This window comes from Buttiauxella noackiae ATCC 51607, assembly GCF_001654865.1.
GTDB classification, from domain to species: Bacteria; Pseudomonadota; Gammaproteobacteria; order Enterobacterales; family Enterobacteriaceae; genus Buttiauxella; species Buttiauxella noackiae.
This window is the reverse complement of the sequence record NZ_LXEO01000063.1, coordinates 1-57671: the sequence shown is the minus strand read 5'-3', so window position 1 is coordinate 57671 and position 57671 is coordinate 1. Positions and strand designations below refer to the sequence as shown.

47 protein-coding genes (1 of these 47 running past the window's edge) are annotated in these 57671 nt (G+C 51.9%); 24 read left to right on the top strand and 23 right to left on the bottom strand.

The annotated features are described in order from the left end of the window. The 5 genes in view from M979_RS19245 to M979_RS19225 are tightly spaced (at most 25 nt apart) and all read left to right on the top strand, a layout consistent with a single transcriptional unit that may run on beyond the window. Positions 1-2836: the end of an Ig-like domain-containing protein gene (locus tag M979_RS19245; RefSeq protein WP_083963948.1), read on the top strand. Its footprint begins 9893 nt before the window's first position; only the last 2836 of its 12729 coding nucleotides appear in the window; its start codon lies beyond the left edge, outside the window; it ends in the stop codon at positions 2834-2836. 25 nt (positions 2837-2861) lie between these two features. Then, entirely contained in the window at positions 2862-4769 is a 1908-nt protein-coding gene (locus tag M979_RS19240; protein WP_157093274.1) for a TolC family protein, read from the top strand. A gap of 8 nt (positions 4770-4777) precedes the next feature. Continuing rightward, positions 4778-5680, top strand: coding sequence for an efflux RND transporter periplasmic adaptor subunit (locus M979_RS19235; protein ID WP_064556067.1), 903 nt, complete (start codon positions 4778-4780; stop codon positions 5678-5680). After that, positions 5680-7029 carry an efflux RND transporter periplasmic adaptor subunit gene (locus M979_RS19230; RefSeq protein ID WP_034456891.1) on the top strand — a complete coding sequence of 450 codons (1350 nt, stop codon included), beginning with the start codon at positions 5680-5682 and terminating at the stop codon, positions 7027-7029. The genes M979_RS19235 and M979_RS19230 overlap by 1 nt, the downstream gene beginning before the upstream one ends. Further along, complete coding sequence (locus M979_RS19225) at positions 7026-9131, top strand: site-2 protease family protein (RefSeq protein WP_245164784.1); 2106 nt, start codon at positions 7026-7028, stop codon at positions 9129-9131. The genes M979_RS19230 and M979_RS19225 overlap by 4 nt, the downstream gene beginning before the upstream one ends. Before the next feature lie 313 nt (positions 9132-9444). Here M979_RS19225 and M979_RS19220 read toward each other — a convergent pair whose 3' ends face one another. Further along, a complete protein-coding gene (locus tag M979_RS19220; protein WP_064556066.1) occupies positions 9445-12009 on the bottom strand; it encodes an ATP-binding protein in 2565 nt (854 codons plus the stop codon). A 235-nt stretch (positions 12010-12244) separates the two neighbouring features. Between M979_RS19220 and M979_RS19215 the strand changes: the two genes are divergently transcribed. From M979_RS19215 to nadS, 8 genes are all read left to right on the top strand, one after another. After that, a complete protein-coding gene (locus tag M979_RS19215) occupies positions 12245-13771 on the top strand; it encodes a sugar ABC transporter ATP-binding protein (RefSeq protein WP_034456893.1) in 1527 nt (508 codons plus the stop codon). Then, on the top strand, positions 13761-14783 hold the full coding sequence (locus M979_RS19210; protein WP_051880616.1) for an ABC transporter permease subunit: 1023 nt from the start codon (positions 13761-13763) through the stop codon (positions 14781-14783). The genes M979_RS19215 and M979_RS19210 overlap by 11 nt, the downstream gene beginning before the upstream one ends. Before the next feature lie 114 nt (positions 14784-14897). Then, the gene (locus M979_RS19205; RefSeq protein ID WP_034456894.1) at positions 14898-15830 is read left to right on the top strand and encodes an ABC transporter substrate-binding protein; all 933 of its coding nucleotides are present in this window, start codon (positions 14898-14900) and stop codon (positions 15828-15830) included. Positions 15831-15956: 126 nt separating this feature from the next. After that, positions 15957-16640, top strand: coding sequence for a D-lyxose/D-mannose isomerase (locus M979_RS19200; protein WP_064556065.1), 684 nt, complete (start codon positions 15957-15959; stop codon positions 16638-16640). A gap of 23 nt (positions 16641-16663) precedes the next feature. Next, the gene (locus tag M979_RS19195; RefSeq protein WP_064556064.1) at positions 16664-17524 is read left to right on the top strand and encodes a ketose 1,6-bisphosphate aldolase; all 861 of its coding nucleotides are present in this window, start codon (positions 16664-16666) and stop codon (positions 17522-17524) included. Positions 17525-17555: 31 nt separating this feature from the next. After that, positions 17556-18572, top strand: coding sequence for a carbohydrate kinase family protein (locus M979_RS19190; protein WP_064556063.1), 1017 nt, complete (start codon positions 17556-17558; stop codon positions 18570-18572). A gap of 321 nt (positions 18573-18893) precedes the next feature. Further along, entirely contained in the window at positions 18894-19043 is a 150-nt protein-coding gene (locus M979_RS23935) for a Hok/Gef family protein (RefSeq protein ID WP_072009420.1), read from the top strand. 118 nt (positions 19044-19161) lie between these two features. Beyond that, the gene (gene nadS / locus M979_RS19185; RefSeq protein ID WP_064556062.1) at positions 19162-19446 is read left to right on the top strand and encodes a NadS family protein; all 285 of its coding nucleotides are present in this window, start codon (positions 19162-19164) and stop codon (positions 19444-19446) included. A gap of 21 nt (positions 19447-19467) precedes the next feature. On the opposite strand, the gene M979_RS19180 is transcribed toward nadS, so the two are convergent. Beyond that, positions 19468-20202 carry a response regulator transcription factor gene (locus M979_RS19180; protein WP_064556061.1) on the bottom strand — a complete coding sequence of 245 codons (735 nt, stop codon included), beginning with the start codon at positions 20200-20202 and terminating at the stop codon, positions 19468-19470. Positions 20203-20503: 301 nt separating this feature from the next. On the opposite strand from M979_RS19180, the gene fdhF reads away from it, so the two are divergent. The 4 genes from fdhF (at position 20504) to actP (ending at position 27159) form a co-directional block, all read left to right on the top strand. Further along, complete coding sequence (gene fdhF, locus M979_RS19170; RefSeq protein ID WP_083963946.1) at positions 20504-22651, top strand: formate dehydrogenase subunit alpha; 2148 nt, start codon at positions 20504-20506, stop codon at positions 22649-22651. 277 nt (positions 22652-22928) lie between these two features. Continuing rightward, a complete protein-coding gene (gene acs, locus M979_RS19165; protein WP_064556059.1) occupies positions 22929-24887 on the top strand; it encodes an acetate--CoA ligase in 1959 nt (652 codons plus the stop codon). A 299-nt stretch (positions 24888-25186) separates the two neighbouring features. Further along, positions 25187-25504, top strand: a complete 318-nt coding sequence (locus M979_RS19160; RefSeq protein ID WP_034456906.1) for a DUF485 domain-containing protein — start codon at positions 25187-25189, stop codon at positions 25502-25504. After that, complete coding sequence (actP, locus tag M979_RS19155) at positions 25501-27159, top strand: cation/acetate symporter ActP (RefSeq protein ID WP_064556058.1); 1659 nt, start codon at positions 25501-25503, stop codon at positions 27157-27159. Before M979_RS19160 ends, actP begins: the two co-directional genes overlap by 4 nt. Positions 27160-27328: 169 nt before the next feature. Here the strand turns inward: actP and M979_RS19150 are convergent, their stop codons facing one another. Together M979_RS19150 and M979_RS19145 are read right to left on the bottom strand one after the other, a co-directional pair. Beyond that, positions 27329-28624, bottom strand: a complete 1296-nt coding sequence (locus M979_RS19150; RefSeq protein WP_064556057.1) for a Fic family protein — start codon at positions 28622-28624, stop codon at positions 27329-27331. A 277-nt stretch (positions 28625-28901) separates the two neighbouring features. Then, positions 28902-30458 carry a hypothetical protein gene (locus tag M979_RS19145; RefSeq protein WP_064556056.1) on the bottom strand — a complete coding sequence of 519 codons (1557 nt, stop codon included), beginning with the start codon at positions 30456-30458 and terminating at the stop codon, positions 28902-28904. A 60-nt stretch (positions 30459-30518) separates the two neighbouring features. Between M979_RS19145 and M979_RS19140 the strand changes: the two genes are divergently transcribed. After that, positions 30519-31814 (top strand): Gfo/Idh/MocA family protein, encoded by a 1296-nt coding sequence (locus M979_RS19140; RefSeq protein ID WP_064556070.1) that lies wholly within the window; start codon positions 30519-30521, stop codon positions 31812-31814. 94 nt (positions 31815-31908) lie between these two features. Here the strand turns inward: M979_RS19140 and M979_RS19135 are convergent, their stop codons facing one another. Then, complete coding sequence (locus M979_RS19135) at positions 31909-32598, bottom strand: LrgB family protein (RefSeq protein ID WP_034456922.1); 690 nt, start codon at positions 32596-32598, stop codon at positions 31909-31911. Continuing rightward, positions 32591-33016, bottom strand: a complete 426-nt coding sequence (locus tag M979_RS19130) for a CidA/LrgA family protein (protein WP_064556055.1) — start codon at positions 33014-33016, stop codon at positions 32591-32593. The genes M979_RS19135 and M979_RS19130 overlap by 8 nt, the downstream gene beginning before the upstream one ends. Positions 33017-33118: 102 nt before the next feature. Here M979_RS19130 and M979_RS19125 point away from each other — a divergent pair, with 102 nt between their 5' ends. Then, complete coding sequence (locus tag M979_RS19125; RefSeq protein WP_034456925.1) at positions 33119-34009, top strand: LysR family transcriptional regulator; 891 nt, start codon at positions 33119-33121, stop codon at positions 34007-34009. A gap of 47 nt (positions 34010-34056) precedes the next feature. Here M979_RS19125 and M979_RS19120 read toward each other — a convergent pair whose 3' ends face one another. The 4 genes from M979_RS19120 to soxR form a co-directional block, all read right to left on the bottom strand. Further along, positions 34057-35703 (bottom strand): Na+/H+ antiporter, encoded by a 1647-nt coding sequence (locus tag M979_RS19120; RefSeq protein WP_064556054.1) that lies wholly within the window; start codon positions 35701-35703, stop codon positions 34057-34059. A gap of 257 nt (positions 35704-35960) precedes the next feature. Beyond that, positions 35961-37310, bottom strand: a complete 1350-nt coding sequence (locus tag M979_RS19115) for an NCS2 family permease (RefSeq protein ID WP_064556053.1) — start codon at positions 37308-37310, stop codon at positions 35961-35963. Positions 37311-37721: 411 nt separating this feature from the next. After that, complete coding sequence (locus M979_RS19110; RefSeq protein ID WP_064556052.1) at positions 37722-38384, bottom strand: glutathione S-transferase family protein; 663 nt, start codon at positions 38382-38384, stop codon at positions 37722-37724. A 292-nt stretch (positions 38385-38676) separates the two neighbouring features. Beyond that, positions 38677-39135 (bottom strand): redox-sensitive transcriptional activator SoxR, encoded by a 459-nt coding sequence (gene soxR / locus M979_RS19105; RefSeq protein WP_034456929.1) that lies wholly within the window; start codon positions 39133-39135, stop codon positions 38677-38679. A gap of 85 nt (positions 39136-39220) precedes the next feature. Between soxR and soxS the strand changes: the two genes are divergently transcribed. Together soxS and M979_RS19095 are read left to right on the top strand one after the other, a co-directional pair. Beyond that, positions 39221-39544, top strand: a complete 324-nt coding sequence (gene soxS / locus M979_RS19100; RefSeq protein ID WP_034456930.1) for a superoxide response transcriptional regulator SoxS — start codon at positions 39221-39223, stop codon at positions 39542-39544. 236 nt (positions 39545-39780) lie between these two features. Further along, positions 39781-40062, top strand: coding sequence for a YjcB family protein (locus tag M979_RS19095; RefSeq protein ID WP_034456932.1), 282 nt, complete (start codon positions 39781-39783; stop codon positions 40060-40062). Positions 40063-40132: 70 nt separating this feature from the next. Here M979_RS19095 and M979_RS19090 read toward each other — a convergent pair whose 3' ends face one another. The 3 genes from M979_RS19090 to ssb1 form a co-directional block, all read right to left on the bottom strand. Continuing rightward, positions 40133-40909: an ABC transporter substrate-binding protein gene (locus M979_RS19090; RefSeq protein ID WP_064556051.1), complete on the bottom strand. Its 777-nt coding sequence runs from the start codon at positions 40907-40909 to the stop codon at positions 40133-40135. Positions 40910-40923: 14 nt separating this feature from the next. Further along, positions 40924-42102, bottom strand: coding sequence for a M20 aminoacylase family protein (locus M979_RS19085; protein WP_064556050.1), 1179 nt, complete (start codon positions 42100-42102; stop codon positions 40924-40926). Positions 42103-42418: 316 nt separating this feature from the next. Continuing rightward, a complete protein-coding gene (gene ssb1 / locus M979_RS19080; RefSeq protein ID WP_064515395.1) occupies positions 42419-42958 on the bottom strand; it encodes a single-stranded DNA-binding protein SSB1 in 540 nt (179 codons plus the stop codon). Positions 42959-43186: 228 nt separating this feature from the next. Here ssb1 and uvrA point away from each other — a divergent pair, with 228 nt between their 5' ends. Next, a complete protein-coding gene (gene uvrA / locus M979_RS19075; RefSeq protein WP_034456951.1) occupies positions 43187-46012 on the top strand; it encodes an excinuclease ABC subunit UvrA in 2826 nt (941 codons plus the stop codon). On the opposite strand, the gene M979_RS19070 is transcribed toward uvrA, so the two are convergent. The 5 genes from M979_RS19070 to dnaB all read right to left on the bottom strand — a co-directional run bounded on the left by M979_RS19070 (position 46013) and on the right by dnaB (position 51455). Next, positions 46013-46366, bottom strand: coding sequence for an MmcQ/YjbR family DNA-binding protein (locus M979_RS19070; RefSeq protein ID WP_034456953.1), 354 nt, complete (start codon positions 46364-46366; stop codon positions 46013-46015). It abuts the gene before it with no gap. 169 nt (positions 46367-46535) lie between these two features. Next, on the bottom strand, positions 46536-47249 hold the full coding sequence (gene aphA / locus M979_RS19065; protein WP_034456955.1) for an acid phosphatase AphA: 714 nt from the start codon (positions 47247-47249) through the stop codon (positions 46536-46538). A gap of 170 nt (positions 47250-47419) precedes the next feature. Beyond that, positions 47420-48613, bottom strand: coding sequence for an aromatic amino acid transaminase (gene tyrB, locus M979_RS19060; RefSeq protein WP_034456957.1), 1194 nt, complete (start codon positions 48611-48613; stop codon positions 47420-47422). Between the two features lie 192 nt (positions 48614-48805). Then, positions 48806-49885, bottom strand: coding sequence for an alanine racemase (alr, locus tag M979_RS19055; protein WP_064556049.1), 1080 nt, complete (start codon positions 49883-49885; stop codon positions 48806-48808). A 163-nt stretch (positions 49886-50048) separates the two neighbouring features. After that, the gene (gene dnaB, locus M979_RS19050; RefSeq protein WP_034456961.1) at positions 50049-51455 is read right to left on the bottom strand and encodes a replicative DNA helicase; all 1407 of its coding nucleotides are present in this window, start codon (positions 51453-51455) and stop codon (positions 50049-50051) included. 78 nt (positions 51456-51533) lie between these two features. Here dnaB and M979_RS19045 point away from each other — a divergent pair, with 78 nt between their 5' ends. Continuing rightward, complete coding sequence (locus M979_RS19045; RefSeq protein WP_064556048.1) at positions 51534-52517, top strand: quinone oxidoreductase; 984 nt, start codon at positions 51534-51536, stop codon at positions 52515-52517. Between the two features lie 214 nt (positions 52518-52731). On the opposite strand, the gene dusA is transcribed toward M979_RS19045, so the two are convergent. From dusA to M979_RS19030, 3 genes are all read right to left on the bottom strand, one after another. Then, positions 52732-53730 carry a tRNA dihydrouridine(20/20a) synthase DusA gene (dusA, locus tag M979_RS19040; RefSeq protein ID WP_064556047.1) on the bottom strand — a complete coding sequence of 333 codons (999 nt, stop codon included), beginning with the start codon at positions 53728-53730 and terminating at the stop codon, positions 52732-52734. A 94-nt stretch (positions 53731-53824) separates the two neighbouring features. Beyond that, positions 53825-55132: a conjugal transfer protein TraF gene (locus M979_RS19035; RefSeq protein WP_064556046.1), complete on the bottom strand. Its 1308-nt coding sequence runs from the start codon at positions 55130-55132 to the stop codon at positions 53825-53827. A 171-nt stretch (positions 55133-55303) separates the two neighbouring features. Beyond that, positions 55304-55828: a cupin domain-containing protein gene (locus tag M979_RS19030; protein WP_064556045.1), complete on the bottom strand. Its 525-nt coding sequence runs from the start codon at positions 55826-55828 to the stop codon at positions 55304-55306. Between the two features lie 84 nt (positions 55829-55912). Here M979_RS19030 and zur point away from each other — a divergent pair, with 84 nt between their 5' ends. Beyond that, positions 55913-56428 (top strand): zinc uptake transcriptional repressor Zur, encoded by a 516-nt coding sequence (gene zur / locus M979_RS19025; protein WP_034456970.1) that lies wholly within the window; start codon positions 55913-55915, stop codon positions 56426-56428. A gap of 92 nt (positions 56429-56520) precedes the next feature. Here the strand turns inward: zur and M979_RS19020 are convergent, their stop codons facing one another. Both M979_RS19020 and dinF read right to left on the bottom strand, forming a co-directional pair. Next, positions 56521-56730 (bottom strand): CsbD family protein, encoded by a 210-nt coding sequence (locus M979_RS19020; RefSeq protein WP_034457268.1) that lies wholly within the window; start codon positions 56728-56730, stop codon positions 56521-56523. Between the two features lie 157 nt (positions 56731-56887). Beyond that, a partial coding sequence (gene dinF / locus M979_RS19015) for an MATE family efflux transporter DinF (RefSeq protein ID WP_074388685.1) occupies positions 56888-57671 on the bottom strand: 784 nt, incomplete at its 5' end.

The following is a 57671-nucleotide window of genomic DNA, read 5'->3' as shown; positions in this document are numbered from 1 at the left end:
CCCTGTTGCTGGTTATGTTGGCCGCGACAGCTTTACCTATACCGTGACAAGCGGTGGCAGAAACGAAACAGCCACCGTAATAGTGGATATGACCAACACGCCACCTGTGGCGAACCCGGACACCAGCACCACGCCTGAAGACAGCACCGCCTCCGGCAATGTGCTGGCTAATGATACCGATGCGGATGATGCAGATAAAAATGCCCTCACCGTCACCGGATTTACCGTCAACGGCACACTCTATACGCCAGGCACTGCGCTCACTCTCACCGGGATGGGTGTATTAACCATGCAAGCCGATGGCCGCTGGAATTTCGTGCCGGTTGCGGACTGGAACGGCACCTTACCGCTAGTGACTTACCAAATCAGCGATGGCAACACCGGTGGTGTTTCCAGCGCGGCACTGAGTATCACCATTACCCCAGTACAGGACGCCTTTAACGATAACATTTCGGTCCATGGCAACAGTTCTGTCACCACCGATGTGTTCGCCAACGACACCTTCACCAATGGCGATAAAATTATCCAGACCGTGACTCAGGGCAGCCACGGTACGGTCACCATCGAAAATGGCAAAATAATCTACAAACCAAACGTGGGTTATGTCGGAACAGACAGCTACACCTACACGGTACTGAGCGGCGGTATTCAGGAAACAGCCACGGTCAGCGTCACCGTGGAAAACACCCTGCCGATTACACGGCCTGATATCAACATCACACCGGAAGATAATGTCGTCACCGGTAATGTACTGTTGAACGATGCCGATCCTGACGGCGATCCGCTGACCATCACGCAATTTAATGTCGATGGGCAAACCGCTCCGGCAGGGTATCCGGTGATTATCGCAGGCGTGGGTGAGTTCACGCTGCGCGCTGACGGCAGCTACACGCTGACTCCGGTGGCTGACTGGAACGGCAGAGTACCGACCATCACCTATACGGTTAACGATGCGCTGATCGGCGGTAATGCCACCAGCACGCTGAATATTATTGTTTCGCCTGTTGTTGATATCGCGCCAGATAGAGCCACGACTCACGCAGGTAATGCGGTAACGACCGACGTATTAGCCAACGATAGCTTCAGCAACCCAGATGCCACTATCACCGCTGTAACCAACGGAACAAATGGCACTGCCACGCTGCAAAACGGCCAGATAATCTACACCCCGCGCAGCGGTTTTGTCGGCACCGATACTTACACCTACACCGTAACCAGCGGCGGGGTAACTGAAACCTCGACCGTAACTGTTTTTGTCACCAACGACGCGCCAGTGGTTAACCCGGAAGGGATCATCACTCCACAAGGTGAGCCTGTTTCTGGCAACGTGTTAACCAACGATAGCGACCCGAACGGTGACCCAATTCATCTGTCTGGTTTCCAGGTTGGCGGCAAAAGTTACGGCGCGGGCGAAACGGCCGTACTGGCAGGTGTTGGTAGCCTGACGGTTCTGAGAGACGGTAGCTATCGCTTTACCCCACTCGCCAGCTGGCGTGGCTTTGTGCCTCCGGTAACCTACACGGTGAGCGACAGCAACGAAGGCGGCGAAACTAACGGCACGCTGCGCATTCTGGTTGCGCCATCGGTGGAAATTTCGGTGAAAGAATCTGGCCTGACGCCGCTTGATCCTGGCGCTCAGGAGGTTAACGGCACGCTGGATATTCTGTCACTCGACAGGCTGCAAACGCTCACCTTCCAGGGGCGCGTCATCACCGCAGAGCAGCTTCTGCGACTGAACCCTCTCTCGCCAATTACTATCGAAACCGAGACTGGCACCATCAAGTTGTTGGCGTACTACAGCAGCGCAGACGGTGTTGCGCGCCTAGACTACAACTTCACGTTACGTGAAGCGGTGTCTCAGCCGGGGCAGGTCAGTACGCACAACGACTACGCAGTTCAGGTGAACGGCACCACTATCGGGCAGCTACGTATTACCGTTTTCAACGACAACCCGACCGCCACTGATGACAGTGCGGAAATCTTACAGGATCAGAACCAGGAGTCGGCCAGCGGCAACTTGTTTAACGATGATCGCATCGGTGCAGATGGTGCAGCGAACAACGGCCCTGTCACGGGTGTCGTATCGGAAAATACGGGTAGTGCAGGCACCATTGGTGGCTCGAGCGGCGGGCAATACGGCACGCTAACCCTCGATAGCAAGGGCAACTGGCGCTACGAAGTCAACAGAAGCGACCCTCGTGTGGCAGCACTTGAAGCGAACGCCACTCTTACTGAGGTGTTTGTTTACACCATCACCGACAGCGATGGCGACGTCAGCGAAGCACGTCTCACCATTTTGATTCACGGCGTCACGGCGATGCCAAATGTCGACGACCGCAATGGCGACCAGATATTTGGCCCTGAAGAAGAAGAGACACTGACCACTTACAGCCAAAGTTATGAGCCGGGCTTGTTTATTCTGCCGCTCGTCTATGATTTACAAAGTGATGCTATTGGCCTTCAGACCCGGCTTAACAGCCAGTTTGCTGCCTATGGCTATGGGATAGAGCATGCGAATGCGCCAGTTATGCAGCAGGCAGTTCTGTTCTCCCGCTGGTACAGCGACAGCCGTGAGCAACGCACTTTACCTGGCTTAGAAAATAACGCCCTTGGGCAGAATTCGCTTGGAAACTCATTTGGCCCGTTTGGTATTGGACAAGCCGATGAGCGCAGCTCATTTGCTCAAACGTTGGTCACGCAGGAAGCGACGCAGGTTGAACAACCGACTGTTATCGCATCGGGAGCACAACCTTTATCCATGCAGCTTGCTGCTTTGGAAAAACAAACTTTGGCGTCTGGAAAGCACATTACAGTCCCGACAATCACTCGCCGGTAACTGGCTGTTTAAGATGGAAAAAACAATGAACGCATATGTGGTGGCACAATATAAAAAACGTGGCGTGCCGTTAGTCAAACCTATTGCTGGGTTGATTGCGGTACTGATCCTGGCGGGCTGTGGCACCATTAAACCGGAACCGCTAACTCAGGATGAGATAACCGCGCGAGTTAATCGTGACCGGGCAGAAATGTACCGCGGCCAGGAATCCCTGAGCGGCCCGATGACGCTATCCGATGCCATGGCACGAGCGTTGAAATATAACCTCGACTACCGTCTGAAAATGATGGAAACCGCGTTGTCGCGCAGTTTGTTGGATGTCTCACAACAAGACATGCTGCCAAAACTGATGGCTGATGCGGGTTATCGCTGGCGTGACAACGATTCAGGCGGCACCAGCGTCGGTATTGATGACGGGCTCGTCAGCTTGCGCCCTTCCACGTCAGAAGAACGCGAACATTATATTTCCAGCGCAACATTTTCCTGGGATCTGCTCGACTTCGGTATGAGTTATTACCGCGCCAAGCAACAGGCCGATGAAGTCAATATTGCCGAAGAACGCCGCCGTAAAGTGCTGCAAAACATTGTCCAGGAAGTGCGTGATGCCTACTGGCGTGCCTTAGGCGCGCAACGTTTGCTCGATGAAACCCAACCGCTGGCTGAGCAAATTGCTCAAGCGCTGGATAAAACCCGTGAAGCAGAACAGGCCGGGATTTTGCCGCCAATTGAAGGGCTGGAATATCAGCGCGCCCTGCTTGATGCCATGACATTGCTGAACCAGAAACGTCAACAAATGGAATTGGCGAAAAGTGAGCTGACCGCGCTTATCAACCTGCCGCCGGGCACACCACTGGTGTTGCAAGACACACCAACGCCGCTGGCACCGCCTCCGACCAACATTGATAAGCTTGAGCAAATGGCACTGGAGCGTCGCCCGGAACTGCGTGAGGAAGATTACAAAACACGCATCGACAGCTATGAAACCAAGCGCCAAATCGCCTCGTTATTCCCGAGCCTGAATCTGTTCGCTGGGTTGAATTACGACTCCAACCAATATCTCTACAACAACAACTGGATTGAAGGTGGCGTCGGTGTCTCGATGAACCTGTTTAAGCTGCTGAGCATTCCGGCAATTAGTACCGCCAACGATGCCCGTGCACAGACCGATGATGCACGCCGCATGGCACTGAGTATGGCGGTTCTGACGCAGGTTCGTGTCGCCACCGAACGCTACAAGCTCGCCTCTTATGACTTCCAGATTGCCGAACAATCCGCCCAAGTCGACCAACGCCTGGCGAGTATCTCCCGCGCCGGTTCAGATAACTCACTGACCAGCGACCTGGAAACGTTGCGTACTCAGGCACGATCGATTGTTTCACGCTTCCAGGAAGCTTCATCGTATGCCGAAGCGCAGGCTGCTTATGGCCGAGTACTGAACTCTGTGGGTATCGATTTGCTACCAGATCAGGTTAATCAAACCGATGTTGCCAGCTTATCGCGACAAATTGCCACCAGTTTGCGCCAACAAGAGAGCAGCGTATTTGCTCGTACTGCCGGAATCGTCGTGGAAAAACACCCGATTTCAGTGCAGATCACGCGCCTGCCATCTGGCGTTTCACGCTCCACCGTTCAGCAATCCATTGGCCGGGTGATTGAAGCAAACCACCTCTCTCTTGAGCCGTCACCAAAAAGCCTCACCTTGCAAATGGGCTTCAACATTGGTGCCAGCAACGGCACACGCAAAGGTGTGTGGACAATGCGTGTGTTGGATGCAGACGGTGCTGAAGTGCTGACTCGCCAGTACACAAGCTATCTGCCAAACGAAACCAGTACACGCTCCATCAGCGCGCTTGCCGAAGCAGCAACATTATCTATTACCACTGATTTACAAAGGCTTGCAGGGGCAACCCCTGTTCTGACTGCAACGCCATGAGGCTGTGTATGAATAACAATAAAACCATGGTGGATGGCGCTAACGCTTCTCCACCCTACAACTTCAATAACCTGAGCGGTTTACGTAGGTCGGATAAGCGCAGCGCCATCCGACAAAAATTCATCGCTGGATTAATCTGCTCGCTGGCCTGGCTATCCGCACCGACATTCGCGGCTGAAACACCTGCAACACAGCCTGCCGCACAGGGCAGCACAACGGTGCGCTTCCTGGTGCTTGCCAACCGCGAAAGCCCGCTCTCAAGCGTGGTACCTGGACGCATGGCGAAAATCAATGTGCAACTGGGCGACCCCGTTACCCAGGGCAAAGTGCTGGCGAGTATGGATTGCAGTGATTTAGTGGCCCGTAAAAATGCCGCCGAAGCGGAGTTTCACGCAGCCCAACTGCGCTATGAAGCCAAAGCAAAACTCCAGGGGTTACAATCAGCTGCTGCACTTGAAGTGGGTTTAGCCGCCTCTGAAGTCAACCGTACCAAAGGCCAGGTCGGCATTTTTGATGCCCAACTGGCGCAGTGCCGCTTTGTCGCACCGTTCAATGGTCGCGTAGCCAAAATCTATGTCAAAGAAGGCCAGGGGATTGGTGCGGGTGCGCCTGTGATTGACCTGGTCGGAAGCGGTACGTTGCGCGCGCGTTTAAACGTGCCTTCAAACTGGGTGGCGTGGTTGAAAATTGGCTCGCAGCTAAATGCCTCGGTAGGTGAAACCGGCAAGCAATACCCGCTCACCGTGACGAATATCAGCGGCAAAGTGGATGCGGTCAGCCAGACTATCGAAATTGAAACTCGCTTCCCGGAAAAAACCGATGACGTGTTGCCGGGTATGAGCGGACAAGCCGTTGCTATCTGCCCACCTGATGAAAACCGTTGCCTGAAAAGCGGAGCTGCAAATTCGTGATGTCCAGTACAGCCTTCTACCAGCTAGCAGCCCGGGTAGAAGCGATAAGCAACTCCGCCGAGTTAGGCTTCGCTATATGTAATGAAACGCGTCAACTGGTGGATTACCGCCAGTCGGCGCTGTTGTCCCTCTCCCCATCCAACCGCGCAAAACTGGTTGCTCATTCAGGGCTTAGTGATACCGACAACAATACACCGTATGCCTTATGGCTTTCTGACGTCGCAAAAGAGATTGCACCGCATTGCCGGGCACTGCCGCCTGAAGCCCGCGTGTTGGCACTTTCACCAGCGCAACTCAGCGAGGGCCTCGCCCCACAGTGGAATGAATGGCTGCCTGCAAATGTCTGGGTACTGCCATTAACCGGTGCCGACGGAGAGATTCACGCGCTATGGTTTTTGGGCCGTGACGACCCGTGGCCAACAACGCTTGCACCAACCTCCCCGGAATTTACCCTGCTGCAACTAAGCGGGTTGTATGGTTATGCATGGTGGGCCTTAACCGCACGACCATCGCGTTTCAAACAATTCTGGCAACGCAATACCGGGCGTCGTCTCGGCTATATCGTGCTGGCGGTGCTACTGGTGTTATGCATTCCGGTGCGTGAGTACACACTGGTGCCTGCCGAAATAATCTCGCTACACAGTGAAGTGATTGCCGCTCCTGACTCCGGTGTGATTAAGCGCATGGTCGTGCTGCCAAACAGCGATGTGGTGAAAGGCCAGGTGCTGGCAACGCTCGATGACACCACGTTGCATAACCGCCTTGCGGTGGCGCAGGCAGAACTGGAAACCGCTGAAACCACCTTGCATCAGGCTTCGCAACAGGCGATTGAAGACCAACAGGCCAAGTCAGAACTGGCGATGGCTGAAGGCAAATGGCGTGAGAAGAAAGTTGAAGTTGAATCGATAACACGCGACCTCGAAAAGCTGACCATTCGTGCCCCTGATAACGGCGTATTTGTCTATTCTGACCCGGACGACTGGGCGGGTCGCCCGGTGCAAACGGGCGAGCGAATTGGCTTGCTGGCAGACCCGGATAATCTTGGCGTTCGCGCCTGGGCTCCGGTAAGTGAATCCACTAACCTGAAGCATGGGGCGCCGATGAAAATATTTTTGAAAGTCGCCCCTCTTGATTCACTGGACGCAAAACTGGGATACGCGGGTTATCAAACGGTGGAAGCACCAAACGGCGTCGCCAGCTATCTGCTGCGCGGTACGCTGGAAGGGAAACCTGCTGTTGCGCGCATTGGCTTGCAGGGAACGGCGCGCGTAACGGGCGATTGGGCAATGCTTGGTTACTTATTGCTACGTCGCCCTATTGCCACTTTACGTGCCGGGAGCGGGTGGTGATACCCGGTGCTGCAACGGCCCCTGCGTGGCCTGCGCTACGTGATGAACTGCGACTTAACAGCGCAGGTACCAACCGCGATGGCTCTCCGGCCTGGCATCTGGCCGATCCCGTGCGCAATCTGTTTTTTCGTCTTGGCTGGCTGGAAATTGAAATTCTTAAGCGCTGGCAACTGGCAGATACCGGGAAAATAGCGCAGGCAATTAATCAGCAAACCACGCTGAATGTCGATGAAGAAGATATCAAAGCTTTTGTACTGTTTTTACAGCAACAACAGTTGCTACGTAGCGCCCGCTATCGTCCGGCATCCTCTGCCTGGAAGTGGTTGTTACACAGCTATTTGTTTATCCGCATTCCGTTGGTTCACCCGGAAAAAGCCCTGCGCAAAGCCCTGCCATGGTTAAAGCCGCTGTTTAGCAAAACCTTCCTATGGTTAACGGTGTTTGTCGCGATTACCGGCATTGTGCTCGCCGCTCGCCAGTGGGACACCGTGGTTGCCACGTTACATAACTCGGTGAACTGGCATGGCGCGGTGGCGTTTGCTATCGCACTGGTGTTTTCCAAATGCTGGCATGAAATGGGCCACGCACTCACCGCCACCAGGCACGGTGTGCGGGTTGGGCACATGGGGGTTGCGCTGCTGGTGATGTTGCCGATGGCCTACACCGATACCGGCGAAAGCTGGAAGCTCATCCGTTCGCGCGACCGTTTAAAAATTGCCGTCGCCGGAATTGCCTCTGAATTAGTTCTGGCAGCATGGGCTACCTTGCTGTGGTCTTTTGCACCAGAAGGCAGCGTCAAAAACGCGTTATTTTTCCTTGCGACCACCGCCTGGATTATGACTGTCGTGGTTAACGCAAGCCCGTTTATGCGTTTTGACGGCTATTACATTCTGAGCGACATGCTGGATTTTCCGGGGCTGCACGAGCGCGCAGGAAACTGGGCGAAGCGGGCGATGCGCTGGCATCTATTTGGCATCAACGATCCAAAACCCGATAACGTCACCCCGGCCTTTGCCCGTTTTCTGACGGTATTTGCCTTCGCCACCTGGATTTATCGCCTGCTGCTGTTTATCGGTATTGCGGTCGTTATCTATCACGCCTTTTTTAAGGCGTTGGGTGTGATTCTGTTCTTGATAGAAATCGTGACTTTTGTGGTGCAACCAATGATCCGAGAAATCAAACACTGTTGGGCACGGCGCGCGGAAAGCCAGCCTTTCTACCGCCGAAGATTGCTGCTGATTGCTCTCGCCGCGTTACTGGTTATTTTTGTGCCGTGGTCGAATAAAGTGAATCTGCCGGGGGTGATTGAAGCCGGTTTTGTACAGCCGATTTATACGCCGTACAGCGCGCGCCTCGAGAAGATTCTTGTCACCGATGGGCAGGAGGTGAAAGCCGGTCAGCCGTTGTTTGAGCTGATTGCACCACTGCCAGAAACCTCGCAGCGAAAAGCTGAGGAGATGCGCCGCGCATGGGAGTTCAGCGCGCGTGGTGCGTTAGGGCTTGATAAAGACGGCCCGGCAAAACAGGTTCTGGCAGAGCAAATGGCGCGCCAGTACTCGCTCCAGCAAAGTGCTGGCAACAATGAGTTGCTGCGTCTGAGGCTGGTCGCGGCTTCAAGTGGCCGTATTGAAGATAGCGATATTTCACTGCAACCCGGTAGCTGGGTTTCCCCTTCTACGCACATTGCCACGCTGGTAAATGCCGACCGCTGGCGGGTGAAAGCACTGGTGGGCGAAGAAGATTTGGCGCGCTTACGCGTAGGAGCACAGGCAAAAATTTATCAGAATGATGAGTGGCAGCCACTTATCGGGCGCGTGGTTTCTATCGACCACAATGTCGTCACTCGCCTGCCATCTTTATTGCTGGCTAAAGATCACGGCGGCCCGGTGCAATTAAACCCAACCGCGCAGGCAAAAGATTTGCGTCCCCAGGGCGTTTGGTATCGCGTATCAATTGAAGGTGATGGAAAAGCTGCGCCCATCAACCGGGAAAATCTCGCGCATATTTCTGTTGAGAGTAAACGCCAGAGTCTCGCGCATCGCTGGTTTAATAGCGTGTCATTGATGCTGATTCAGCAGACGGGTATGGGGAAAGATGGGTAGTTTCGGGCTTGATTGTCGGATGACGCTGCGCTTATCCGACCTACGTTTTTGATTTTGTAGGGTCGATAAGCCGAAGGCGTCATCCACCAGAATTGCACCAAAGTCAGCCCCTCTTTGCAGAGGGGCTAAGTCCTTGCTACAGGATGATCAATGAGGTGCATATCAATGATGAGGCGGCTAAGTTGCATTCCTGAACCCACCCACTTCCTCCTGGGATACTGGAAGGGGTCTTTCTATTAATGTCTGTTTCAGGACTCGGAGTCAATTGTTTGACGATGACCTTTTCATTGATTTGCAAACCTGACACAAAATTTTATTGATGCCGTGCTCGCCGTAAAGCCTGCGCCAGTTTTTGTTGGTTAAATGGTTTACGCAGCAGCTCTACCTGCGGCAATTGCTGCCCGCTGCTGCGTAAATCCTGTCCACTGATTAACAGGCATGTGAGGTGTGGATAATGTTGCTGGGCATGCTGCACCACATCAGCGCCACTCATTGGCCCCGGTAGCATTAAATCACTGATTAAAATCTGAATGTCTGGTACATCTTTCAGCAATTGTATTGCCTGCTGGCTATCACTGGTCTCAAGCGTCAGATAGCCAAGCTGATGCAGTTGCTCGCACAACGTCTGGCGTACATCATGTTCATCTTCAAGCACCAGAACCAGTTGGTCTTCATCAGAATTCACTGCCAGCGGCTCGGGCAACGTTTCGCTCACCGCCTGCGCAGGTGCTCGCGGCAATTGTAAACGCACTAACGTTCCCTGCCCCGGAGCACTTTCAATTTGCACTCGCCCGCCGGACTGGCGCACAAAACCATACACCATCGACAGACCCAACCCGCTGCCGCTACCCGTCTGTTTGGTGGTGAAGAACGGTTCAAATACTTGTGCTTTTACTTCCGCCGACATGCCATGACCGCTGTCGATAACTTCCACTGCCACCATATCCTGCTTGCGCCCGCTCGAGCGCACCACGCGCTGGTTCCAGGTGCGGATTTTGATGGTGCCGCTTTGCCCTTCCATTGCGTCGCGGGCGTTCATCACCAGGTTAATAATCGCGTTCTCCAGCTGGTTAACGTCAATCCATGCGGGCCAGGCCGGGTGCTGCGCTTCAATTTCCAGCGTAAGTGCTGCCGGGAGCGAATGGCGAATCAGCGGGTCGAGGTTTTCCAGTAGCGTTTTCATCGAAACGGCATGTGGATGCAGCGATTGTTTGCGGGAAAACGCCAGTAAACGTTGAGTCAGTTGCGCCCCGCGTTCGGCAGCTTTTAAGGCGCGTTGAATACGTATGGCATCCGGTGAATCTGAAGATGTCAGCTCAAGGCTGCCAATAATCACCGCCAGCAGGTTATTAAAATCATGGGCGAGGCCGCCGGTTAATTGCCCCACCGCTTTCATTTTTTGGCTGTGAACCAGCGCTTCTTCCAGCGCTTTACGCTCACTGCGCTCAAGTACCACATTCACCATACCGCGCCCCGGCACCGGGCTAAAACGCAGCTCAATGGTGCGGTTATCTGCCAACCTTAACTCCTGCGGTTTGGGTAACGGGCGAGAGAGGTTTTCGAGAATATGTTCCTGAAGTGGCGTCACCTGTTTGAGCAGGCTCATGTAATGCTGACCGCGCTGCAGATGTTCCGGAGCCAGCCCCAATAGCAACGGGTATTGCGGGTTCCACACCACTAAAATCCCGTCGTTATCAAACAGGGCAAAACCATCGCGCATCGCGTGGAAGGTGGTTTCCAGTTGAGTACTCTTCTCTTTGAGAAGTTTCGAAGTGTGTTCCAGCGAGGCGGTGTTACGCGCAAAGACGTTAAATGCCCTGGCCAGTTCGCCCAGCTCATCGCGGCGCTGTAAGGCAGGCACGCTAACATCGCGCTCGCCCCGCGCCAGCCGCGTCATCGCGTGGGAGATTGCCGTCAAATTCGAGCCGAGATTGCGGTAAATATACCAACCCGCAAACCCGGTAATCACCAGTGCCAGCAAGGCAAACAGGCCGATAAAGGCAATCATCGATTGCAGCTCTTTATGGCTTTGATCGGTGCGACTAAGGGACTCTTGCGCCACTTTTTGCACGTACTGGTTAATGTCCTGGTTCAAAAACGCCACCAGCGCTTTGATGTGGTACATGTACCAGGAAATACCCAAATCGCTGTTTTCAAGCAGCTGTGAAAGTGGCACCAATTGCTGCAAATGTGCAGTGAAATCCTGCAATATCCCATCGACTAAGGGCGAATCATCATGTGCCGGAAGTTGCGTCATCACCTCGGTCAGTTGTACGACGGTGGCTTTCGGAGAAGGCGTTTGAATGGCAATCAGAATCAGCCTGTCCATTTCAGTCAGCAATCGCGCTTCCGGGGTTACACGCCCGTCGCGAGCATTAATATACTGAATATGGTGCAGGTAACTTTGGTTTTGATACAGCGCGCTCAGCAGTGCATTGCGCTCCAGATGGCGGCGATGGCCCAACTCCAACATCCGCGTGACGCTGCTTTCCAGTTCATTACTACGCTCGGTGATGCGCTTGACCAATTCCGGTTCACGGCTGGCGAGTGGTGCATGCGCCAGATGGTTAAGCGAGTTCTGGAGTGCCTGCTGTGTTTGCTGCAAACGCTGCGCTTCGCTCTGGTATTCCAGCGCACCCACCACTTGCGTGAGACGCACGACAGCTGTCGCCACGTTCGCAGTATCCCGCGCCAATTCCATGCTGCCGGACATATCACTTAGCGTCTGCCCCTGAACCTGTTCCTGCAAACGGCTGGCGTGATTAAAGCCCCACACCGCCACGCCACAGACCAACAATGTCACCGCCACCACCAGCAGATTAAAAGAGAGCAGGCGTCCACGGGCGCTGGTGAGAAAGGGTGTTCGGGGTGCAGGCATGGTTTGGCTCCGTGATTTCTGGTGGATGTCGCTACGCGAATCTCCCCTATAAATGCAGTTCGTCGGTCGGATAAGCGTAGCGCCATCCGGCATCCGCAGACTCAATCCGTCACAGTAATGTGATCCCCATTAACTATTCATCAATATGACAAATATGAACGGCTTCTGACATTTTGCATTTACCTGGGCGTGATTGACTGGCAGCAATCGAAACCCTATCCGCAGGAGTCGCGCCATGAGTAGCGTTCCCATTCTGGAGATGCGCAATATTGCCAAGTCATTCGGCAAGTTTTATGCGTTGAAAGGTGTCGACTTAACGGTGTTTCCTGGCGAAATCCACGCCTTAATGGGGGAAAACGGCGCGGGTAAAAGCACGCTGATGAAAATCCTCGCCGGTGCCTATACCGCCACCAGCGGCGAGATCTTAATTAACGGCGAACCCTGGAGTATCAAGGGGCCGAAAGACGCATTAAACGCAGGCATCACGCTGATTTATCAGGAGATGCAGCTTGCGCCAAACCTGACGGTCGCCGAAAACATCTTTCTCGGCAGCGAGCTGTCACGCGGTGGCTTAGTCAAGCGCAAAGAGATGGTGATGCAAGCCCAGACGGTTATCGACCGCCTCGGCGCACAGTTTAAAGCCAGCGATTTAGTCTCACGCCTGACCATTGCCGAACAGCAACAGGTGGAAATCGCCCGCGCGCTGCACCGCAACAGCCGCATTTTAGTAATGGATGAACCTACCGCAGCACTTTCTTCACGCGAAACGCACCGCCTGTTCGAGCTGATTATGCGACTGCGCGATGAAGGGATGGCGATTATCTATATCAGCCACCGCATGGCGGAAGTGTACGAGCTTTCTGACCGCGTGAGCGTGCTGCGCGACGGGCAATACGTCGGCAGTCTGACGCGTGAACACCTCAATGCCAACGAGCTGGTGCGCATGATGGTGGGCCGCCCGCTAAGCGATCTGTTCAATAAAGAACGCGATATTCCGCTGGGAACGGTACGCCTGAATGTTCACCACCTGACGGACGGCGCAAAAGTGCAGCCGGTCAGCCTGCAGGTGAAATCCGGCGAGATAGTCGGCCTTGCGGGGCTAGTCGGAGCCGGACGTTCTGAGCTGGCGCAGCTGATTTTTGGCGTGCGTAAATCCACCGGCGGCACGATAGAAATCGACGGTCTACCCGTGAAGATTCACTCCCCGCGCGAAGCAATTAGCCACGGAATTGGATTCCTGACTGAAAACCGCAAAGAGCAGGGCTTATTCCTCGAACTTGCCGCGCAAGACAACATCACTATGGCAACACTTGAGCGCGATGCGCACTACGGCTGGCTGGATCGTAAAAAAGCCCAGACTATTTCTGACGATGCTATCAGCCTGCTCAATATCCGCGTGCCGCATGCACAAGTCCGCGCAGGCGGGTTATCCGGCGGCAACCAGCAAAAACTGTTGATCTCACGCTGGGTGGCGATCGGCCCACGTATTTTGATCCTTGATGAGCCAACGCGCGGTGTGGATGTCGGCGCAAAAAGTGAGATCTACCGGATCATGAGCCAGATGGCAAAACAGGGCGTGGCGATCCTGATGATCTCCAGCGAATTGCCCGAAGTAGTCGGCATGAGCGATCGGGTGTATGTGATGCGCGAAGGCAGTATTGCCGGGGAATTGCACGCCGCTGATATCACACAAGAGAACATTATGACGCTGGCAACCGGCGTTGAAGATGCCCACAAAAAGGTGGTTAACCATGGCAACTAATCAACCCAAAGAAACGCCACTGGCGCACACAACTCCCCAGCAAGTCGCCAAATCCGCCTCGCTGAAAAAAGCACTGTTTGGTGATTTGATGCAAACCGTTGGGATTTTGCCGATTTTGATCCTGATCGTCGCCGTTTTTGGCTTTATCACACCGAACTTTTTTACCGAGTCTAACCTGCTAAATATCGCCCGCCAATCGTCGATCAATATCGTTCTCGCCGCGGGGATGACCTTCATTATTTTGACCGGTGGGATCGACCTTTCCGTGGGCTCGATTCTGGGCACGACAGCGGTGACCGCGATGGTGGTTTCGCTCATGCCAGGCTGGGAATCGCTGTCGATCCCTGCAGCGCTGATGATGGGCACCGGGCTTGGGCTGTTTAACGGCATGCTTGTCGCCTGGGCCGGGCTACCGCCGTTTATCGTCACGCTTGGCACTTATACCGCGCTGCGTGGCGCGGCCTATTTACTGGCCGATGGCACCACGGTGATTAACTCCAATATCAATTTTGAATGGATAGGCAACTCGTATCTTGGCCCAATTCCGTGGTTGGTCGTTATTGCACTGGCGGTGATTGTTGTCTGCTGGTTCATTCTGCGCCGCACCACGCTTGGCGTTCATATCTACGCGGTTGGCGGCAATATGCAGGCTGCACGCCTGACAGGTATCAAAGTGTGGCTGGTCTTGCTGTTCGTGTATGGCATGAGCGGTTTGCTTTCCGGGCTTGGCGGCGTGATGAGTGCTTCGCGGCTCTACAGCGCCAACGGCAACCTTGGGATGGGTTATGAGCTTGATGCCATCGCAGCAGTCATTCTTGGCGGCACCAGTTTCGTCGGCGGTATCGGCACAATTACCGGCACGCTGGTCGGCGCGCTGATTATCGCCACGCTCAACAATGGCATGACGCTGATGGGCGTCTCGTATTTCTGGCAACTGGTGATCAAGGGTGCGGTGATCATCATTGCGGTGCTAATCGACAAATACCGTACCCGTCACCATCAAAGTGCATAACGTAAACGGTGGATGACGCTTTCGCTTATCCACCCTACAAAACCGATAACCATGCTCTTTCGTAGGCCGGATAAGCGTGAGCGTCATCCGCCAAAACCAGACAGGAGATTCACCATGCGTTTGAAGATGCTAGCTGCAGCACTCATGATTGCCGCCGTACCCTTTGTTCAGGCCAAAGAATTGAAATCCATCGGGGTGACGGTGGGCGATCTCGCCAACCCCTTCTTCGTGCAGATAACCAAAGGTGCAGAGCTTGAAGCCCGAAAACTGGCGGGGGATAACGTGAAAGTGACGCTGGTTTCCAGCGGTTACGATCTCGGCCAGCAGGTGTCGCAAATCGATAACTTTATTGCCGCGAAAGTGGATATGATCATTCTCAACGCCGCTGATTCGAAAGGGATCGGCCCGGCAGTCAAACGCGCTAAAGATGCCGGGATCGTGGTAGTGGCGGTGGACGTAGCAGCGGAAGGGGCGGATGCAACGATCACATCGAACAACACCCAGGCAGGTGAAATGGCCTGTAAGTACATTTCGGATCGCCTGAAAAACAAAGGCAATGTGGTGATCATCAACGGGCCTCCAGTTTCTGCGGTGCAGAACCGTGTCGAAGGCTGCGTAACTGAGTTTAAAAAGCACCCGGATATCAAAGTTCTGTCTTCTAACCAGAACGCCAAAGGCAGCCGTGAAGGTGGCCTTGAGGTGATGACATCTCTGCTTGCAGCAAACCCGAAGATCGACGGCGTGTTTGCGATCAACGATCCGACAGCGATCGGTGCCGATCTGGCAGCAAAACAAGCACAACGTAACGAGTTCTTTATTGTTGGCGTAGATGGTAGCCCGGATGCTGAAGAAGCTCTGAAACGCGGCGGGAATACGCTGTTTGTAGCAACTCCTGCGCAAGACCCGCAAGTGATGGCGGCAAAAGCGGTCGAGATTGGCTACGACATTCTGCAAGGCAAACCCGCGCCAAAAGAGCCGGTGCTGATTCCGGTGACGATGATCGATAAGGACAATATCGGCACGTATAAGGGCTGGACGGTGAAATAGTTTTTGCCACTGTCTGCCATTTTTGTCGGATGGCGGCGCAAATACCTTATCCGACCTACAACATGTTGATTGTAGGTCGGATAAGCGCAGCGCCATCAGACAACAGCGTGAGGAAAATACTGCAAAATGAAACGATCTGAAGTTAATCAAATCCTCTCTCAAACGCGCCATTTCTTTATGCAGCACGATGTTCATTTGCCTCCATTCGCCTCTTACGACCTGACGAAGTGGCAGCAGCTCGATAAAAAAATCTGGCAGGAAGTATTTGATTTAAAACTCGGTTGGGATGTGACGGCCTTCGGCGGAAACGATTTTCTCGCTCAGGGGCTGACGTTATTCACGCTGCGTAACGGTTCACCCGATGGCGCACCGTATGCAAAAAGTTATGCCGAAAAAATCATGCATGTCCGCGAAGGGCAACTCACGCCGATGCATTTTCACTGGCGCAAACGCGAAGACATTATCAATCGCGGCGGCGGTAATTTGATTGTTGAATTGTGGAATTCTGACCAGTTTGAACAGACCGAAGAGAGCGATGTCACCGTCGTGATTGATGGCTGCCGACAGACTCATGCGGCGGGTAGCCAACTGCGTCTCTCACCGGGCGAGAGCATTTGTCTGGTGCCAGGTATTTACCACAGTTTTTGGGGCGAGCCGGGATACGGCGACGTTCTGGTAGGGGAAGTGTCGATGGTCAACGACGACGACCGCGACAACCGTTTCCTCAAACCCCTTGAGCGATTTAACTCCATTATTGAAGACGAACCTGCGCGGCAATTGCTGTGCAACGAGTATCGCCAGCACTTTTAATTTCCAACACCAGGGGAATCATTATGGCTTTGATATCACTCGCACACGGACTGGCTCATGCACGCGCCAATGGTTACGCATTAGGGGCATTTAACGTTCTCGACAGCCACTTTCTGCGCGCCCTTTTTGCCGCGGCAAGGCAAGAGAACTCACCGTTTATCATCAATATTGCTGAAGTCCATTTTAAGTATGTCTCGCTGGATTCACTGGTTGAAGCCGTCAAGTTCGAAGCGGCTCGCCACGATATTCCGGTGGTGCTCAATCTTGACCACGGCCTGCACTTTGAAGCGGTCGTTCGCGCTTTACGCCTCGGTTTTAGTTCAGTCATGTTCGATGGTTCTACACTTGAATATGAGGAGAACATTCGTCAGACCCGCGAAGTGGTGAAGATGTGCCACGCGGTGGGTGTCTCGGTCGAGGCTGAGTTGGGTGCAGTGGGCGGTGACGAAGGCGGTGCATTGTATGGCGAAGCCGATAGCAACAAGTTTACCGATCCAGCAGTGGCACGTGATTTTGTCGACAGAACCGGCATCGACGCGCTGGCCGTTGCTATCGGCAACGCACACGGTAAATACAAAGGTGAGCCGAAACTCGATTTCGACAGACTTGCCGCTATTCGTAGCCAAACTGGCTTGCCGCTGGTGCTTCATGGGGGTTCGGGCATTAGTGACGAAGATTTCAGAAAAGCGATAAGCCTCGGTATTCACAAAATCAATTTCTATACCGGAATGTCACAGGCCGCACTCGGTGCCATCGAGCAGAGAATGAATCAACGTCATGCCATTTATGACGAGTTCGCCGAGTTATTGCTGGGTATTGAAGAGGCGATTACGGATGTCGTCGCACAACAGATGCGGATTTTTGGCAGTTCAGACAAGGCTTAGAGCCTATCCCAGTAGCCATTAAGGAGAGGTTATGACAGAGCGCAACGGGATTATTGCCGCCGGAAATATGCTGGTCGACCATGTGCACCAAATTGTGCAATGGCCGCAGCGTGGCTGGCTTGCCGAAATAGTTCACAGTGAACGTTCGACCGGCGGCGCACCATTAAACGTGTTGCTAACTTTGGCCAAAATGCATGTCGGGCTGCCGCTTCAGGCGGTGGGTCTGGTGGGTGACGACCATGATGGTGATTACATTATGGCGATGCTCGATCAGTATCATGTGAACCGCCAGCATGTGCACCGCACCACTTTTGCGCCAACGTCTATGTCGCAAGTGATGACCGATCCCAGCGGGCAACGCACCTTTTTTCACTCGCCAGGCGCTAATCGCCTGCTCGATTTACCCGCCTTTGACCGCCTTGAAACATCATTCAAAATATTCCATCTCGGCTATTTGCTGCTGCTTGATAGCCTGGATATGGAAGACGCGGAGTACGGCACCCGCAGCGCACGTTTACTGGCGCAGATGACGCAACTCGGCTATGAAACCTCGCTTGATTTAGTCTCGCGACAGGGCGACCCACGCTATCGTCCAATGGTGCTCCCTGCCCTGCGTTGGCTGGATTACCTGGTGATCAATGAACTGGAAGCCAGTGAGTTTAGTGGATTGGAAATCCGCCGTTCTAATGGCGATCCACATATCGAAAATATCGCCCAGGCAGCGACCTTGCTGATGGATTCTGGCGTTCGGCAACGGGTTGTCATTCATTGTCCGGAAGGTGCATGGGGTATTGAACCAGGCATGGATGGCGTATGGGTGCCGTCGTTTAGATTAACGCAAACGGAAATTATCGGCAGCGTCGGTGCCGGTGATGCTTTCTGTGCCGGAATATTATATGGCTGCCATGAAAAATGGTCGTTGGTCGATAGCCTGAAATTGGCTCACGCCTGTGCAAGAGCGAATCTTTTATGCGCCAATGCGATCGATGGTGCAAAAACATTAACGGAATTACAGAACTTTATAAATGAACAACCGACTGGTTATTAGTGGATAAGTTAATAATCAAGTCATAAATATACTTTCACTCTCTATTCATTAGCCATATAACACTAATTTTTGCGAGCAACCTTCCAGACAAATGTAATTTTCAAAATAAATTACATCGGCAAATTAATATCAAATAAATAAAAACTGAGTAAACTACGCAGCGGGTGCTTAGGGCTTTCAGTCCTGAGCATAAGTGAGGGATATTCTTGAGCGTTAAGAATAAGAAAGCCCCGGGCAACTATACGTTAACCCGAGGCTAGTCCCCAACTCCGACAAGTTGAGGTTAGCCTCTTACTCGCCACAAGGCAAGGAGTAAAAGGCATGAAGCCAACAAAAACTGTTGTCATCTGTTTATTAATTGTTTGCGTAACATTAATAGCAATAACCTTATTAACGCGGCGTAATCTTTGCGAAGTGAAAATAAGAAATGATAAACAGGAGGTCGCGGCCAGGCTGGCCTGCTCCGAATAGTAGGGCTAATCGGGCGGGGTTCGCCCCGCCCAACTTGTGAGGGAATTAGGGCGATGTCTTAAGCACCCAATCTATTATATGAATACATCACATTAAATAATTACTGGTTAAATATAACATGAGCTTTTTTGACGATCTGAAAGCATCTCTTGAAGAAGCTGTCGATATTAAGAATGGTGTAAAAACGCCAGCCAGAGTCACCCGTTATGACATTGCAGATGTGAAGGCGATCAGAGAGCAACTGAATGTTTCACAAAGTGAAATGGCAAAAGCATTGGGGACAAGCGTCGATACCATCAAAAGCTGGGAAACCAAACGACGCAACCCAACAGGCCTGGCGGCTAAAGTGTTGGCGACCATCCAGGCTAACCCTGAGTTTTACCGTGAGCTTGCCGCACATTAGTAGATTTTTGGCTTCAACAACTCACGCAGCATTATTCTCAGCATGAACAACATCAGCTGAAAAAACATAGCCCACGCCGCGGATGGTGCGGATTAATATCGGTTGATGCGGGTTTATCTCTATTTTTCTGCGTAAGCGCATAATCAACACATCTATAGTTCTGTCGAAGACTTCGAGGCTTTCGCTATGGGTCAGTTCCAGCAATCTTTCGCGCGAGAGGACTTTGCGGCCATTTTGCATCAACGCCAGCAGCAGACCGTATTCCCCCTGGGTGAGGTCAACCTGTTCGGATTGAGCGTTAAAGAGCTGGCAGCGATCGGTATCCAGCCGCCAGCCGTTGAAATGTAAGCCACTGGTTTTAGTGGTTGTCGTTTCTAACGCCAATGCGCCAGAACGGCGCAGCACCGCTTTAACACGCGCCACCACAACTCGGGAATTAAACGGCTTGGCAATGTAATCATCAGCCCCCATTTCCAGCCCGACGACGACATCAGACTCACTTCCCAACCCCGTCAGCATCACTACGGGTAAATCTGGCCGCTGGCGCTGAATTTGTTGCAACACCAGCAGCCCGTTAATGTCAGGCAAAATCATGTCGAGCAACACCAGCGCAATTCCTGGGTGCTGACCGATCGCTGTCAGCGCATCACTCCCGGTATGGCAGACCATCACCTCAAAAACGTGCTCATTGAGCACATCGCGCAGCACGTCGCAGATAGCCAAATCGTCATCCACCAGCAAAATGGCAGGCTTCATGGTTGTTCTCCGTGGAGGATGCAAAGAGTCAAATTTAAGTGTGAGCGATTGTTGGAGGAGTGCCGCGAAAATGACAGACAACCGTGCTGAAAATTCAACCAGTGTCACAAACCCTGCATTGGTCGACACGTCACTTTTGACGATGACCTGTGTTTCGTCAGGGTTTTGCCCTCACCTTCTCCGTAAGATGCCTGCTAATCCCGTACTTAATATGTGGCATAGATAATGCATTAAAGCGGGGAGATGTGATCAGCTGTTTAGTGTCACACCACTTTTAACAGCATTGACTGGAGCAACACTGATGAAAAAAGTCGTCACGGTTTGCCCCTATTGTGCCTCGGGTTGCAAAATCAACCTCGTGGTCGATAACGGCAAAGTCGTCAAGGCGGAAGCGGCTCAAGGTAAAACTAACCAGGGCGATCTTTGCCTGAAGGGTTACTACGGCTGGGATTTTATTAACGATACTAAAATCCTCACCCCGCGCCTTAAGTCACCGATGATTCGTCGCCAGAAAGGCGGCAAACTCGAAAACGTTTCCTGGGATGAAGCACTGAACTACGTCAGTACTCGCCTGAGTGAAATCAAAGCGAAGCACGGCTCCGATGCCATCATGACCACCGGTTCTTCCCGCGGTACAGGCAACGAAACTAACTATGTAATGCAGAAATTTGCGCGCGCCGTTATTGGTACTAATAACGTCGATTGCTGCGCACGCGTCTGACACGGCCCATCGGTTGCAGGTCTGCACCAATCGGTCGGTAACGGCGCTATGAGTAACTCAATCGTTGAGATTGAAGATACCGATTTAGTGTTTGTGTTCGGGTATAACCCGGCAGATTCACACCCTATCGTTGCTAACCGCGTGATTAAAGCGAAGCAAAAAGGGGCGCAAATCATTGTTGTCGATCCGCGTAAAATTGAAACCGCGCGCATTGCCGATATGCATTTGCAGTTAAAAAATGGTTCTAACATCGCCCTGCTTAACGCAATCGGGCATGTGATTATCGAAGAAAATCTGTACGACCAGTCATTCGTGGCTTCCCGTACGGAAGGTTTCGACGAGTATCGCAAAATTGTTGCTGGCTATACGCCTGAATCTGTTGAAGAAATCACGGGTGTTACGGCAGCAGAAATTCGTGCAGCAGCACGTATGTACGCGAAGGCGAAAACCGCCACGATTCTGTGGGGCATGGGTGTTACCCAGTTCTATCAGGGCGTGGAAACTGTTCGTTCGCTGACAAGCCTTGCGTTGATGACGGGCAACCTGGGTAAACCGAACGTCGGTGTTAACCCGGTTCGCGGCCAGAACAACGTACAGGGTGCTTGTGATATGGGCGCACTGCCAGATACCTATCCTGGCTACCAGTACGTGAAAGACGAAGTCAGCCGCGAGAAGTTCGCGAAAGCGTGGGGCGTGCCATCGCTGCCTGCACACACCGGCTATCGCATCAGCGAACTGCCACACCGTGTGGCGCATGGCGAAGTGTATGCCGCGTACATCATGGGCGAAGATCCACTTCAAACCGATGCGGAGCTTTCAGCTGTTCGCAAAGCGTTTGAAGAGCTTGAGCTGGTGATTGTACAAGATATCTTCATGACCAAAACCGCGGCTGCGGCCGATGTGATTTTGCCGTCCACCTCCTGGGGTGAACATGAAGGCGTTTATACCGCCGCTGACCGTGGTTTCCAACGCTTCTTTAAAGCAGTTGAGCCAAAGTGGGACCTGAAAACGGACTGGCAGATCATCAGTGAGATCGCCACCCGTATGGGTTATCCGATGCATTACAACAACACCCAGGAAATCTGGGATGAGTTGCGTGGCCTTTGCCCTGATTTCTATGGGGCAACATACGAGAAAATGGGCGAGCTGGGTTATATCCAATGGCCTTGCCGCGATGTAGCTGAAAGCGACCAGGGTACTTCGTTCTTGTACGACGGTAAGTTCGACCGTGCAAACGGCCTGGGCGAGTTCTTTACCTGTGACTGGGCACCGCCAATCGACAAAGTCACCGAAGAGTACCCGATGGTGCTTTCGACGGTGCGTGAAGTGGGCCACTACTCTTGCCGTTCGATGACCGGCAACTGTGCGGCGCTGGCAGCCCTGGCGGATGAACCAGGCTATGCGCAAATCCACATCGACGATGCCGCCCGTTTGGGTATCGAAGATGAAGCGCTGGTGTGGGTGAACTCCCGTAAAGGCCGTGTTATCACGCGTGCGAATGTGAGCGAACGCCCTAATAAAGGTGCCGTTTACATGACTTACCAGTGGTGGATTGGCGCCTGTAACGAGTTGGTGACTGAAAACCTCAGCCCGATTACTAAAACGCCGGAGTACAAATATTGCGCCGTTCGTGTCGAGCCGATCGCCGATCAGAAAGCTGCCGAGCAGTATGTGATTGACGAGTACAACAAGCTAAAAGCCAGTTTGCGCGAAAGCGCTGCGGGTTAATAAGTGTAGGGTGGATAAGCCGCAGGCGTCATCCACCATTTCGCAAGTTGTGGCGGTTGACGCTACGCTTAACCGCCCTACGAAAACACTCGAAAGCTGCCTATCTGGCAGCTTTTTTTTGCTTTTCTTCCCTCTCTCCACCGGATGTATTGATTAAATTTTCAACCATTTAATTAATGCGTGATCTGTCGCCCAAATAATAAACAAAGCTTCCCAGGCACTCTCCGATTAACGTTTATGTGACATATTATTAACATCCTAAAAGGAGAAAAAAAGCATGAGCCAAATACATAAACACGCCATTCCCGCCAATATCGCGGACAATTGCCTGATAACCCCGGAGCAATACCAATCCATGTACCAACACTCGGTACATGATCCCGACGCATTTTGGGGTGAACAAGGTAAGATCCTTGACTGGATCAAGCCCTATCAAAAGGTAAAAAACACCTCGTTCGCACCGGGCAACGTCTCTATTAAATGGTATGAAGACGGCACGCTGAACCTCGCCGCCAACTGCCTGGACAGGCACCTGAAAGATTGTGGCGATCAGACCGCGATCATCTGGGAAGGCGACGACGCCACCCAGAGCAAAACCATTACCTACCGCGAACTGCACCGTGAAGTGTGCCGTTTTGCCAATACCCTGGTGGAACTGGGCATCAAGAAAGGCGATGTGGTCGCAATTTATATGCCGATGGTGCCGGAAGCCGCCGTTGCGATGCTGGCCTGTGCCCGAATCGGCGCGGTGCATTCCGTGATTTTTGGTGGCTTCTCACCGGAAGCCGTTGCCGGGCGCATCATCGACTCCAGCTCTAAACTGGTGATTACCGCCGACGAAGGCATTCGCGCGGGGCGTTCTATTCCACTGAAGAAAAACGTCGATGACGCGCTGAAAAACCCTGGCGTTAAAACCGTTGAGCATGTTGTTGTGCTCAAGCGTACCGGCGGCAATATCGAGTGGCATGAAGGCCGCGACCTGTGGTGGAACGAGCTGGTTGAGAAAGCCAGCGCACACCACCAGCCGGTGGAAGTGAACGCCGAAGATCCGCTGTTTATCCTTTACACCTCCGGTTCAACCGGCAAGCCAAAAGGGGTGCTGCACACCACCGGCGGTTATCTGGTGTATGCCGCAACCACCTTTAAATATGTCTTTGATTATCATCCGGGCGACGTTTACTGGTGCACCGCCGACGTGGGCTGGGTCACCGGCCACAGCTATCTGCTGTACGGCCCGCTGGCGTGTGGTGCTATCACACTGATGTTTGAAGGCGTACCAAACTGGCCAGCACCAAACCGTATGGCGCAGGTAGTTGATAAGCATAAAGTAAATATTCTCTACACTGCACCGACTGCGATTCGTGCGTTGATGGCAGAAGGCGATAAGGCGATTGAAAATACAGATCGCTCGTCGCTGCGTATTTTGGGTTCTGTCGGCGAGCCGATTAACCCGGAAGCGTGGGAGTGGTACTGGAAGAAAATCGGTAACGAAAAATGCCCGGTGGTGGATACCTGGTGGCAGACCGAAACCGGTGGCTTCATGATAACCCCACTGCCAGGTGCGACCGAGCTGAAAGCCGGTTCCGCCACGCGCCCGTTCTTTGGCGTGCAACCAGCACTGGTGGATAACGAAGGTAACCCGCAGCAAGGCGCAACCGAAGGCAATCTGGTGATCACCGATTCATGGCCGGGCCAGGCGCGCACGCTGTTTGGGGACCACGAACGTTTTGAGCAAACCTATTTCTCGACCTTCAAAAATATGTACTTCAGCGGTGACGGCGCGCGTCGCGACGAAGACGGTTACTACTGGATCACCGGTCGCGTGGATGACGTGTTGAACGTTTCCGGTCACCGCCTGGGCACCGCAGAAATCGAGTCTGCGCTGGTGTCGCATCCGAAAGTCGCCGAGGCGGCTGTGGTCGGCATTCCGCATAACATTAAAGGCCAGGCGATTTATGCCTACGTCACGCTGAATCACGGCGAAGAGCCAACGCCGGAGCTGTATACCGAAGTGCGCAACTGGGTGCGTAAAGAGATTGGCCCGCTTGCCACGCCGGATATTCTGCACTGGACGGATTCACTACCTAAAACCCGCTCCGGCAAAATTATGCGTCGTATTTTGCGCAAAATCGCCGCCGGAGACACCAGCAACTTTGGTGATACTTCAACGCTTGCCGATCCGGGCGTTGTTGAGAAGTTACTGGAAGAAAAACAAGCTATTACGATGCCATCTTAACCATTCAGGCCCCCGCCCTCTCATCTCCGGATGTAGGGCGGATAAGTGCAACGCCATCCGCCAGTGAGACGTTCTTCTAAGGTGGATGGCGCTTCGCTTATCCCCCTACGCCGTTTCTGCAGGTGAGAGGCAATTATAAAAACCCAACCTAACCCTAATTCCCAAAGGATTTTGCGTTGCAGGAAGGCGGCAAACGAGCAAATCCCCAGGAGCTTACACAAGTAAGTGACTGGGGTGCGCGAATGCAGCCAACCCCCCTGCGGCGCAAAAGACGAAGGGAATTCTCTGGAGACTTTGTGATGAATGATTCCAACATTTATCAGCGGATAGAAGACAGTGCGCAATTCAGGGAGTTAGTCGAAAAACGGCAACGGTTTGCCACCATTTTGTCTCTTATCGTGCTCGTGATTTACGTCAGTTTTATTTTGCTGATTGCGTTCGCACCTGCCTGGCTAGGCACACCTTTACATCCCGGCACCACGGTGACGCGCGGCATTCCGATTGGCGTTGGGGTTATTTTGATTTCCTTCTTCCTGACAGGCGTATATGTCTGGCGGGCGAACGGCGAATTTGATCGTCTGAATAACGAAGTGGTACGCGAGGTGAAAGTATCATGAAACGTTTACTCGGCGTCATCGCCGCACCGCTCCTGAGCCTGCCTGCATCCGCCTTTGCCGCTGATGCGATTACGGGGGCTGTGCAACGCCAGCCGACCAACTGGCAGGCGATTATTATGTTCGTCATTTTCGTCGCCTTTACCCTGGGCATCACTTATTGGGCGTCAAAAAGAACCCGCACGCGTAGCGATTACTACACTGCGGGCGGCAATATCACTGGCTTCCAGAATGGCCTGGCGATTGCGGGAGACTATATGTCTGCCGCGTCATTCCTCGGTATTTCCGCACTGGTGTTCACCTCCGGCTACGACGGCCTGATTTACTCGCTGGGCTTTTTGGTCGGCTGGCCAATTATCCTGTTCCTGATTGCGGAACGCCTGAGAAATCTCGGCAAATATACCTTTGCCGATGTCGCCTCTTATCGCCTGAAACAAGGGCCAATCCGTATTCTGTCGGCCTGTGGCTCGCTGGTGGTGGTCGCGCTTTACCTGATTGCTCAGATGGTTGGCGCGGGCAAACTTATCCAGTTACTGTTCGGCCTGAACTATCACGTGGCGGTCGTTTTGGTTGGCGTGCTGATGGTGATGTACGTGTTGTTCGGCGGTATGCTGGCGACCACCTGGGTGCAAATCATCAAAGCGGTATTGCTGCTGTTCGGCGCAAGTTTCATGGCCTTTATGGTGATGAAACACGTGGGCTTCAGCTTCAATAACCTGTTTGCCGAAGCGATTGCCGTCCACCCGAAAGGCGTGGCAATCATGAGCCCGGGCGGGCTGGTCAAAGACCCGATATCCGCACTTTCGCTGGGATTAGGTTTAATGTTTGGTACCGCTGGTTTGCCACACATTCTGATGCGTTTCTTCACCGTCAGCGATGCCAAAGAAGCGCGGAAAAGCGTGCTGTATGCCACCGGCTTCATGGGCTATTTCTACATCCTGACCTTTATCATCGGCTTTGGCGCCATCATGTTGGTGGGTGCAAACCCAGCGTTTAAAGATGCAGCTGGCGCGTTGATTGGCGGCAATAACATGGCGGCGGTTCACCTGGCTGACGCCGTGGGTGGCAGCCTGTTCCTGGGCTTCATCTCAGCGGTTGCCTTCGCGACGATTCTGGCGGTAGTTGCAGGCCTGACGCTGGCAGGCGCATCAGCGGTTTCGCATGACCTCTACGCCAACGTGTTCCGCAAAGGCGCGTCAGAACGTGATGAGTTGCGGGTGTCGAAAATCACGGTGGTGATACTGGGTGTGGTCGCTATCGGGCTGGGGATTTTGTTCGAAAATCAGAACATTGCCTTCATGGTCGGCCTCGCGTTCTCAATTGCGGCGAGCTGTAATTTCCCAATTATCCTGCTTTCCATGTACTGGTCGAAACTGACCACGCGCGGCGCAATGGTCGGCGGCTGGCTGGGTCTGTTAACCGCAGTGATCCTGATGATCCTCGGCCCAACGGTTTGGGTGCAGGTGCTGGGCCACGCAACGGCTATCTTCCCGTACGAATACCCGGCGCTGTTCTCGATTCTGGTGGCGTTCGTGGGGATTTGGGTGTTCTCAGCAACCGATAACAGCCCGGAAGGTAATCTCGAACGTGAGAAATTCCGCGCTCAGTTTATCCGCTCCCAGACCGGGATTGGTATTGAGCAGGGTCGCGCTCACTGATTAATTTTAACTTTTCCCGGCTCTTATGAGCCGGGGAATTTTCTCTCCTTCGCTGCCAGGACGGGTTTAGTTTTTTGTTGAAATGTCGATTAAGAGACGACATTTGGCGAAAAATTTAAACTGGCCGACCCGCAAGTTTATGACTGCAATGCACAAAACTAAAAACCGCTCACCCTTCAGTATTCGCCCTATAAGTCGTTAGCTGGTCATTGGCACTTATAGCAATAACCAAACCTTCAGCCACCAGCACGCGCAGATCGCGCCGCGCCGTTTGCGTCGATACGCCTAGTGCCCCGCCTGTTTCTATGCTCGTGAATGTCTTGCCTGGCGTTGCCAGCAGAACGTTTAGCAACGTAACCTGGCGCTGGGTCAGGCGGCTTAAAGCACCGGATTCAAACAAACGACGATCGAGCACCGCGCGGCGGTTTACCAGCGTGTTGATATGCTCCTGCAGCCCGTTAACCACACGGGTGATAACGCTGGCCTGATAATCCAGGAAGTAGGTCAAATCCATGCCGTCCGTTTCGGTGTACTGGTAGCTGTGCGCATATTTGACGGCAGCGTTATGCAACAAGCTGCTGATAGACAAGTAGCGAAATACTTCATAGCCCGATTTCAGCATGCTCCAGTAGAAAAGAGCCCGGCTGGTGCGCCCGTTCCCGTCTCTGAATGGGTGCTCATGAGCAATCATAAAGTGCAGGATACAGGCCCGAATCATGGGATGAATGTAGCCCGAAGTATCGTTAGCCCACTCGCAAACTGTCTCCAGACGGCGAAGGATATTGGCCGCAACTGGCGGCTGGTGAACGATATCGCCGCTCCGGTCTGCAATCACAATGTCATCGGTTTCCCGGAAAAGGCCTGGCGTGTAGGTTTCGTCGTTAATACCGCTCATCCCGACCGCGTGAAAATGGCAGATCAGATCAACGGTTAGCGGCTCATTCAGATGCTCGCCGATTTCAGCCATCAAACGGGCGTTGCCCGCGATCATCTGCTCGCCCTCTGTCCGTGCCCGGCGTCCGGTAGAAAGCATCTCCCGCGCGACCAGGGTTGTGGTGTTTGCGCCCTCAAGCTGCGAACTGGTAATCGCTTCATCGATCTGAAGTTGGGCCAGTTCTGCACCGCTGGCGCTGAGGCGGCGGCGGATGTCATCCAGCGCAAGGCGAGTCGTATATTTATCCACCAGTTCGAGGGTGGCCAGAATGCCTGGGGTCAGGTTAAATCCGGCTTGTTCACCTTTCTCATTACGGTATTCAATGCGCTGAATAGCCGAGTCTCGCGCCATGCGGGTAAACCGCCACGCAATCGCAGGATCGTCGCCATGCGCAACGCGATACTGAAAATCATCAAACGGCAGATAGCGCCCTTTTTCATCCACCAGACGGTTGTAGCGGTTGTAATGAGTTAAGGTTTCCATGCTGATGCTGGAACTCGCCGGGAATGAAGGGGGTTTGCTGATCGCCATAAACTACGCTCAAATTTCGATATTTGAACCTAGTTTAGACGGAGTGGTAAGAGTTTGCCATTGATAAGACGATGCCCACGGTATGTTAGCGCGATCAATCTCGCACTTTTCCCAGAACCACACGCCGTCCTTCACACTTTTCCCCCCGCGCTACGTGATGTGAATCACAGAGAATTTCGCCATTCTGCGAGCGCGATCGCGAGTTTTAGCATTGTTGGGTTTCGCGCCGTTTTACTCACCAGCGCCAGCACGACAACCACATTCCACCTTCTTATGATTATCCCAGCAGACTTAAGGCGAACCTGCGCAACCGTTCGGCGTTCAATAAAACAGAAACATAGTTCGGGCTGCCAGGCGGTGGTGAATCGGCCCAACGTTCCAGCGTATCGGCAAAGCGCAGTAATTTTTCATGGTGATGCATCGCCGTTTTCGTCACCTGCGCGGCATCGCCGTAATGTTCGGCCATTTGCAGGTCGCTTACCGCGAAGGCGACTTGCGAGAACAACTGACCGTACATTTCAGCGTTGCGCCATGCGGCTTCGAGGCGCTCAAGAGTTTCGTTGTGGCAGGTGATGCGCAGTTCGCGGAGCTGTTGTAACGCTGCGGTGGCAATGAAGTGGGCACTCTCTTTTTCAAGCCCGATGAGCTGGCGCTGTTCGGCACCAAGCGCGGGATCATCGGTTGGGAATAACGGCTGAAAAGCCTGCGCCCAGTTGGCGCTGCGAATGTCCGTGTGCAGCAGTTGTTGGGCCTGAGCGTAGCTTTCCGGGATCTGGCTTTGGTAGTGCATGCGCCGCCCTAAAAGATTCGGCGTTTTGCACAACCAGTCGTGGCTGGAAGCGTACAAAGCGCTAAAACGTTGGCGATCTGATTTGCTGCGAAAGCCGAGGTTTTGCTGCTCGATCCAGGTGTCGATAACAGATGAAGGCTCGGTGTTATTGGCGTGGCTCAGGCCAATAAGATTGATGGCGTTGGCGGAATCCGTGGTTAAGCCATCCGGAAGCCATTGCCACGAAACGCGCGACGTGATGGTTTCAATATTGTGGTCGGCAAGGCTTGTCGCCCAACTGAGGCGGCCCTGGATTTCATCGGCCAGATAACACGGCAGGATCGTCCAGCCGTAGCCGGTGCCCCAGAGATCGTATTCGATCCACTTTTTACGCCCGCTGAGCGAAACAATATTGGGATGATTGGCAAAGCCGGGATGGTAATCCAGCTCCGTGGCTTTGATGGACGCCCGAACATCGTCCGGTAAGCCAGATAACACGCGGGAAAGCTGCTGGCGAGGCCAGCTGGTATCAATGAAATCGCGCAGCACCAGTTTTTTGGCCTGAGCACGCAACTGGCTCCAGACGTGGTGCAGGCTTTGCTGCCAGCCGTCTGTCTGAAATTGCGGCGTGGTCAGGCTTAATATCAGGCCGCCAAGGTGCGGTAATAATGGCAGTAGTTGGGACAATATCGACGAATAAAATTGTTGCCAGAAATCCGGCGTGCTGCGCTCATCAAAAGAAAACTCGGGGAATTTACGTCTGATGATGTCATCGGTCGGTGCGGCTTCGCCTTGTAGCCAGAAGCTGAGGTTATTTTCCTGCAAATAAACGCTGACTTTTTTTAAATATTGCAGGGCATTTTTTTGTTGGTGAATAAGGTTTTCAACATCATGGCGGTAACTGAGCGGTGACGGAATGGCAAGTAACGAAAGTAATTCCTGCTGATGAAGAATAATGCCCGTAAAACCGTGAGCTTTAGCCGCATTGACACAAGAAATAAACCACGGCCAGTGCCAAATAAACGGGCTGTTTAACTCCATTAATTGATGCGGAACCAGTTTCATCAGCATTACCGGAAATAACGAATTTCTCAAAAATACCATGACTTCATGAATGAGGACATTATGAAAAAATATGCTTTAGTGGGCACCGGTGGCCGCGCAGGGTTATATATCGAAGCCATCAGCGGTAAATGGAAAGACAATGCGCAACTGGTCGCATTTTGCGATACCAACCAGACGCGTATGAATTACGCCAATAAGCTTTTAAGTAACGCAGGTGCTGCGCCAGTTTCCACCTGGAAAGCGGCTGATTTCGAAACCATGATTCGCGAAACGCGCCCGGATATTATTATCGTCACCACCATGGACCGCACCCATGATGATTACATTGTGCGTGCCCTACATGCCGGTTGCGATGTGATCACCGAAAAGCCGATGACCATCGACGAACAACGCGCTTTGCGCATTCTCAATGCCATTGAAGAGACGGGCCGCCAGGTGCGTGTCGCATTCAATTACCGCTACGCGCCGCACCACAGCAAAATCCGCGAATTGCTGATGAATGACACCATCGGCGAGGTGTTCTCAGTGCATTTTGAATGGCTGCTCAATACCGAACATGGCGCGGATTATTTCCGTCGCTGGCACCGCGAAAAACGCAACAGCGGCGGCCTGCTGGTGCATAAATCCACCCACCATTTTGACCTGATGAACTTCTGGCTGGGGAGTTATCCGGAACGCGTTTATGCGGAAGGCAGCTTGCGTTTTTACGGTAAAGAAAACGCCGAAAAGCGAGGTGTCTCGCAATTTTACCCTCGCGCCCATGGGTTTGCGGCGGCCAAAAACGATCCATTTGCGCTGCATATGGAAGAGAACGCCCAGCTCAAAGCGTTGTATCTGGATGCCGAACACGAAGATAACTATTACCGCGATCAGAGTGTTTTCAGCGACGGAATTACTATCGAGGACACGCTGTCGCTGCTGGTGAAATACCAGAACCAGGTGCAGATGACCTATTCACTGAACGCCTATTTGCCGTGGGAAGGGTTGAACGTGGTGTTCAACGGCAGCCGTGGGCGGCTGGAGATGAAACTGGTGGAGATGTCCTACGTGAATGCCGGCGGCGAGCGTGAAAACGAAGGCAGCCTGGAGAGCTGCGATATCACCGTGTTCCCAATGTTTTCCGCACCGTATAAAGCCGATTTCAGCATTGGTGCAGGCGGCCACGGCGGGGGTGATAACGCGATGCTTGCGGATCTGTTTGGCGAACCGGGTAACGACCCATTAAAACGCGCCGCCGATCACCGCGCTGGGGCAATGTCTATTTTGACCGGCATCGCCGGGAATATTTCAATGCAGCAGCAGCGCCCGGTGCAGTTTAAAGAGTTTGAACTGGTGTCGCGGTTAAAAAGTAAGTAAGCACTTACTGGGTTGATGGGGATCGAGAGATGTGTCGGATGACGCTGCGCTTATCCGACCTACAAATCCTTTTGACGCTCGGCTAAACCGTCTGTCAAAACATCAGCCAACCAACCAATGGTGCAACCAACACCATCACCACGCCGGAAAACATCATCACCAAACTGGCAACCACACCTTCCTGCGGGCCAAGTTCGTAGGAACGTGCGGTGCCAGCGCCGTGAGACGCAGCACCAAAACCCGCGCCTTTCGCCATTCCTTCGCGAATTGCGAGGCGCAAAAACAGCACGTCACCTACGGCCATGCCAAATACGCCCGTCACGACCACAAATAACGCCACCAGCTCCGGCTGCCCGCCAAGTGGTTTGGCTGCGGCTAATGCAAAGGGTGTGGTAATCGAACGCACCGCCAGGCTGCGTTGAATTTCATCAGGCAACGTAAACAAACGCGCCAGCCAAACCGAACTGGTTACCGCAACAACGGTGGCGGTGATAACCCCCGCCGAAAGTGACATCCAATGGCGTTTAATAACGTTCAGATTGTCATAAACCGGCACAGCAAAGGCGATAGTCGCCGGACCAAGCAACCACAGTAACCAGTGCGCTTCACCCATATAATTTTGATAAGAGATATGACCAAAAACTAACATCATCACCAGCAATACCGGCGTTAAAATCAGCGGCATCAGAGGCAGTTTTCGAAAGCGGCGATAAAGTTTTTTATTGGCAAAATAGAGCCCAAGAGTAATAACCAGGCACAGAAGGCTCAGATGAAAGTTACTCACCACGAGCCTGCCTGCGAGCCATTCGCGCCAGCTCATAACGATAAACTTTATCCACCACCAGCGCAGTAGCACCCAGTACCAGTGAAGTGCTGATAGCAATCACAATGAAGATACGCCAACCATCTACCATCAGTAATTCGGCATAGTTCACCACCGCGACCACGGCGGGCACAAAGAACAGCAACATTTCAGCTAATAACCAGCGGGAACCCGCACGAACCCATTTCAACGGGACCACTCGGCAGACAATCAACGCCAGCAACAGCACCATTCCCACGAGGTTTGCCGGGAGCGGTAAATGCCACCAGTCGACCAACTGCTGGGCGAGAATGAACAATCCCGCGTAAAGGGCAACTTGTATCGGAACCTGAATGCGGCGAAAAAGAACAGGCGTAAAACCACGTAACGCCAGGGCCATGAGAGTGGAACTCCAAGAAATGTGAGGTGGCAATTATAGTTAGCTCACGTCATGGGTTGAAATGAATTAAAATCATCACAGGTATAGTCAACGGGAATAGTTATGGACATCAGGACGCTACGTTATTTTGTTGAAGTGGTTCGCCAGCAAAGTTTTACCCGTGCGGCTCAAAAGATGTTCGTCACCCAGCCGACTATAAGCAAGATGCTGCGTAACCTCGAAGATGAGTTGGGTTGCACTCTACTCATTCGTGATGGCCGCAAACTATTACTGACTGATACCGGTGAAGTGGTTTATCAGCGAGGATTAACCATTTTGGCGGAATTTCGCCAGCTGGAAGCCGAACTTGGTGATATCAACCATCTTAATAAAGGCGTGTTGCGCCTCGGTATTCCACCGATGGTCGGCACAATGATGGCCGGGCCAATTAGCCTGTATCGCCAACGCTACCCTGGCGTTGAATTGAAGATTTCTGAATTTGGCGGTTTAACGGTGCAGCAGGCCGTGCTGAATGGCGAACTGGATTTAGCCATGACCGCGTTGCCTTTTGAAGATGAGCACCATACTTTCTGCTCGTTACCTTTGCTGCACAATCCGCTGTGTGTTCTGGTTCCGCGCTCTGGCCCGTGGACAACACGAGAAAGCATCGATCCCATCGAGCTAGCCGCCCATCCTCTGCTTATCTACAACGAAGATTTCGCATTAAGCCGTCAGTTAATTCAGCTCTTCCAGGAGCATGGGTTTACACCGCGTATTGCGGTACGTAGCGGTCAGTGGGATTTTCTGGCCGCAATGGTGCAGGCGGGCGTGGGGATTGCGATTCTGCCGGAGATTATTTGCCAAAAACTGGATAAAAACACGCTGATGTGGCTGCCGTTAAACAGCGATTTAACGTGGCAGCTGGCGATGATTTGGCGCGATGGGGTTTATATTTCGCAAAGTGCGCAGGCATGGATTACCTGCTGTAAGGAGTTTTGGCCGGTCAGTTCATAAGGCCTCATCCCAATCCTCTCCCCCAGAAGAGGGAGAGGATTAGTCGATTACTGCTGTTCGACCAGCAACGCTTCAAGCAAATCAAGATCGTGCAGCAGCTTCATCAGTGTTTCATTGCTGATTTTTTGTGTGGCACGCAGATGGTACAACTCGGCACGTTCAGAGCGTAGTGCTGCCAGGCGGAAACGGCGCTCAAGGTTCTCTTCAAGCTCGCTGCTCTCCACGTCATTGCGCCCGTCTGCTCTGCGGCGCAAATTCCCGATAACCCGCGAACTGACCTCTTTTAGCAGCTGGTCATCAATGTTTTCATTGACGTCAGATTGCAGTCGCTCCTCCATTTTCTGAATCGCGACAATCGCCACTTCAGCCGTTGCCGCACGCGCGGTACGCTCTTCCTGCCGCGCCACAGATTTGTCAGGGACTTCCACATTACGCAGCAAAATAGGCAGCATAATTACCCCGGCAAACAGCGAGAACAGAATCACGCCTGCCGACAGGAAAATTAACTCGTATCGTGCCGGGAACGGTGAACCATCACCCAGAAGCAACGGAATAGAAAGAACGCCCGCAAGCGTAATCGCACCACGCACACCGGCAAATGATGCAATACACAATTCACGTGTTGAGTAGTTACCGAACTCCAGCGGACGCTTTTTCATAAAGCGCAGGCTAATGCGTTTCATGGTCCACAGCCATAAGAAACGCACACCGATCAGAGCAAAATAGATAAGCCCAACATCAACAAATAACATCCAAAGTTCGACGTTCGGATCGGCATTTGCCGCTGCAATGGAGGTTTTCATGATGCCCGGCAGTTGCAGCCCTAAGAGTAAGAACACCATGCCGTTGAACACAAATTCAAGCATCGCCCAGACGCTATTCGCACGCAGGCGCATTGCCAGCGGTGCGCTGCGCAACACGCCAGAACGGGTGATAGTCATACCCGCAGCAACCGCCGCCAGAATGCCAGAAACGCCGATGTGTTCGGCAATCAGGTAAGAGGCGAACGGCAACAGCAGAAGCAGCAGGATTTGTGTTGCAGGCTCGTCACCACTCCAGCGGCTCATGAGGCGCAGTGATTTACCGTACAGCCAGCTAACTGCAATCCCTGCCAGCAGACCGCCAATCGCCACTTTAAAGAACTCGAGCGTGGCACCGCCGACGGTAAACACCATTGTCCCCACTGCCACGGCAACCGCCATTTTCAACGATACCAGGCCGGAGGCATCGTTCATCAGCGCTTCGCCCTGCAAAATCCCCATGATTTTCTTGGGAATGCGCCCTTCTCCGACAATACCGGAGAGCGCCACGGCATCCGTCGGTGAGAGTACGGCAGCCAGCGCAAACGCTGGGATCAGCGGAATGCCTGGCACCAGGAAGTAAATCAAGAAGCCAATGCCAACCACGGTAACCAGCACCAGAACCAGCGCAAGGCCAATGATTTCCCGTCCGTGGTTGAGAAACTCGTGCGTCGGCGTTTTCCAGCCATCTGCAAAGAGCAATGGCGGAATAAACAACACGAGGAACAGTTCCGGGTTGAAGTCGACATGCAAACCAAAGTGCGGCCAGGCAAGCACAGCGCCTATCGCGATTTGCATTAACGGAAGCGGGATCTGGAACGGGAGCATGCGCGTTGCCACGCCAGAAAGAGAAACCACAAGGGTCATGATGAGAATAGTAAAGAAAATTTCCATGCTTTCCTTGAGAACGGTGTGTCGTGAAACCCTTTTTGCAGGATGTTATTTTACCTGATAGTAAAACAACTTTTTACACCGGAAGGAAACAGGAAAAGACTTGATTGGAAATGAAGGGAGGGAAAACTGTTTACTCTAAATAATTCAAGTTGCAGGTAGGCGGCAAAGGAACGAATCCCCAGGAGCTTACTAAAGTAAGTGACTGGGGTTCGCGAGTGCAGCCAACAACCCTGCAGCTTGAAGTATGACGAGTAAAATTAAATAGCCCAGCCGCCGGCGTAGAAGGCAACTAACGCAATGGCAATCACTACCGTTCCGATATTCAGCTTACGCCACTCACCAGAGACGATACGGCCAATCACCAGAGTTGCGAAACCAATCATGATGCCGGTAACGATGTTACAGGTCAGCACGATAAATACCGCAGTAATCAGGCCCGCCATAGCATCAACAAAATCTTCAAAATCGATTTTGCCCACGTTGCTCAGCATCAGCAAACCAACATACATCAGCGCCGGAGCGGTAGCGTATGCAGGAACCAGATAAGAGAGCGGTGAGAGGAACAGAATCAGCAGGAACAGCACACCAACGGTGATTGCCGTCAGGCCGGTTTTACCACCTGCAGCAGTACCTGCCGCAGATTCGATGTAAACCGCAGCAGGAGCCGCACCCACCAGGCCTGAGAACACGGAGCTCAGGGAGTCGGTAGTCAGCGCTTTGCCGCCATCGATGATTTGACCGTCTTTATCCAGCAGATTTGCCTGCCCCGCAACGGCGCGGATGGTGCCGGTTGCATCGAATACGGCAGTCATTACCAGCGCCAGAACGCTTGGCAACACCACTGGGTTCAACGCGCCCATGATATCCAGGCTGCCAATCAGTGAATTACCCGCTTCATCTTTCAGCGAAGGCATAGCAAAAATGCCAGAGAAATGAACACTCGGGTCGAAGATCAGGCCAAAAATAGAAATACCGATGATGGTCAGCAGAATGCCGCCAGGGACTTTCAGTTTTTCCAGACCGATGATCACCGCAAGGCCAATCAGCGACATAATAACCGGGAAGCTGTCGAAATGACCGAGCGCAACTGGCAAGCCATCAAGTGGGTTTTTGATTACCAGGCCGACACCGTTGGCAGCAATCAGCAGCAGGAACAGACCGATACCGATACCCGTACCGTGCGCAACACCCATCGGCAAGTTACGCAAAATCCAGCTACGAATGCCCGTTGCAGAGATGATAGTGAACAGCACACCCATCAGGAACACAGCACCTAACGCAACAGGTACGCTGATGTGCTGGCCGAGCACCAGGCTGAATGCGGTAAATGCAGTCAGTGAAATGGCACAACCGATTGCCAGCGGCAGGTTCGCCCAAAGGCCCATGACAAGAGAGCCAACACCGGCTACCAGGCAAGTCGCCACAAAGACCGCCGCAGGAGGGAAACCTGCTTTACCGAGCATGCCCGGAACAACGATCACGGAGTACACCATCGCGAGGAAGGTCGTTAAACCCGCCACAACTTCCTGGCGAACGGTACTACCACGTGCAGATATTTTGAACCAGGCGTCAATGCCGCTGGTTGCACGCGGAGAATGATTAGACATAGTGAAAAATCCCCTGAGATTTTTATGATTACGTTGGTATGCGTGGTGGACAATCCACTGCTAATTAAACGTTCATACCCTTCATTTTTCGGGTTACGGACTTTTCCGGTAACGCGAATAAGTTGAGTAGATCCCTATACTGCGTTTGTGACAAATAAGGGCGTCACAAAAAAAGCAAACGTTTAACTCCGCGCATACAAACTAGGTGTCAAAATTAAGGCAAACGATTATCCGGCCTTCTTACATGGATTTTCAACCGAACTTTGCCGCTTTTTGTCGAAAACAGCATTGGCCGGTCAAAATATCGCCACCTCGTGCGCAAACGTTATCGTCGATGCGCAATTTAGCAACAATGATGCAAGATACTGGTTATATATTTTCCTGACTCATAGGATTTTTCGATAACTGGACTTATGGTATTTCAAATGGTCCACCTTGCTGAATTGCTCGCTGCCAGGCCGGACGCATTTGCACTTTACTGTACCAATTTTGCAGATTCGGTAAGTCGTTAATGCCACCACGCGAGAGCAACGCGATCACCGGGAAACTCATCTGAATATCTGCGGCGCTAAACGCCTGCCCGGCAAACCACGGATTTTGTTGCAGCGAATCTTCGAGGTAACGCGCATGGGTCATAATCTGTTTATTGAGATAAGCTTTTTGCACACCCTGCCCTAACACCTTCCCCACTGGGCGCAATAGCCACGGAACTGGCGCTTTCCCGAGACTACCGAATACCAGTTTCATCATTAATAACGGCATTAACGATCCCTCGGCGTAATGCAGCCAAAAACGATAACGGAGTTTGTCTTCGCTGCTGATCGGTTTGAGGCGGCTTTCAGGGTCATAGGTTTCTTGCAGGTATTCAATGATTGCCCCCGACTCCGCGAGGATATTGCCATTATCTTCCACCACCGGTGACTTCCCTAATGGGTGCACGGCTTTTAATGAAGCGGGTGCCAGCATGGTTGGTTCGCGCTCGTAGCGAACAATCTGGTAAGGCACCTGTAGCTCTTCAAGCATCCATAAAATGCGTTGCGAGCGGGAGTTATTGAGGTGATGGACGATAAGCATAAGGTAACCTTTTGTTTAGCAAGATGAGTTAACTATAGGTAAATGTGCAAAGAGTGAAACATTAAAATTATTCAAAAAACACGCGATATCACCTTGAAACCTGGCCGAGCAGAACTACAATTAAATTGTCAGCGCAATCCGGAACCTCCTGAGAATGTGTGATTGAGGGACGCTGATGTCGGGGGAAACCCTCCTTGCGAAAAGCGGGATAGATCGAAAGACAAAGACCGGGAATAAACTAAAGCGCCGAAGTTGGGCGCTTTAGTTTTGCCTGCTATTCCTGCTATTAAGGTTAATCATCTTCCAGTAAACGAGCACCCGTCCCCTCTTCACCGAGTTTATCGCCTGGGTTTCGCAGCGGGCAGTCAGCACCCGATAGACAACCGCAGCCGATACAACCGTCCAGTTCGTCACGAAGTGCCGTCAGCGTATGAATGCGCCGGTCCAGTTCCTCGCGCCATTGCGACGACATTTTTTTCCAATCGTTCTTATTGATTTTGTGTCCATCGGGCAGCACGCCAAACTCTTCACCAATGGTCGACAGCGGAATGCCAATACGCTGCGCAATTTTAATAATGGCTACATTTCGCAGCACATCACGCGTGTAACGACGCTGGTTTCCGCTGTTTCTTCTGCTTTTGATAAGACCTTTGCTCTCGTAGAAGTGCAAAGCCGAAACGGCCACGCCGCTACGCTTCGCCACTTCGCCAGGACTGAGTAAGGGTTTAAAGCGCGGTAATTTCTTTTCCATAATGCTCTTTACCTCAAGTTAACTTGAGGAATTATACTCGCTGCCATTAGAACCAGCTAATTGAAATCGAGCTTGAGGATCGCTTATGGCACATCAGGACATTATTAAAACTTTGACTGAATGGATTGACGATCACATTGATCAACCGTTGAACATTGATGTTGTGGCAAAAAAATCAGGCTATTCAAAATGGTATCTTCAGCGGATGTTCCGCACGGTGAAACGCCAGACACTGGGTGAATACATTCGGCAGCGTCGCCTGTTGATGGCGGCCAAAGAGTTACGCAATACGCAGCGCCCGATCTTTGATATTGCGATGGACTATGGCTATGTCTCTCAACAGACATTTTCGCGTGTTTTCCGCCGCGAGTTCGACCGTACACCAACCGACTATCGCCACCACGCCTGAAGCTATTTGTGGAAGAATTGTTACCTGACAGCCCGATAAAATGGGTCAGAAAATGCGCCGCATAACTGGCGATTAAAAGAACAAGTGTGATATAGTTCACAAATCCTGTGAGACAGGATTCTTCTTACATTTTCTGTACCCACTCATTCCCCTGACGGTCCCTGAGCTGTATTTGCCGCGCCTTGTGTCGCGCGTAACCGTTGAGCGTGATGAGTTATGCTTAAGGAACAGTTTTCATGGCGGCAATTACTACCAGCGTTTTACTTATGCGCTGGCCTTTAGTCAGTGCGGTTTTGATGTTTTTAGCCAGCACATTGAACATCCAGTTTCGCAAATCCGACTACGCATTTTTAGCGCTGGTGAGCAGTGGTCTGGGTATCGCTGCATCTTTGTGGTTTGCAACGGGTTTGTTAGGGCTGACTCTGGCCGATTTCCCAGTAATTTGGGCATCGTTCAAAGACATCATGATTGAGATATCAAGCCATGCGCCGCCAGAATGGCCGATGGTGTTGACCTGATGGGTCTGATTTGAATTGATAACGGCCTCATTGCGAGGCCGTTTTTGTTTGTATCGCAAGCTAATACACATTACGTCCCGGAATAGATGTCGAAGCTAAAGTATTTCGAAGCGAGTTTCTTATAAGTGCCATCAGCAATAATCTGGCTTATCGCTCCATTTAGCGCTTCACGTAATTCGTTATCATCCTTTCGCAAACCAATTGCAGCACCAGCACCGAATAGTTCAGGGTCCTGTAATGCTCCGCCTATCATGGCAAAATCTTTACCCTGTGGTTTATTCAGGAAACTATATTCTGCCATGACCCCAGACAACACAGCACCATCAATACGCCCGGATTCTAAATCCTGAACGACCAAATCAGCCCCCTGATAAGCAACGACATTTACACCAGAATTACGCCAGTTTTTATTGGCATAGGTTTCCTGAGCCGATCCCTGCTCGACACCAATCGTTTTCCCTTTTAACAGTTCAAGCTCAGGTTTAATGTTGGTATTTTTATGTGCAACCAGAAATACTGGACCATTATAAATTTTATCGGTAAAAGCGACCTGCTCCTTTCTTTTCTCCGTCATATACATCCCGGAAAGAATGGCATCAAACTTCCTGGCTTGCAGTGCAGGAATAATCGCATCGAAATTATTCTCCACCCACACGCATTTCGCCTGAAGTTTCTCACAAATAGCATTCCCTAAATCAATATCAAAGCCGACAACTTTGCCAGTCGCGTCTTTTGACTCAAAAGGTGCAAATGTCGGATCAACACCAAAACGGATTTCTTTAATATTATTTGCCAATGCTGAAGTCGTCGCCAGCAGAGCAATTAATGGCAGTATGTATTTTTTCATATTAGCTCCGGCAATTAACGACAATAAGTTTGGACTAAGCGGGAAAAGAATGAGGCGCCGGTAGAAATAATGTCATCATTAAAGTCATACCCAGGGTTATGCACCATACAGCCACCCTTATATCCCTTCTCTCCATTCCCCAATAAGAAATAACTGCCCGGTCTTTCTTGCAGCATAAAAGCAAAATCTTCGCTGCCGGTCGACGGAAGAACTTTATCGAGCACAGCATCTTTGCCAAAGAACTCAACTGCCAGTTCCCGGGCAAATGCCGTTTGCTCATCATCGTTAATCAGCACTGGATAGGAGTCGTAGACTTCCACTTCACAACTTGCACCAAAACTTTTAGCGGTAAAATCCGCTAACTCTTCAATTCGTTTAATCAGCAGATCGCGAATTTCTGGTTTCATGGCACGCACGGTTAATTCCATCACCGCAGTGTCTGGGATAACGTTGGACGCAATACCCGACTGGAAGGTTCCAACAGTAACAATCGCGGTTTCGCCAGGTGTGACATTGCGGGAGACAATGGTTTGCAATGCGGTAATTAACGCCGCGCCCGTCACGATTGGGTCAACGGTACGTTGCGGATAAGCGCCATGGCCGCCGTAGCCTTTGATGGTGATTTTTACGGTATCTGCCGAAGCCATAAAGTTTCCTGAGTAGAAACCTAATTTTCCGGTCGGCAAGCCTGGCATATTGTGCAGGGCAAAAACACGGTCGCATGGGAAACGGTCGAATAATCCCTCTTTAATCATTAAGTCCGCACCGCCAATCGCTTCTTCGGCAGGTTGGAAAATGAGATGGACTGTGCCGTTAAATTCGCAGGATTCGGAAGCAATATATTTTGCAGCCGCTAATAAAATAGTGGTGTGCCCGTCGTGGCCGCAAGCGTGCATTTTCCCGGCCACGGTACTGGCCCAGGGTAAATTCGTTTCTTCAAAAATAGGGAGTGCGTCCATATCAGCCCGCAAGCCAATAGATTTATTCGAGTTCCCTTTTTTCAAAGAACCCACAACTCCAGTAGTGCCAATACCGCGCGTGACTTTATATCCCCATGATTCAAGTTGCTTTGCTACTAAATCGCTGGTTTTAAACTCTTCCAGACTTAATTCTGGGTTTGCATGTAGATAATGACGTATTGCAATCATCTCATCTTCTGATGCTTTTATTTCTGGAATAATACTATCCGTCATGCTGTTCTCCGGTGGAGTTATACCCGTCATACTTCAAGTTGTGGGGGTGTTGACTGCACTCACAAACCCCAGTCACTTACTAAAGTAAGCTCCTGGGGATTTGCTCCCTTGTCTCCTACCCACAACTCGAATTATTTAGGGTGTATAAGTGTGTGTTTGCACAAATTAACTTAGCTGGATAACGTTTTAATGCAAGCAGGAATACTTATGACGCGGAGTAATACATTCAGGTTATTAATAGTCGCTTTTACACACGTTAAAAAACAAAAAACCCCGCAAGCGGGGTTTTAGATAATGCTAAATGCCAGAACCATTATCAAAATGGAATATCGTCATCGAAATCCATTGGTGGTTCATTGTTAGATGGTGCCGGAGCGCTCTGCTGCGGGCGAGATTGTTGCGCACCGCCGCTGAACTGGTTGCCACCTTGCTGCGGTTGTTGAGGCTGACCCCAACCACCTTGCTGCTGGCCTGGAGCACCGCCGCCGGCAGGAGCACCACCCGCTGCGCGTCCACCCAACATTTGCATGGTGCCGCCAACGTTAACCACGATTTCGGTAGTGTACTTTTCAACACCAGCCTGGTCAGTCCATTTACGAGTTTGCAATGCACCTTCGATATAAACCTGGGAGCCTTTACGCAGGTATTCACCTGCTACTTCTGCCAGTTTGCCAAACAGCACTACACGGTGCCATTCAGTTTTTTCTTTGGTTTCGCCGGTTTGCTTATCGCGCCAGGACTCTGACGTGGCCAGAGTAATGTTGGCAACTGCGCCACCATTTGGCATGTAGCGTACTTCCGGGTCTTGACCCAGATTCCCGACGAGAATCACCTTGTTTACGCCTCTGCTGGCCATGATCGTGTCTCCTGAAACGTTTAATAAGTAGTGTAAACCCTCGATTCTACCACGCCACCCCTAATCTTTATAGCTGCGGGATGCATTCCAGAATGTCGGCGGGATATACATTATTGCATTAAAGCACTGGATATCCATTCAGGTTTTATTGTGTCATAATTAGCCGTTTGTGATCGTCGGCGGCCTCCAGTGCGGCCTGGCAAAAAGCGTTTAAACCGGGAAAGGTGAATGGATAAGATCGAAGTTCGGGGCGCCCGCACCCACAATCTCAAAAATATTAACCTCGTTATTCCACGCGACAAGCTGATTGTCGTGACTGGGCTTTCGGGTTCTGGCAAATCCTCACTGGCTTTCGACACCTTATACGCCGAGGGGCAACGTCGTTACGTTGAGTCCCTCTCCGCCTATGCGCGTCAGTTCCTGTCATTGATGGAAAAGCCTGATGTCGACCACATTGAAGGTTTGTCGCCTGCGATTTCTATCGAGCAGAAATCGACCTCTCACAACCCGCGTTCAACTGTCGGTACCATCACAGAAATTCATGACTACCTGCGCCTGCTATATGCCCGCGTAGGCGAGCCGCGTTGCCCGGATCACAATGTTACTCTGGCGGCGCAAACCGTGAGCCAGATGGTCGATAACGTTTTAGCTCAGCCGGAAGGCCGGCGCCTGATGCTGCTTGCGCCAATCATTAAAGATAGAAAAGGCGAGCACAGCAAAACGCTGGAAAACCTGGCAAGCCAGGGCTATATCCGTGCGAGGATCGACGGCGAAGTGTGCGATCTATCCGATCCACCAAAACTTGAGCTGCAAAAGAAACACACCATCGAAGTGGTGGTTGACCGTTTTAAAGTCCGTGAGGATTTAGCGCAACGTCTGGCCGAATCATTTGAGACAGCGCTGGATTTATCCGGTGGTTCTGCGGTTGTCGCCGATATGGATGACGAAAAAGCCGAAGAACTGCTGTTCTCTGCAAACTTTGCCTGCCCAATTTGTGGCTATAGCATGCGTGAACTGGAACCTCGTCTGTTCTCGTTCAACAACCCGGCCGGCGCCTGCCCAACCTGCGACGGGCTCGGCGTGCAGCAATATTTCGATCCGGATCGTGTTGTGCAAAACGGTGAGCTTTCCCTTGCTGGCGGCGCAATACGTGGCTGGGATCGCCGTAACTTCTATTACTTCACGATGATGCGTTCGCTCGCCGAACATTACAAATTCGATATCGAAACGCCGTGGAACGAACTGACAGCCAGCGTGAAAAGCGTAGTGCTTAACGGCTCCGGTAAAGAAAGCATTGAGTTTAAATATATAAACGACCGTGGCGACACCTCGGTGCGCCGGCATCCGTTTGAAGGCGTTCTGCATAATATGGAGCGCCGCTACAAAGAAACGGAGTCTTCCGCAGTACGCGAAGAGCTGGCGAAGTTTATCAGCAACCGTTCCTGCTCAAGCTGCGAAGGCACACGCCTGCGTCGTGAAGCACGGCATGTGTTTGTCGAAAACACCCCGCTGCCGACTATTTCAGACATGAGCATCGGCCATGCAATGGAATTCTTCCAGAACATGAAACTCAGCGGTCAGCGTGCGCAAATTGCTGAAAAAGTGCTGAAAGAGATTGGCGACCGCCTGAAATTCCTGGTGAACGTCGGCCTGAACTACCTATCTCTTTCACGATCCGCAGAGACACTTTCCGGTGGCGAAGCACAGCGTATCCGTCTGGCAAGTCAAATTGGTGCGGGTCTTGTCGGCGTGATGTACGTGCTGGATGAACCCTCTATCGGCTTGCACCAGCGTGATAACGAACGTCTGCTTGAAACGCTGATTCACCTGCGCGATCTCGGCAATACCGTGATTGTGGTAGAGCACGATGAAGATGCTATCCGCGCCGCAGACCATATTATCGATATCGGCCCTGGTGCCGGTGTGCACGGTGGTCAGGTGGTTGCTGAAGGCACCATGCAGGACATTATTGATGCGCCTGAATCCCTGACCGGGCAGTTCCTTAGCGGCAAACGTGAGATTGCTGTGCCGAAGAACCGCGTGCCTGCCGATCCGGAGAAAGTGCTGAAACTGGTTGGTGCAAAAGGCAACAACCTGAAAGACGTGACGCTAACGCTGCCGGTAGGTTTGTTCACCTGTGTGACCGGGGTTTCCGGTTCCGGGAAATCAACGCTGATTAACGATACCCTGTTCCCAATCGCCCAACGCCAGCTTAACGGCGCGACGATTGCGGAACCTGCGCCGTATCGCGACGTTCAGGGTCTGGAACATTTCGACAAAGTCATCGATATCGACCAAAGCCCGATTGGGCGAACACCACGTTCAAACCCTGCGACCTACACTGGCGTGTTTACGCCTGTGCGTGAGCTGTTTGCCGGAGTGCCGGAATCACGTGCGCGAGGTTATACGCCGGGTCGTTTCAGCTTTAACGTGCGTGGCGGGCGTTGCGAGGCCTGTCAGGGCGATGGCGTGATCAAAGTTGAAATGCACTTCCTGCCGGACATTTACGTGCCGTGCGACCAGTGCAAAGGCAAACGCTATAACCGCGAAACGCTGGAAGTTAAGTACAAAGGAAAGAGCATCCACGAAGTGCTGGATATGACCATTGAAGATGCTCGTGAGTTCTTCGATGCCGTTCCTGCACTAGCCCGTAAGCTGCAAACGTTAATCGACGTGGGCCTGTCTTATATTCGCCTGGGTCAGTCGGCAACGACGTTGTCCGGCGGTGAAGCGCAACGTGTGAAGCTGGCGCGAGAGCTTTCTAAGCGTGGCACCGGTCAGACGTTATACATCCTTGATGAGCCAACAACTGGCCTGCACTTTGCGGACATCCAGCAGTTACTGGAAGTTCTGCATCAGTTACGCGACCAGGGCAACACCATTGTGGTTATCGAACATAATCTGGACGTGATTAAAACCGCAGACTGGATTGTCGACCTTGGCCCAGAAGGCGGTAGCGGCGGTGGCGAGATTCTGGTTTCCGGGACGCCAGAAACAGTGGCAGAGTGCGAAGCATCTCATACCGCTCGTTTCCTTAAACCTTTGCTTAAATAGTTATCTCACATACTGCTGTCTGACTTGCTCAGGCAGCAGTGATAGTGCCTGCTGATATGAAGCATCCACCAGGTAATAAATTTGTGAGTCCGGAAGCGATCCATCCAGATAAAGCGTGCTCCAGTGCGCTTTATTGAGATGCGCGCTTGGAAAAACATCCTGATGCTGCGCGCGAAGTAAATCAGCCAGATCGGGACTTGCCTTCAGCGAAACCGCCGGTCTTTGTTCCACATCATGTACCATCGCGTACATCACATCCGCTACTTTGATTTGTGTGGCCTTCCAGTCGCTATGAACCGTTTGTTCCGCTCCGGGTTTGTTCATGCAGTACTGCAATAGATCCGAATTGGTCATTTTATTCCCCCTGAGAGACTCCCGTGAAAACGATGTGCTGACCAGTTTATGTCGCTGGCATCTCTAAGTGTGCGAGTAACTCGCCAAAAGTAAAACTCGAGCAGGGATTTTTGATGAAAAAAACGGCGATTTGCTTTCGCGTATCGCCGTGTTTAATCAGTGAATAAAATCAATATTCAGAGTTAACAATCACTTCCTCACCAAAAGCACCTGCTTTTGGCAACGGTTGATAACTTGAGTTTGAAGCACGTAGCAGGCGAATGCCCCTCGCACCTACGTCCTGAGCAGCAGTAATATCGCCGTCTGAATCACCGTAGAACACTTTGATTTTCTTATCTTTCAGCCACTGCGTCTTCGTATTTTGCCCGGGTTTATCACCCGCAAAAATAACCGGGTTAACGCTGGCTTGCGGGATCAGGAAATCATTTTGTAGCGTTTGGGTCACGGTTTCGGTTTTAGTCGGGCTACGGCCGGTCACAAAGTAGATGCTGTCGCCTCGTTTGAGGTGCATGGCGATAAGATTTTTCGCCACTTCTTTCGGCATACTGAACTCATCCCAACCGTTGTTCATTTTTTCCCAGAACTCAGGATTTTTCAGGTAATCCTGTTTCCCTGGAGAAAACTCTTTTTGCCCGCGATAGAAGCCAGGGCTTGAGAACAGTACCGTGTCGTCAATATCAAAGCCAACCGCTATCGGGGCACGCCCCAACAGGCTATTTTCAATTTGAGCAACAGAAACCCAGTGAACAGGGACTTGCTGCGCCAACTGCGCAACAGTCACGCCAGGGTTGAGTTGTGCAGGTACAGATTCTTTAGCAACAACAGACTGATTCAATCCCAATAACAAACAAACGGCACTTAATGCCATAGTTAGCTTACGCATCATTTTCCCTTTAATTATGATTAGTGAGGGTGATAAAGCAGAACAGATGGTCAAAAATCAATTCGACCATACCGATGCGAAAGCGCCATAGGAAGGAATTTTTCAAGATTTATCATAGAAAAAGGCGATGATCACACATCGCCTTTCTGGGACAAATAGTAAGTAAGCACTTACATTACGGCGGCAAACGCCTGTGCTACACGCTGTACGTTATTGCTGTTAAGCCCTGCGACACACATGCGCCCGCTGGCAATCAGATACACGCCAAACTCATCACGCAGGCGATCAACCTGTGCTGAACTTAGGCCGGTATAACTGAACATGCCACGTTGTTGCAGCAGATAGTCAAAGTTACGCTCTGGCATTTCGGCTTTCAGCACAGAAACCAATGCCTGGCGCATATCAAGAATGCGGCGACGCATGGTTTCAACTTCTGCCAGCCAGTTGGCTTTCAGTTGCTCGTCATTCAGAACAGCAGCCACAACCTGCGCACCAAAGTTTGGCGGGCTGGAGTAGTTACGACGCACGGTTGCTTTCAACTGGCCCAGTACACGGCTTGCCGTTTCAGCGTTTTCACACACTATCGACAACCCGCCGACACGTTCGCCATACAGTGAGAAGATCTTAGAGAAAGAGTTGCTGACTAACGCTGGCAGGCCAGCGCTGGCAATGGCGCGAATCGCGTAGGCATCTTCTTCCATACCCGCCCCAAAGCCCTGGTATGCAATATCCAGGAACGGAATCAGCTCGCGTGCTTTAAGAATTTCAACAACCACATCCCATTGCGCATCAGTCAGATCAGAGCCCGTTGGGTTATGACAGCAAGGATGCAGCAGCACAATGCTTTGTGCAGGTAGTGTTTGCAGGGTTTCCAGCAGTGCTTCGAAGCGTACACCGTTGGTTTCGCTATCAAACCATGGGTAGGTGTTTACCTCGAAACCGGCACCGCCAAAGATGGCGACATGGTTTTCCCACGTCGGATCGCTGACCCATACCTGGGAGTTCGGGAAATAAGTTTTCAGGAAATCCGCACCGACTTTTAAGGCGCCGGAGCCACCCAATGTTTGAATGGTCGCGATACGTCCTTCGAGTAGCGCCGGATGATTTGCGCCAAACAGCAGCGGGGCAATCGCGCTACGGTAGCTGTTCAGACCTTCCATCGGCAGATAAATAGATGCGCCATGCGGCTGAGAATTAAGGCGTTCTTCAGCCAGAGCAACGGCCTGTAGCTGCGGGATGACCCCATCTTCGTTGTAATAGAGGCCAATGCTGAGGTTTACCTTGTCGCTACGCGGATCAACTTTGAAACGTTCCATCAAGGAAAGGATGGGGTCGCCAGCATAGGCGTCAACTTTTTGAAACACGGTGAGGTTCTCCTGGTTTACAGTGTTGCGAACAACCAATGTAAACCGGAAGTTGGGGCGAGATCGAGCGGTTTGGTGAGTCTGCCGATATTTTGTCGGATGCCGAACGTCAGGTGGCGGCTTGCGCCTTACCCGACCTACAAAAACGGAGTTTGTAGGGTGGATAAGCGATAGCGCCATCCACCGAAGCGTTTAGTCCTGGTATTCCATCGCAACCCTTGACGTCAGGCGCGTGATAAGTTCGTAAGCACTCACTTTTGTGATTTCAGCAATACGTTCAACCGGCAGACTATCGCCCCACATCACCACGCTATCACCCACTTTGTCTGCTGACTGTGGGCCAAGATCGACACAAATCATGTCCATGGCAACGCGCCCGACAATGGGCACTTCACGGCCATTCACCAGCACAGGGGTGCCAGAAGGCGCCGCACGTGGATAGCCGTCACCATAACCAATAGCCACCACACCCAGACGAGTATCACGTTCGGCAATCCATGTACCGCCATAACCGACCGCTTCACCGGCTTTGTGCGCACGCACCGCGATCAGGCTGGAAGTCAGTGACATCACCGGCTGGCAACCAAAATCTGTGCCGCACGATTGTTGCTCCAACGGAGAAACGCCGTACAAGATAATGCCCGGACGAACCCAATCCATATGCGAATCCGGCCATAGCAAGATGCCACCAGATGCGCCAATAGAACGCTGGCCAGGCTTGCCCGCGGTAAACGAGTTGAAAATATCGAGCTGGCGCAGCGTGGCGTCAGACTCCGGCTCATCAGCGCGAGCAAAATGGCTGACGATATTCACCGGCTGGCTGACATTTTTACAGCGCGAAAGACGCTGATAAAACGCTTCGGCTTCTTCAGGCAAGATACCCAGGCGATGCATGCCAGTGTCCAGTTTCATCCACACGGTAATCGGATGGCTTAACTCGGCCTGCTCCAGTGCTTCAAGCTGTTCGATGCAGTGGACGGCGGTCTGGAAATTCTGCTCGGCAATGGTCGTAAGGTCGCTTGCATTAAAGAAACCTTCCAGCAGCAGAATGGGCTGAGTGATGCCCCCGGCACGTAAGCGAACACCTTCCTCAAGACGGGCAACGCCGAAAGCATCGGCATCAGTCAGTGTCTGGGCCGTCTCGAGCAGACCATGCCCATATGCGTTTGCTTTCACAACCGCCACCATACGGCTGGCAGGGGCCAGTTCGCGCAGGCGTTGCAGATTGTGTCGCAGAGCGCGGCGGTTAATTTTTACGGTTGCCGCTTGCATGTTTGTTCCTTGCTAAAAATAGTTATTTATTCTCATCAATCCTCTAAATCATTCGAGTCACAACAAGGCGGCCAGGGAGCTCATCCCGATGAGCTTACTAAAGTAAGTGATTCGGGTGAGTGAGTGCAGCCAACGCAGGTGTGGCTTGAAGGATGACGAGGATTTAGTCCTCATCATATTGAGGACCAGCATAGTTATCGAAACGCGAGAACTGGCCATTAAACGTCAGGCGCACGGTGCCGATTGGGCCGTTACGCTGCTTACCGAGAATGATTTGCGCGATGCCTTTCTCGTCACTGTTGTCGTTATAAACTTCGTCACGGTAGATGAACATAATCAAGTCTGCATCCTGCTCGATGGAGCCTGATTCACGTAAGTCGGAGTTTACCGGGCGCTTATCCGCACGTTGTTCCAGGGAACGGTTAAGCTGCGAGAGCGCAACGACTGGCACCTGCAACTCTTTTGCCAGCGCTTTTAGCGAGCGCGAAATCTCGGCAATCTCAAGTGTACGGTTGTCGGAAAGCGACGGTACACGCATCAATTGCAGGTAGTCGATCATGATCAGGCTCAGGCCGCCATGTTCGCGGTAGATACGGCGCGCGCGCGAACGCACTTCCGTTGGCGTCAGGCCAGACGAGTCATCAATGTACATATTGCGTTTTTCAAGCAAGATGCCCATGGTGCTGGAAATTCGCGCCCAGTCTTCATCATCAAGCTGGCCGGTACGGATTTTGGTTTGGTCAACACGCGACAGTGACGCCAGCATACGCATCATGATCTGCTCGCCGGGCATCTCGAGGCTGAAAATGAGAACCGGTTTTTCCTGCAACATCGCGGCGTTTTCGCACAAGTTCATCGCAAAGGTGGTTTTGCCCATCGACGGACGCGCCGCCACGATGATCAGATCCGATTTTTGCAGGCCAGCCGTTTTCTTGTTCAAATCCTGGTAGCCGGTATCAACGCCGGTTACGCCATCGTGTGGAGTCTGGTAGAGCGTTTCGATACGCGAGACGGTCGCTTCAAGGATTTGGTCGATACTTTTCGGACCTTCGTCTTTATTCGCGCGGCTCTCAGCAATCTGGAACACACGGGACTCGGCGAGATCGAGCAAATCTTCACTGGTTCGCCCTTGAGGGTCGTAGCCGGCATCCGCGATTTCATTCGCGACGGAAATCATTTCACGTACTACGGCACGTTCGCGCACGATATCAGCGTAAGCGCTGATGTTCGCCGCACTTGGCGTATTTTTTGATAATTCGGCCAGATAGGCGAAACCACCGACACTTTCCAGGTTGCCCTGAAGTTCCAGAGATTCAGAAAGCGTGATCAGATCGATTGGTTTGCTCATTTCGAGCAAACGCTGCATTTCGGTGAAGATCATGCGGTGTGGACGGCTGAAAAAATCGTTAGCCACGACGCGCTCGGAAACGTTATCCCAGCGTTCGTTGTCCAGCATTAAACCGCCCAACACCGACTGCTCCGCTTCCAGAGAATGTGGCGGCATTTTCAGCCCTTCCATCTGACGATCGCGGTGTTCGTTCGGTTTGTTGAAGGGTTTATTTCCTGCCATAGTGAGGGAGTTACCAAAATCAGATAAGAGAGACGAGAGTTTACTCTATCTCCCTCCGAGGAAACAGAAGGAGTTCTCATGGCAACACGCATTGAATTTAGTCAACATGGCGGCCCTGAAGTCTTAAAAGTTGTCGAATTTAGCCCTGCCACACCTGCAGAACATGAAGTACAAGTTGAGAACAAAGCGATTGGTATCAACTACATCGACACCTATATTCGCAGCGGTTTATACCCACCTCCGATGCTGCCAAGCGGCCTCGGCACTGAAGCTGCGGGCGTAGTCAGTAAAATTGGTAGCGCGGTAACACATATTAAAGTTGGCGATCGTGTGGTCTACGCACAGTCCGGACTCGGCGCTTACAGCAGTGTGCATAACGTACCGGCAGATAAAGTTGCAAAACTCCCGGATGCTATCTCTTTCGAACAAGCTGCTGCTTCCTTCCTTAAAGGGCTGACGGTCTATTATTTGCTGCGTAAAACCTACGATATCAAACCTAATGAAGTGTTTCTGTTCCATGCAGCCGCCGGTGGCGTTGGGCTAATTGCCTGCCAGTGGGCCAAAGCGCTGGGCGCAAAACTGATTGGTACGGTGGGATCGGCACAAAAGGCAGATAGCGCCAAAAAAGCAGGGGCCTGGCAGACCATTAATTACCGCGAAGAGAACCTCGTCGAGCGTGTAAAAGAGATTACTGGCGGCAAAAAAGTGGCGGTGGTGTATGACTCGGTTGGGAAAGATACCTGGGAGTCATCGCTGGATTGTCTTCAGCGCCAGGGGTTAATGGTGAGTTTTGGCAACTCCTCCGGCCCGGTAACAGGTGTGAACCTTGGGATTCTCAACCAGAAAGGCTCACTGTATGTTACTCGTCCGTCACTCAATGGTTACGTGACCACGCGTGAAGAGCTTGAGGAAGCCTGCAACGAGCTGTTCTCGTTGATTGCCAGCGGCGTGATAAAAGTGGATGTGGCTGAAAACCAGAAGTTTGCCTTGAGCGATGCTGCTCTGGCTCATACAACACTGGAGAGCCGCAGTACGCAAGGCTCTAGTTTACTGATTCCATAAAAGAATTTGGGCCTCCCGAGGGAAGCCCATTCTTTTTTTGTTCGCTCTGTATGTAGGGTACAGCGCGATGAATTCGTTTTTTCGTAACCCAGTAATATTGTCAGATTTGGTAAATAATTGATATGCCGTAACCCGCAAACTTAGCCGAAAAGATACGAGGTTGTGATCAACTCCGCAATACCTTAGCAATTTACACGGTTATTGCGGGCAAAAATTAGCGCTTATCCGCGACTAATGACAAAGCATGTTCAACGACAGAAATCCCCGCGCCGGCTTTATGCGCATTTTCACTCAGGTAACGACGCCACTGGCGCGCACCAGGAATCCCCTGGAACAGGCCTAACATATGGCGAGTAACATGGCCTAAATAAGTACCGTTTGCCAGTTCACGCTCAATGTACGGATACATGGCACGCACCGCCGCAACGGTGTCAACTTCCGGCGTATCAAGGCCAAAAATCTCCCGATCAACTGCCGTCAGTAAACCTGGATTCTGGTAGGCTTCGCGCCCAACCATCACGCCATCCATATGTTCCAGATGCGTTTTCGCCTCTTCCAGCGTTTTAATACCGCCGTTAATTGCCATTGTGAGATGTGGGAAATCACGTTTGAGTTGGTAAACACGTGGGTAATCCAGTGGCGGAATCTCACGGTTTTCTTTCGGGCTTAAACCGGAAAGCCAGGCTTTACGGGCATGGATGATAAACATCTCGCATTCACCCTTCCCGGCTACCGTGCCAATAAAATCGCAAAGAAATTCGTAGCTATCCTGGTCATCAATGCCGATACGGGTTTTGACGGTAACCGGAATAGAAACCACATCACGCATCGCTTTAATACAATCGGCAACGCGCTGCGCATCAGCCATCAGACACGCGCCAAACATGCCGTTTTGTACGCGGTCAGATGGACAGCCGACATTCAGATTAATTTCGTCGTATCCACGCTCTTGCGCCAGTTTCGCGCAAATAGCCAGTGCAGCCGGATCGCTGCCACCTAATTGCAGCGCGATAGGGTGCTCGTCTTCGCTGTACGCCAGATAGTCTCCTTTGCCATGAATAATCGCACCGGTTGTCACCATTTCGGTGTACAGCAGTGTCTGACTTGATAACTGACGCAAAAAATAACGGCAGTGGCGGTCGGTCCAGTCAAGCATCGGTGCAATAGAGAAACGATGTGGCTGGAAAGGAGTCTGGTTAGTTTGTGAGGACATAGGCGCTGGCATTTACGGGCTACGGTTAAAAAAGGGTCGCTACTATAGCATAAAGCAGCGTCGGGACACCCGCTCGTCCCGACGGCTAAATTTATCAGAAGGTCACGCTAAGCTGCGCTCCGGCACCCCACGTCTGGTCTTCGCCGTACAATCCCATTAAATCAACATGAACACGATTAAATGGCGCAAAACCAACGCCGCCGGTAAAGACGTTGCTGTCGTTTGATTTGACGTCGGCACGATAACCCGCACGCACGGCAAGCCAGGACAGCGGAGTAATTTCCGCCCCCACGCCTACGTACTGCGAGTTTTCTTCGCTTTTGAAACCTTTGGTTTCGGTGAGATCGCCATCGGCGCTAAGGGTGATGAGATCGTTATGCCAGGCCACACCCGCCGTCACTAATGGACGAATCTGGTATGTGTCTTTGTAGTTCGTTGTCTCACCGGTTCTGCCATTGGTGATCAGAATATCTTTGGTATCAATGTCACGCGAAATCAGGTTCTGGCCGCTCAGACCGACCGTCCAATTTTCGCCGAGATCGGCCGCCAGGCCCGCATCCACGTTAAAACCGGTATCATCATTGCGGTAGCGACTATTGTTCCAGTCATCGCTGTTGTAGGAATAAATCGAAGTGGTGTAGTTATACAACCAGGTTTTTTGCAGCTTAGGCGTAACACCTACGGAAACCGGCACTCCGCCAAGATCAAATTGCTTCGCCATCGCCACGCCGTAATCAGAGACGATTGCCGCACGGCCAGAAGCGGTAGAGTTCAAATTGCTGGTAATAACATCGGAGCCATTAACAGCTGCGTCCAGTGCAACGCTCCGGGCCACAGCCCTGGAGTCTGCGATACTATTGAGATAATCAATATCTTGCTGATCAATTGAAGAGTTGACGTGCGCACGCGCATAAGCCTTCGTGACAAAAGCCACCGACAGCACATCGTTTGGAATACTTACGGCGATGCTGGCACCTGCTTTTGCATTCGCCGTTTTGCCTTTCAGGTCTTCAAGCTCACCCGCCAAATCACCCGCAGCCCCCTGAAGCTGATTGAGCGAACCATTTGGGTTAAAAAGGATATCCTGCAGGGTAAGATCGTCTATAACATCTTTGTATTGATTGACCTTATCGCTAATGTCATCAATCTGATCCTGCAGATTATCTTTATCGGTAATTTGTGCACTCACAGACGGCAGAATCACCGTCACAGTATCGTCCTGCTTAGCCTTAGCCAGCAGTGCGGGGTTCGTAAGCACCCCACTTCCGTAGCTCGCGGAAGCGACACCCGTTCCACCCATTGCATCACTTCGTGCTTCAGACCAGGTGCCCGCCGCAGAAGCGTGATTTGCCATAAATAAAGATGCGGCGCTAAACGCCGCCAAAGTTTTCAATTTTTTCATTCACCACACGTCCGTCTGTTAATCAGATGTAATTACTGCCCCTGCCAGTTATGACTGAACAGAGGCGGACTATTGCTGTGAATAAAAGGCTGAAAAGTGGGCTGTTTCGCCCATCGGAATCCCGTTTCTATCCTTCAGGATTATGAGTTCAAAATTTCCATGCAAACTTATTTATAGTTTACCGTTCGGTTTTCGTGAAGGCTGACCGTCATGTGGACCGAAAAATTGCGGGGGGTGATCAATCCAGCGATCCTGACGCTGTGCGGCATAGCTTGCGTTTAGTGGGTAATAAATTCGGTTCTCAGCTTTGTTTGCCTCCCCCACAATCAGCAGCCGGACTTCATGCTCGGTGTTGTTGATAAAGGTATGGCAGATGCCTGTTCCTGCCGGGAAACCAACGCTATCGCCAGGCTCAAGTGGGTAAAGGTGCCCGTTAATCCATACCTGTGGATGTCCTTCGAGCACATAAGCAAACTCTTCTTCGCTGCTTTCGGCATGAGGATAAGATGTGCGACGACCAGGTAGCAGGCGCTCATGATGAATTCCAAGACGATTAAGACCCAGCTTGCGGGCCAGTGGCGCGCCAATAGAAAACCGTTCTGCACTGTCTGGATAAGTCGAATCATCGTCACCTTCTATTTCCTTCCAGTGGCGAATGCAATCAGGTTTATTTAAAACAAACTCCGGGATAGTCATCTCAAAAGGTCGTGGCTAAGCGCACCACTCGGCGTTTTTTGTGCGTTGTGATAAAGTGTAGGGCTAATCTACGGGGGAATACTGATGGACATCACGACTTCACAAAACGTGTTAGCGCAGGCTGAAAAACTATGCGAGCTGCGTAATGTGCGCCTGACACCACAACGTCTTGAAGTATTGCGTTTGCTGACTCAGCAAGCTGGTGCTATCAGTGCTTATGATTTGCTGGATTTACTGCGTGCCAGCGAACCGCAAGCTAAACCTCCGACAGTGTATCGTGCACTCGATTTTCTGCTCGAACAAGGTTTTATACACCGTGTAGAGTCCACCAACAGCTATGTGTTGTGCAATCTTATCGATCAGCCAATTCACTCATCTGCAATGTTTATTTGTGACCGATGTGGTGCGGTGAAGGAACGTAGTGCGGAAGGTGTGGAAGATATCATGCACCAACTGGCTGCCCAACTAGGATTTGCTTTGCATCATAATGTTATTGAGGCACATGGTTTATGCAGCGCGTGTGCAGAAGTAGAAGCTTGTAGCCATCCTGATGCTTGCGGGCATGATCACTCAATTCAATCGAAGAAAAAGTCGCGCTAAACAGCGTTGATTTGAAAGGAAGGGAAAGGAACGGTACCTCCATGTACCTGGGCGGGTAGCCTATGAGATTTCACACATCTGAGAGTTGCTGATTACCAGCGGTACTTGTTATGTGTTTCCCACTCACCGACTTCTTTCTCTGCCTGATCCTTCTGGTATCCATAGCGTTCCTGGATTTTACCGACTAGCTGATCGCGTTTGCCTTCGATGACAGTCATATCATCATCAGTCAGCTTGCCCCATTTCTCTTTTACTGTGCCTTTGAACTGTTTCCAGTTACCGCCGATTTCGTCTTTATTCATATTAATATCCTCATCGTATCGGTTAAGAACTGCTAAATAATTACCAACGTCCATTGTGTTGCCGTTCGACTAACACCCACTATCTGCTGGACGTGATAATAATTGTAGCCAAGGATATGGCAGTATGGATAAAACTAAGAATCTTTAACCACATGGCTTAAATTTGTACATTGGTAAACCAACTATTTTGCCGCCAGTGGCGACGCCAAATCCACCCCAAAGACAAGCCTCGTAGTGCCAGAAACACCGCGATGGATAGCCACAAGCCGTGATTGCCTAAATATGGAACCGTGAAGAGCGTTAGCCCGAAACCCAGAGCGGCAACCGCCATGCTATTTCGCATCTCAGCGCCTCTTGTCGCGCCAATAAACATCCCATCCAGCAAGTAGCACCAGACACCGACTACGGGTAACACAATCTGCCAGTGGAGATAGCGATCGGCCTGGAGCTGTAATTGGGGAATGGACGTCAGAAGAGAAACAATTTGCTCACCAAACAGGGCATACACAAGGGCAAACATCAGCGCGACCAAACCCGCCTGGCGACAAGCCGCACCCCAGACCTCGAGTAATTGACCGCGATTTTTTGCACCATAGGCTTGCCCGGAATGGGCTTCGACGGCATAGGCAAAACCATCAAGCGCATAAGCGGTAAACGTCAGAAGCGTCATCAACACCGCATTGACGGCTACGATTTCGCTGCCCAGGCGCGCACCGAATATAGTCACTGAGGCGAAACAAACCTGTAGCAGCAGCGAGCGCAACATGATGTCCCGATTGAGCGCCAGCAAGCGGCGAACATTGCCACGCCACGAGTTTTTGAGCATCTCAAAGCTGATACCCCGTAACCCCATCACCTTTTTCACCATCAGCAATCCGATGATAAATGTCGCGTATTCAGCAGTGACAGTCGCAAGCGCCGCCCCCTGAACATCCATATGC

Excerpts from the sequence above, each read along its gene's own strand:
- M979_RS19240 (WP_157093274.1), top strand. The coding sequence starts at position 2,862 with ATGAACGCATATGTGGTGGCACAATATAAAAAACGTGGCGTGCCGTTA.
- M979_RS19235 (WP_064556067.1), top strand. The coding sequence starts at position 4,778 with ATGAATAACAATAAAACCATGGTGGATGGCGCTAACGCTTCTCCACCC.
- M979_RS19230 (WP_034456891.1), top strand. The coding sequence starts at position 5,680 with ATGTCCAGTACAGCCTTCTACCAGCTAGCAGCCCGGGTAGAAGCGATA.
- M979_RS19220 (WP_064556066.1), bottom strand. The coding sequence starts at position 12,009 with ATGCCTGCACCCCGAACACCCTTTCTCACCAGCGCCCGTGGACGCCTG.
- M979_RS19215 (WP_034456893.1), top strand. The coding sequence starts at position 12,245 with ATGAGTAGCGTTCCCATTCTGGAGATGCGCAATATTGCCAAGTCATTC.
- M979_RS19210 (WP_051880616.1), top strand. The coding sequence starts at position 13,761 with ATGGCAACTAATCAACCCAAAGAAACGCCACTGGCGCACACAACTCCC.
- M979_RS19205 (WP_034456894.1), top strand. The coding sequence starts at position 14,898 with ATGCGTTTGAAGATGCTAGCTGCAGCACTCATGATTGCCGCCGTACCC.
- M979_RS19200 (WP_064556065.1), top strand. The coding sequence starts at position 15,957 with ATGAAACGATCTGAAGTTAATCAAATCCTCTCTCAAACGCGCCATTTC.
- M979_RS19195 (WP_064556064.1), top strand. The coding sequence starts at position 16,664 with ATGGCTTTGATATCACTCGCACACGGACTGGCTCATGCACGCGCCAAT.
- M979_RS19190 (WP_064556063.1), top strand. The coding sequence starts at position 17,556 with ATGACAGAGCGCAACGGGATTATTGCCGCCGGAAATATGCTGGTCGAC.
- M979_RS23935 (WP_072009420.1), top strand. The coding sequence starts at position 18,894 with ATGAAGCCAACAAAAACTGTTGTCATCTGTTTATTAATTGTTTGCGTA.
- nadS (WP_064556062.1), top strand. The coding sequence starts at position 19,162 with ATGAGCTTTTTTGACGATCTGAAAGCATCTCTTGAAGAAGCTGTCGAT.
- M979_RS19180 (WP_064556061.1), bottom strand. The coding sequence starts at position 20,202 with ATGAAGCCTGCCATTTTGCTGGTGGATGACGATTTGGCTATCTGCGAC.
- acs (WP_064556059.1), top strand. The coding sequence starts at position 22,929 with ATGAGCCAAATACATAAACACGCCATTCCCGCCAATATCGCGGACAAT.
- M979_RS19160 (WP_034456906.1), top strand. The coding sequence starts at position 25,187 with ATGAATGATTCCAACATTTATCAGCGGATAGAAGACAGTGCGCAATTC.
- actP (WP_064556058.1), top strand. The coding sequence starts at position 25,501 with ATGAAACGTTTACTCGGCGTCATCGCCGCACCGCTCCTGAGCCTGCCT.
- M979_RS19150 (WP_064556057.1), bottom strand. The coding sequence starts at position 28,624 with ATGGCGATCAGCAAACCCCCTTCATTCCCGGCGAGTTCCAGCATCAGC.
- M979_RS19145 (WP_064556056.1), bottom strand. The coding sequence starts at position 30,458 with ATGAAACTGGTTCCGCATCAATTAATGGAGTTAAACAGCCCGTTTATT.
- M979_RS19140 (WP_064556070.1), top strand. The coding sequence starts at position 30,519 with ATGAAAAAATATGCTTTAGTGGGCACCGGTGGCCGCGCAGGGTTATAT.
- M979_RS19130 (WP_064556055.1), bottom strand. The coding sequence starts at position 33,016 with ATGGCCCTGGCGTTACGTGGTTTTACGCCTGTTCTTTTTCGCCGCATT.
- M979_RS19125 (WP_034456925.1), top strand. The coding sequence starts at position 33,119 with ATGGACATCAGGACGCTACGTTATTTTGTTGAAGTGGTTCGCCAGCAA.
- M979_RS19120 (WP_064556054.1), bottom strand. The coding sequence starts at position 35,703 with ATGGAAATTTTCTTTACTATTCTCATCATGACCCTTGTGGTTTCTCTT.
- M979_RS19115 (WP_064556053.1), bottom strand. The coding sequence starts at position 37,310 with ATGTCTAATCATTCTCCGCGTGCAACCAGCGGCATTGACGCCTGGTTC.
- M979_RS19110 (WP_064556052.1), bottom strand. The coding sequence starts at position 38,384 with ATGCTTATCGTCCATCACCTCAATAACTCCCGCTCGCAACGCATTTTA.
- soxR (WP_034456929.1), bottom strand. The coding sequence starts at position 39,135 with ATGGAAAAGAAATTACCGCGCTTTAAACCCTTACTCAGTCCTGGCGAA.
- soxS (WP_034456930.1), top strand. The coding sequence starts at position 39,221 with ATGGCACATCAGGACATTATTAAAACTTTGACTGAATGGATTGACGAT.
- M979_RS19095 (WP_034456932.1), top strand. The coding sequence starts at position 39,781 with ATGGCGGCAATTACTACCAGCGTTTTACTTATGCGCTGGCCTTTAGTC.
- M979_RS19090 (WP_064556051.1), bottom strand. The coding sequence starts at position 40,909 with ATGAAAAAATACATACTGCCATTAATTGCTCTGCTGGCGACGACTTCA.
- M979_RS19085 (WP_064556050.1), bottom strand. The coding sequence starts at position 42,102 with ATGACGGATAGTATTATTCCAGAAATAAAAGCATCAGAAGATGAGATG.
- ssb1 (WP_064515395.1), bottom strand. The coding sequence starts at position 42,958 with ATGGCCAGCAGAGGCGTAAACAAGGTGATTCTCGTCGGGAATCTGGGT.
- uvrA (WP_034456951.1), top strand. The coding sequence starts at position 43,187 with ATGGATAAGATCGAAGTTCGGGGCGCCCGCACCCACAATCTCAAAAAT.
- M979_RS19070 (WP_034456953.1), bottom strand. The coding sequence starts at position 46,366 with ATGACCAATTCGGATCTATTGCAGTACTGCATGAACAAACCCGGAGCG.
- aphA (WP_034456955.1), bottom strand. The coding sequence starts at position 47,249 with ATGCGTAAGCTAACTATGGCATTAAGTGCCGTTTGTTTGTTATTGGGA.
- alr (WP_064556049.1), bottom strand. The coding sequence starts at position 49,885 with ATGCAAGCGGCAACCGTAAAAATTAACCGCCGCGCTCTGCGACACAAT.
- dnaB (WP_034456961.1), bottom strand. The coding sequence starts at position 51,455 with ATGGCAGGAAATAAACCCTTCAACAAACCGAACGAACACCGCGATCGT.
- M979_RS19045 (WP_064556048.1), top strand. The coding sequence starts at position 51,534 with ATGGCAACACGCATTGAATTTAGTCAACATGGCGGCCCTGAAGTCTTA.
- dusA (WP_064556047.1), bottom strand. The coding sequence starts at position 53,730 with ATGTCCTCACAAACTAACCAGACTCCTTTCCAGCCACATCGTTTCTCT.
- M979_RS19035 (WP_064556046.1), bottom strand. The coding sequence starts at position 55,132 with ATGAAAAAATTGAAAACTTTGGCGGCGTTTAGCGCCGCATCTTTATTT.
- M979_RS19030 (WP_064556045.1), bottom strand. The coding sequence starts at position 55,828 with ATGACTATCCCGGAGTTTGTTTTAAATAAACCTGATTGCATTCGCCAC.
- zur (WP_034456970.1), top strand. The coding sequence starts at position 55,913 with ATGGACATCACGACTTCACAAAACGTGTTAGCGCAGGCTGAAAAACTA.
- M979_RS19020 (WP_034457268.1), bottom strand. The coding sequence starts at position 56,730 with ATGAATAAAGACGAAATCGGCGGTAACTGGAAACAGTTCAAAGGCACA.